At 30.4% G+C, this 55,573-nt stretch carries 53 protein-coding genes, 1 pseudogene, 1 riboswitch and 1 other annotated feature; of the genes and pseudogenes, 14 read left to right on the top strand and 40 right to left on the bottom strand.

The features are described 5' to 3' along the window. Positions 1-151: 151 nt before the first annotated feature. The 3 genes from JMO20_RS00950 to JMO20_RS00940 form a co-directional block, all read right to left on the bottom strand. A complete protein-coding gene (locus tag JMO20_RS00950; RefSeq protein WP_202707275.1) occupies positions 152-493 on the bottom strand; it encodes a hypothetical protein in 342 nt (113 codons plus the stop codon). A gap of 202 nt (positions 494-695) precedes the next feature. Then, positions 696-1,226: a 4Fe-4S binding protein gene (locus JMO20_RS00945; protein ID WP_202707274.1), complete on the bottom strand. Its 531-nt coding sequence runs from the start codon at positions 1,224-1,226 to the stop codon at positions 696-698. A 133-nt stretch (positions 1,227-1,359) separates the two neighbouring features. Next, a complete protein-coding gene (locus tag JMO20_RS00940) occupies positions 1,360-2,043 on the bottom strand; it encodes a metal-dependent hydrolase (protein ID WP_202707273.1) in 684 nt (227 codons plus the stop codon). A 215-nt stretch (positions 2,044-2,258) separates the two neighbouring features. On the opposite strand from JMO20_RS00940, the gene safA reads away from it, so the two are divergent. The 6 genes from safA to JMO20_RS00910 all read left to right on the top strand — a co-directional run bounded on the left by safA (position 2,259) and on the right by JMO20_RS00910 (position 8,332). Next, the gene (gene safA, locus JMO20_RS00935; protein ID WP_202707272.1) at positions 2,259-2,879 is read left to right on the top strand and encodes a SafA/ExsA family spore coat assembly protein; all 621 of its coding nucleotides are present in this window, start codon (positions 2,259-2,261) and stop codon (positions 2,877-2,879) included. A gap of 50 nt (positions 2,880-2,929) precedes the next feature. Continuing rightward, complete coding sequence (locus JMO20_RS00930; protein WP_202707271.1) at positions 2,930-4,093, top strand: MFS transporter; 1,164 nt, start codon at positions 2,930-2,932, stop codon at positions 4,091-4,093. A 221-nt stretch (positions 4,094-4,314) separates the two neighbouring features. Beyond that, the gene (locus JMO20_RS00925; RefSeq protein WP_202707270.1) at positions 4,315-5,796 is read left to right on the top strand and encodes a TrkH family potassium uptake protein; all 1,482 of its coding nucleotides are present in this window, start codon (positions 4,315-4,317) and stop codon (positions 5,794-5,796) included. Positions 5,797-5,811: 15 nt separating this feature from the next. Further along, on the top strand, positions 5,812-6,480 hold the full coding sequence (locus tag JMO20_RS00920; protein WP_202707269.1) for a potassium channel family protein: 669 nt from the start codon (positions 5,812-5,814) through the stop codon (positions 6,478-6,480). A 128-nt stretch (positions 6,481-6,608) separates the two neighbouring features. Next, on the top strand, positions 6,609-7,478 hold the full coding sequence (locus JMO20_RS00915; RefSeq protein WP_202707268.1) for a hypothetical protein: 870 nt from the start codon (positions 6,609-6,611) through the stop codon (positions 7,476-7,478). Beyond that, positions 7,478-8,332 carry a hypothetical protein gene (locus JMO20_RS00910; protein WP_202707267.1) on the top strand — a complete coding sequence of 285 codons (855 nt, stop codon included), beginning with the start codon at positions 7,478-7,480 and terminating at the stop codon, positions 8,330-8,332. Before JMO20_RS00915 ends, JMO20_RS00910 begins: the two co-directional genes overlap by 1 nt. A 74-nt stretch (positions 8,333-8,406) precedes the next feature. Here the strand turns inward: JMO20_RS00910 and JMO20_RS00905 are convergent, their stop codons facing one another. The 3 genes from JMO20_RS00905 to JMO20_RS00895 form a co-directional block, all read right to left on the bottom strand. Further along, the gene (locus JMO20_RS00905) at positions 8,407-9,519 is read right to left on the bottom strand and encodes a TFIIB-type zinc ribbon-containing protein (RefSeq protein WP_202707266.1); all 1,113 of its coding nucleotides are present in this window, start codon (positions 9,517-9,519) and stop codon (positions 8,407-8,409) included. An 11-nt stretch (positions 9,520-9,530) separates the two neighbouring features. After that, complete coding sequence (locus JMO20_RS00900; protein WP_202707265.1) at positions 9,531-10,664, bottom strand: SPFH domain-containing protein; 1,134 nt, start codon at positions 10,662-10,664, stop codon at positions 9,531-9,533. A 131-nt stretch (positions 10,665-10,795) separates the two neighbouring features. Continuing rightward, the gene (locus tag JMO20_RS00895; protein ID WP_202707264.1) at positions 10,796-11,869 is read right to left on the bottom strand and encodes an FAD-binding protein; all 1,074 of its coding nucleotides are present in this window, start codon (positions 11,867-11,869) and stop codon (positions 10,796-10,798) included. A 162-nt stretch (positions 11,870-12,031) separates the two neighbouring features. On the opposite strand from JMO20_RS00895, the gene JMO20_RS00890 reads away from it, so the two are divergent. Then, on the top strand, positions 12,032-12,403 hold the full coding sequence (locus JMO20_RS00890; protein WP_202707263.1) for a hypothetical protein: 372 nt from the start codon (positions 12,032-12,034) through the stop codon (positions 12,401-12,403). Between the two features lie 50 nt (positions 12,404-12,453). Here the strand turns inward: JMO20_RS00890 and speD are convergent, their stop codons facing one another. From speD to JMO20_RS00875, 3 genes are all read right to left on the bottom strand, one after another. After that, positions 12,454-13,251 carry an adenosylmethionine decarboxylase gene (speD, locus tag JMO20_RS00885; RefSeq protein WP_202707262.1) on the bottom strand — a complete coding sequence of 266 codons (798 nt, stop codon included), beginning with the start codon at positions 13,249-13,251 and terminating at the stop codon, positions 12,454-12,456. Between the two features lie 180 nt (positions 13,252-13,431). Next, on the bottom strand, positions 13,432-14,616 hold the full coding sequence (locus JMO20_RS00880; RefSeq protein WP_202707261.1) for a class I SAM-dependent methyltransferase: 1,185 nt from the start codon (positions 14,614-14,616) through the stop codon (positions 13,432-13,434). A 129-nt stretch (positions 14,617-14,745) separates the two neighbouring features. Next, positions 14,746-15,879: an HD-GYP domain-containing protein gene (locus JMO20_RS00875; RefSeq protein ID WP_202707260.1), complete on the bottom strand. Its 1,134-nt coding sequence runs from the start codon at positions 15,877-15,879 to the stop codon at positions 14,746-14,748. A gap of 374 nt (positions 15,880-16,253) precedes the next feature. Here JMO20_RS00875 and JMO20_RS00870 point away from each other — a divergent pair, with 374 nt between their 5' ends. Continuing rightward, on the top strand, positions 16,254-17,405 hold the full coding sequence (locus tag JMO20_RS00870) for a M15 family metallopeptidase (RefSeq protein WP_202707259.1): 1,152 nt from the start codon (positions 16,254-16,256) through the stop codon (positions 17,403-17,405). A 97-nt stretch (positions 17,406-17,502) separates the two neighbouring features. Here the strand turns inward: JMO20_RS00870 and mnmA are convergent, their stop codons facing one another. The 5 genes and pseudogenes from mnmA to JMO20_RS20540 form a co-directional block, all read right to left on the bottom strand. Beyond that, on the bottom strand, positions 17,503-18,594 hold the full coding sequence (mnmA, locus tag JMO20_RS00865) for a tRNA 2-thiouridine(34) synthase MnmA (RefSeq protein WP_202707258.1): 1,092 nt from the start codon (positions 18,592-18,594) through the stop codon (positions 17,503-17,505). Between the two features lie 64 nt (positions 18,595-18,658). Next, the gene (locus JMO20_RS00860; protein WP_202707257.1) at positions 18,659-19,579 is read right to left on the bottom strand and encodes a DUF4846 domain-containing protein; all 921 of its coding nucleotides are present in this window, start codon (positions 19,577-19,579) and stop codon (positions 18,659-18,661) included. 74 nt (positions 19,580-19,653) lie between these two features. Beyond that, a complete protein-coding gene (locus JMO20_RS00855; RefSeq protein WP_202707256.1) occupies positions 19,654-19,935 on the bottom strand; it encodes a hypothetical protein in 282 nt (93 codons plus the stop codon). Positions 19,936-19,966: 31 nt separating this feature from the next. Beyond that, a complete protein-coding gene (locus tag JMO20_RS20545; RefSeq protein WP_341533968.1) occupies positions 19,967-20,155 on the bottom strand; it encodes a hypothetical protein in 189 nt (62 codons plus the stop codon). A 27-nt stretch (positions 20,156-20,182) separates the two neighbouring features. Then, positions 20,183-20,539, bottom strand: a pseudogene (locus JMO20_RS20540) (peptide-methionine (S)-S-oxide reductase); the annotation flags it as partial. Positions 20,540-20,873: 334 nt separating this feature from the next. On the opposite strand from JMO20_RS20540, the gene JMO20_RS00845 reads away from it, so the two are divergent. Then, positions 20,874-21,770, top strand: a complete 897-nt coding sequence (locus tag JMO20_RS00845; RefSeq protein WP_202707254.1) for a fumarylacetoacetate hydrolase family protein — start codon at positions 20,874-20,876, stop codon at positions 21,768-21,770. 185 nt (positions 21,771-21,955) lie between these two features. Here JMO20_RS00845 and JMO20_RS00840 read toward each other — a convergent pair whose 3' ends face one another. From JMO20_RS00840 to JMO20_RS00825, 4 genes are all read right to left on the bottom strand, one after another. Beyond that, on the bottom strand, positions 21,956-22,552 hold the full coding sequence (locus JMO20_RS00840; RefSeq protein WP_243414597.1) for an indolepyruvate oxidoreductase subunit beta: 597 nt from the start codon (positions 22,550-22,552) through the stop codon (positions 21,956-21,958). Continuing rightward, positions 22,542-24,365, bottom strand: a complete 1,824-nt coding sequence (locus JMO20_RS00835) for a thiamine pyrophosphate-dependent enzyme (protein WP_202707253.1) — start codon at positions 24,363-24,365, stop codon at positions 22,542-22,544. Before JMO20_RS00835 ends, JMO20_RS00840 begins: the two co-directional genes overlap by 11 nt. A gap of 276 nt (positions 24,366-24,641) precedes the next feature. Further along, complete coding sequence (locus JMO20_RS00830) at positions 24,642-25,277, bottom strand: SdpI family protein (protein ID WP_202707252.1); 636 nt, start codon at positions 25,275-25,277, stop codon at positions 24,642-24,644. Beyond that, a complete protein-coding gene (locus tag JMO20_RS00825; RefSeq protein ID WP_202707251.1) occupies positions 25,261-25,542 on the bottom strand; it encodes an autorepressor SdpR family transcription factor in 282 nt (93 codons plus the stop codon). The genes JMO20_RS00830 and JMO20_RS00825 overlap by 17 nt, the downstream gene beginning before the upstream one ends. 261 nt (positions 25,543-25,803) lie before the next feature. Between JMO20_RS00825 and JMO20_RS00820 the strand changes: the two genes are divergently transcribed. Further along, entirely contained in the window at positions 25,804-26,418 is a 615-nt protein-coding gene (locus tag JMO20_RS00820; protein WP_202707250.1) for a DUF421 domain-containing protein, read from the top strand. Between the two features lie 61 nt (positions 26,419-26,479). On the opposite strand, the gene JMO20_RS00815 is transcribed toward JMO20_RS00820, so the two are convergent. From JMO20_RS00815 to JMO20_RS00795, 5 genes are all read right to left on the bottom strand, one after another. Further along, on the bottom strand, positions 26,480-28,828 hold the full coding sequence (locus JMO20_RS00815) for an S-layer homology domain-containing protein (protein ID WP_202707249.1): 2,349 nt from the start codon (positions 28,826-28,828) through the stop codon (positions 26,480-26,482). 46 nt (positions 28,829-28,874) lie between these two features. Beyond that, entirely contained in the window at positions 28,875-30,050 is a 1,176-nt protein-coding gene (locus JMO20_RS00810) for an ABC transporter permease (protein WP_202707248.1), read from the bottom strand. After that, positions 30,051-30,728 (bottom strand): ABC transporter ATP-binding protein, encoded by a 678-nt coding sequence (locus JMO20_RS00805; RefSeq protein ID WP_202707247.1) that lies wholly within the window; start codon positions 30,726-30,728, stop codon positions 30,051-30,053. Positions 30,729-30,781: 53 nt separating this feature from the next. Further along, positions 30,782-32,440 carry an efflux RND transporter periplasmic adaptor subunit gene (locus JMO20_RS00800; RefSeq protein ID WP_202707246.1) on the bottom strand — a complete coding sequence of 553 codons (1,659 nt, stop codon included), beginning with the start codon at positions 32,438-32,440 and terminating at the stop codon, positions 30,782-30,784. Between the two features lie 271 nt (positions 32,441-32,711). After that, a complete protein-coding gene (locus JMO20_RS00795; RefSeq protein ID WP_202707245.1) occupies positions 32,712-34,295 on the bottom strand; it encodes a DEAD/DEAH box helicase in 1,584 nt (527 codons plus the stop codon). A 377-nt stretch (positions 34,296-34,672) separates the two neighbouring features. Beyond that, a riboswitch (cyclic di-GMP riboswitch) is annotated at positions 34,673-34,762 on the top strand. Positions 34,763-34,864: 102 nt separating this feature from the next. Here JMO20_RS00795 and JMO20_RS00790 point away from each other — a divergent pair. Then, entirely contained in the window at positions 34,865-35,248 is a 384-nt protein-coding gene (locus JMO20_RS00790) for a hypothetical protein (RefSeq protein ID WP_202707244.1), read from the top strand. 160 nt (positions 35,249-35,408) lie between these two features. Here JMO20_RS00790 and JMO20_RS00785 read toward each other — a convergent pair whose 3' ends face one another. The 3 genes from JMO20_RS00785 to JMO20_RS00775 form a co-directional block, all read right to left on the bottom strand. Continuing rightward, positions 35,409-36,326, bottom strand: a complete 918-nt coding sequence (locus JMO20_RS00785; RefSeq protein WP_202707243.1) for a pseudouridine-5'-phosphate glycosidase — start codon at positions 36,324-36,326, stop codon at positions 35,409-35,411. 2 nt (positions 36,327-36,328) lie between these two features. Continuing rightward, positions 36,329-37,285 (bottom strand): carbohydrate kinase family protein, encoded by a 957-nt coding sequence (locus JMO20_RS00780; RefSeq protein WP_202707242.1) that lies wholly within the window; start codon positions 37,283-37,285, stop codon positions 36,329-36,331. A 202-nt stretch (positions 37,286-37,487) separates the two neighbouring features. Further along, positions 37,488-38,030 (bottom strand): TDE2712 family protein, encoded by a 543-nt coding sequence (locus tag JMO20_RS00775; RefSeq protein WP_202707241.1) that lies wholly within the window; start codon positions 38,028-38,030, stop codon positions 37,488-37,490. Between the two features lie 243 nt (positions 38,031-38,273). Between JMO20_RS00775 and proC the strand changes: the two genes are divergently transcribed. Continuing rightward, positions 38,274-39,068 (top strand): pyrroline-5-carboxylate reductase, encoded by a 795-nt coding sequence (gene proC, locus JMO20_RS00770; protein WP_202707240.1) that lies wholly within the window; start codon positions 38,274-38,276, stop codon positions 39,066-39,068. A gap of 142 nt (positions 39,069-39,210) precedes the next feature. Here the strand turns inward: proC and JMO20_RS19885 are convergent, their stop codons facing one another. After that, the gene (locus JMO20_RS19885) at positions 39,211-39,456 is read right to left on the bottom strand and encodes a hypothetical protein (protein WP_243414596.1); all 246 of its coding nucleotides are present in this window, start codon (positions 39,454-39,456) and stop codon (positions 39,211-39,213) included. Here JMO20_RS19885 and JMO20_RS19880 point away from each other — a divergent pair. Beyond that, a complete protein-coding gene (locus JMO20_RS19880; protein WP_243414595.1) occupies positions 39,434-39,667 on the top strand; it encodes a hypothetical protein in 234 nt (77 codons plus the stop codon). The genes JMO20_RS19885 and JMO20_RS19880 overlap by 23 nt on opposite strands. Positions 39,668-39,834: 167 nt before the next feature. Here the strand turns inward: JMO20_RS19880 and JMO20_RS00760 are convergent, their stop codons facing one another. Then, positions 39,835-40,416 (bottom strand): ferritin family protein, encoded by a 582-nt coding sequence (locus JMO20_RS00760; protein ID WP_202707239.1) that lies wholly within the window; start codon positions 40,414-40,416, stop codon positions 39,835-39,837. 89 nt (positions 40,417-40,505) lie between these two features. After that, on the bottom strand, positions 40,506-41,858 hold the full coding sequence (locus JMO20_RS00755; RefSeq protein WP_207753397.1) for a [Fe-Fe] hydrogenase large subunit C-terminal domain-containing protein: 1,353 nt from the start codon (positions 41,856-41,858) through the stop codon (positions 40,506-40,508). A 289-nt stretch (positions 41,859-42,147) separates the two neighbouring features. Between JMO20_RS00755 and JMO20_RS00750 the strand changes: the two genes are divergently transcribed. Next, positions 42,148-42,630, top strand: a complete 483-nt coding sequence (locus JMO20_RS00750; protein WP_202707238.1) for a TspO/MBR family protein — start codon at positions 42,148-42,150, stop codon at positions 42,628-42,630. Between the two features lie 62 nt (positions 42,631-42,692). Here the strand turns inward: JMO20_RS00750 and JMO20_RS00745 are convergent, their stop codons facing one another. The 11 genes from JMO20_RS00745 to JMO20_RS00695 form a co-directional block, all read right to left on the bottom strand. Next, positions 42,693-43,892, bottom strand: coding sequence for a M20 family metallopeptidase (locus tag JMO20_RS00745; protein WP_202707237.1), 1,200 nt, complete (start codon positions 43,890-43,892; stop codon positions 42,693-42,695). Between the two features lie 239 nt (positions 43,893-44,131). Beyond that, a complete protein-coding gene (locus tag JMO20_RS00740; RefSeq protein WP_202707236.1) occupies positions 44,132-45,124 on the bottom strand; it encodes a helix-turn-helix domain-containing protein in 993 nt (330 codons plus the stop codon). A 141-nt stretch (positions 45,125-45,265) separates the two neighbouring features. Further along, entirely contained in the window at positions 45,266-46,786 is a 1,521-nt protein-coding gene (gene lysS, locus JMO20_RS00735) for a lysine--tRNA ligase (RefSeq protein WP_202707235.1), read from the bottom strand. A gap of 58 nt (positions 46,787-46,844) precedes the next feature. Continuing rightward, positions 46,845-47,108 (bottom strand) — a binding site (T-box leader). A 153-nt stretch (positions 47,109-47,261) separates the two neighbouring features. Continuing rightward, positions 47,262-49,637, bottom strand: a complete 2,376-nt coding sequence (gene secA2 / locus JMO20_RS00730) for an accessory Sec system translocase SecA2 (protein ID WP_202707234.1) — start codon at positions 49,635-49,637, stop codon at positions 47,262-47,264. 95 nt (positions 49,638-49,732) lie between these two features. Next, positions 49,733-50,038 carry a hypothetical protein gene (locus JMO20_RS00725; RefSeq protein WP_207753396.1) on the bottom strand — a complete coding sequence of 102 codons (306 nt, stop codon included), beginning with the start codon at positions 50,036-50,038 and terminating at the stop codon, positions 49,733-49,735. Between the two features lie 228 nt (positions 50,039-50,266). Next, positions 50,267-50,473, bottom strand: coding sequence for a hypothetical protein (locus JMO20_RS00720; RefSeq protein WP_202707232.1), 207 nt, complete (start codon positions 50,471-50,473; stop codon positions 50,267-50,269). 72 nt (positions 50,474-50,545) lie between these two features. Then, a complete protein-coding gene (locus JMO20_RS00715) occupies positions 50,546-51,133 on the bottom strand; it encodes a DUF3841 domain-containing protein (protein ID WP_202707231.1) in 588 nt (195 codons plus the stop codon). Beyond that, on the bottom strand, positions 51,109-51,669 hold the full coding sequence (locus JMO20_RS00710; protein ID WP_202707230.1) for a DUF3841 domain-containing protein: 561 nt from the start codon (positions 51,667-51,669) through the stop codon (positions 51,109-51,111). The genes JMO20_RS00715 and JMO20_RS00710 overlap by 25 nt, the downstream gene beginning before the upstream one ends. Before the next feature lie 294 nt (positions 51,670-51,963). Then, positions 51,964-53,427 carry a BCCT family transporter gene (locus JMO20_RS00705; protein ID WP_202707229.1) on the bottom strand — a complete coding sequence of 488 codons (1,464 nt, stop codon included), beginning with the start codon at positions 53,425-53,427 and terminating at the stop codon, positions 51,964-51,966. A 459-nt stretch (positions 53,428-53,886) separates the two neighbouring features. After that, positions 53,887-54,156 carry a hypothetical protein gene (locus JMO20_RS00700; protein ID WP_202707228.1) on the bottom strand — a complete coding sequence of 90 codons (270 nt, stop codon included), beginning with the start codon at positions 54,154-54,156 and terminating at the stop codon, positions 53,887-53,889. A gap of 88 nt (positions 54,157-54,244) precedes the next feature. Continuing rightward, positions 54,245-55,351 carry a DEAD/DEAH box helicase gene (locus JMO20_RS00695; protein ID WP_202707227.1) on the bottom strand — a complete coding sequence of 369 codons (1,107 nt, stop codon included), beginning with the start codon at positions 55,349-55,351 and terminating at the stop codon, positions 54,245-54,247. Positions 55,352-55,573: the final 222 nt, after the last annotated feature.

Raw genomic sequence — 55,573 nt, 5'->3', positions numbered from 1 at the left:
CTCCACCTGAAGAGAAATCTTCTCTCCCACTTATAGAAGTGGGAGTCTTATCAAAAGATAAAAGCCATCTGTTTTAACAGATAGCTTTCTTGTTTAGATAAGTTTTTTCTAAAAATTTTATTTGAATAATAACATTACCTTTAATTAAAATTTAATATTCAGTACTTTCATTATCTTGTGCTTGTTCATTTATTGCACTATAAGCTGGAATTTCATCTTCAACATGAATTTCAAGTCCACCGAATTTCTGAGCAAATAGATTATAGATTAGTGCTACTAAAGCTGCGAATCCTCCATATATTAATATCATTACTATAGGCATGAATAAATATACGCCTCCAAAAACTGCAGCAAATTTTTCTCCTGTAAATATTCCTATAAGCATTGCTATAAATCCTACAAGAACAAATAATGCCATCGGTATACACATCAGATAGATAACAGTTTTAAACACACTGCCAGGACCTAATTGCTTAACTTCTAATTTTCTCATTTTTTATCCCCCTTTTAAAAGCTTATGCATAATCAAGAGCTAATATATTCAGAATTCACCTACTTCTTAGAACTATTAATAAATCTCCTATAATTATATCATACACTTTTTTATTAAATCCATTTATACTTTTCTAAAACTAATCGTATATAAACTTCAATATATAAATATGATAAAAAACTGACTACAGGGTAGTAGTCAGTTAGGCTATTTTTTGTTCATTTGTTTTATCACTTTCATTCTTTTTAAATTTTGTTTTTAGTTTTCTATTATCCATTTTCTTCTTAATTAATCCTGTAGAATAACCCATAGGACATACTGTACACCAACTGCGTGGTCTAAATATTATACCCATTAAAATACCAACAATAAATGATGATCCCATAAATCTAAATAAACTAAATGCTATTTTACTGAAATCACCTTTTGCATGTATCATTGATATTGTCAACAGGGTAATCATTACTATTAGTAATATATTTTTAGCTAATTTTCCTCTCATCCATTTAGGGGGATTATTATTCAAACTAATTTTCCCTAAAAACTTCCCAAGAAATGAACCCCTAGGGCAGTAATGTGAACAATGTATTTTTCCTCTTCCTTTTAGTGCATGATATATTGGTGCTGTCATACATATAATCCCTAATATACCAAATCTAAAGTCTAGTATAGATAATACAAAAAATCCTACTATAAATATCCAAGACCAACTCATATGTGATTTTTTCTTCATTTTATACCTCCTGATTATATTCTGTGTCAATATATTGTTTAATTATTATATTACAATATATGAATATATTAATCAATAGGTTCACATATTTTCATAATATTCAAAAACAAACAACAAAACTAGTATTATATATTTAAACTTCTATTACTTCTCCATAATCCATGACTTTAACATTGATTTTCTCTGTTTTTTCTCTAAATTCCTCTGGATCTGCATCAATCACTTCAAAGGTTTTATAGTGCATAGGTATTACAGTCTTTGGTTTTATAAAATCAACTGCTCTTATGGCATCTTCTATATCCATTGTGAAATTACCTCCAATAGGTAGTAGAGCTATATCAATTTTCTCACTTTCTAATAGTTTCATATCTAAAGTTAATCCGGTATCACCAGCATGATATATTTTTTTCCCATCAGCCTCAATAATAAAACCACAAGGATTGCCTCCACATATAAAGATATCATTATGTAAAATTCCAGACCCATGTAATGCAGAAGTCATCTTAACCCTACCAAAATCAAAGTTTGTTCTACCACCGATATGCATAGGGTGTACATTTATAGTTTGATCCTTTGAAATAATATAATGAGCTAATTCAAAATTGCAAATTACAGTAGAATTACATTCTTTAGCAATTTCTATAGCATCTCCAAAATGGTCTCCATGACCATGGGTTATAAAGATGTGAGTAATATCTAAGTAATCACTTACTTTAACTGGAGAATTTGGGTTTTCACTAATAAAAGGATCTATTAATGCTTTAAAGTTCCTTCCTGTTACTTCAAAAGTAGAATGGCTAAGATATTTTAATTTCATAGTTTAACTCCCTTCCCATTAAATTTATATACATAATCGCTTTAAATCAAACTTTTATAGTACTACTTCTATTATTCTTTTTCTTTCCCTTCATCTTTTATTAATTTATTTTATATTTGTATAAATATTTCTAAATTGGAATAATTTTCACAACATGAATTAACAAAAACTACCCAAAACTAATAGTAAAATAATTTTTATAAAGAGGTGATTTTGTGAAAAGAAAAGCTTTAATAATCAGTATGATATTTTTTCTACTATTAACCTCAACTGTAGTTTGGGCTGAACCATCAACATATACAGTTAAATCTGGAGATACGATGTGGAAAATAGCAGTAAAATATCAAGTTGGGGTAAGTGAAATTATCAATGCTAATCCTCAAATTGAAAATCCTGATCTTATTTACCCAGGTCAAAAAATCAATATTCCTAACATCGATGATGTAAAAGCTTTAGAAAATGAAGTTATTAGATTAGTAAATATTGAAAGGTCAAAACAAGGACTTGAGCTACTAACAGCAAATTGGCAATTATCAAGGGTAGCCAGATATAAGTCTACAGATATGAGAGATAAGAACTACTTCTCCCATACTTCCCCAACCTATGGTTCTCCATTCCAAATGATGGAAGATTTTGGTCTAAGATTTTCTGCAGCTGGAGAAAATATAGCTATGGGTCAAAGAACAGCACAAGAAGTAATGAATGCATGGATGAACTCTCCAGGTCATAGAAGTAATATTTTAAGTCCATCTTTTAGTGAAATTGGAGTAGGGGTTTCAGTAGATAAATATGGTAGATATTATTGGACCCAAATGTTTATGAGAGGCTTGAAATAAAAACTGAAGTCCTTTGACTTCAGTTTTTTATTTAGCGAGGTGATAAATAAATGAAATTATTGATAAAATTATCTGTATTATCAATTTCTTTATTAGTAATATTAGCGGGATCAGTCGTTTCTCCTGCTTTAAGCGAAATAACTAATGCTTTCCCCTATGCAAAAACATACCTAATAAAAATGGTATTAACACTTCCCTCAATAGTATTAATTCCCTTTAGCTTACTTTCAGGTAAAATATCAATTAAAGTAAGAAAAAGAAAGCTTATAATTATTGGTCTTATCATATATATTTTAGGTGGAATAGGTGGGGGAATAAGCTCTAGTATTCTAATACTCTTATTTTTTAGAGCCTTATTAGGAGTAGGTCTAGGATTATTAGTTCCATTATCTACCTCTTTAATAGCAGACTTTTTTCAAGGAGATGAAAGAACTAAAATGATGGGATACTCTAATGCAGTATCTAACTTAGGTGCCATATTTGCCACCCTTGTGTCTGGTTGGCTAGCCACTCTAAATTGGAGATTAGTTTTCGGAACATATTTAATAGCTCTAGTTGCTTTAATTCTTGTTTTTTTTGGACTTCCCGAGCCGCCTAGAAGAAGAACATATAATATTGACAGTTATTTTTTTAATAAAGAGATATTAATAATAGCTTTTTTAGCTTTGCTTTTAAATATTGGCTTTTACTCGATATTAACAAACATATCTTTATTTTTAACAACTAATAATATTGGGAATTCTGAATCAGCTGGTTTTGCCGTTTCCACCTTAACTTTCGCAGGGTTTATTGGTGGTTTATTCTTAAAAAGAATAACATCAAAACTAAAAAATTATAAAATCCCTTTTTCCATTGGACTCATGTCTTTGGGCTTTTTATTTTTAAGTATTGCAAATAGTATGCCTTTAGTTGCTAGTTCATCTTTTTCAATAGGCCTTGGCCTAGGTATACTTAAGCCTCAGATTTTCTTAATAGTAACACAAATTACTCCCCATTTTTCTAATGCTTTTGCTCTATCAATAGTAAGTAGCTCTATTTATTTAGGCAAATTTCTTTCACCTATAATCTTATCTTTTATTGGGTCAGTACTAAATAGAAATGATATTAGCTTTACCTTTTTCTTTGTAGGCATATGTCTGTTAGTAGCTACTACTATTTCTTTTATTATGGTTCTCTATCCTTCTAGACTATTTACTGCAAAATATAATAAATGATGAAATTGTATATTATCATTTTATGCAAGATTATACCCTCGTGACTCTAGTGTTCAGCCACTTTACTATTTAAATTAAATAATTCCTCTTCTTGAGTTATTTAACTTACAAGGGGTATATATCGGTTAAATGCACTTGGAACAAATCCTTCATTTTAATAATTTTTTTTCATAAACATTAAATAAGTGAATTTAATAATTTAGAAAGGTTTGAAAAACTGTATGGTTGAAAAATACTCTGCGATTTTTTATGTCTTAGGATCTTTATTGTTTCTCTTAGGACTAGTACTATTATCACCTATAATTTTAGTACTATTTTATAATGAAAATGTGGTATCCCTACAAGCTTTTATTTTTCCATCAATATTCTCTATAATAATCGGACTCATATTATACACAATATCAAACAAGAGTAATTTGAAGTTATCTTTAACAGGTAGTATGATTTTATGTACTTTAGCTTGGATAGTTGTTTCAATGATAGGAGCAATTCCCTTTCAGATTGCATTGAACAAACCATTTATTGATTCTTTTTTTGAAGCAGTCAGTGGTTTCACAACCACAGGCATAACTGTATTTCAAGGCTTAGATAGTTTACCTAAATCAATTATTTTTTGGAGATGCTTAATGCAGTGGCTAGGCGGTCTAGGCATTATTACTTTTTTCTTATTTATCACCTTCAGAAACGAAGGAAATATATGGCAGCTTTTCAACGCAGAAAGTCATAAAATGACTATGTCAAGACCTGTCCCTAACATATATAAAACAATAAAAATTCTTTGGAGTCTCTATTTTGCTTTTACTTTTATACAGTGCATTATACTATTATTGCTAGATGTAAGCATGTTTGATTCAATTATTCATAGTTTAACTAGTATTTCTACTGGAGGATTCTCTGGATATGATTCTAGTATCAAACATTTTCGTGATGTGGGCCATCCTAATTATCGATTAATTGAATATTGCATTATTTTTTTTATGTTTATAGGTGGTATAAACTTTTTAGTTCATTATAAGGTCTTTACTGGAAATATTAAGGAATTTATATCTAATACCGAAGTTAAATATTTTAGAAGAATTATTATTATTTCAGTTATACTAATATTATTAGGAAAAGGGACATCAGTCATCAGTTCTCTATCAGCTTTTGAAGAAATGCTTAGAAAGGCATTATTTCAAGTCATTTCAATAATTACATCTACTGGATTCATTACTGAAGACATTGGAAATCCATTTTTTCCATCAGTGGCTAAACTGTTATTTCTTATCTTGATGTTCATGGGAGGTTGTGTTGGTTCTACATCGGGAGGATTTAAAGTAGTAAGGGTAGTTGTTCTAAATCAACTGTTTAGAAGAGAGCTTAAGAAGATTTATCTACCAAAGCACGCTGTAGTTCCAGTAACCTTAGACAAAAGTATAATTGAAGATGAAGAAATATTTAAAATCTCTTCATTATTTTTTGCTTGGATCTTAATAATCATAATTGGGTCAATAATCTCTACCTTATTTTCAGATTTAAATGCCTTTCAAGCTATATCTGGTATGATATCTTCAGTTAGTAATATTGGGCCCTTTTATTTTAGCGTAGAAAAAATGGTTTCATTATCTCCAATAATTAAAATAACATATATTATTGGAATGTTAGCAGGGAGACTAGAAATAATTCCCATATTTGTTCTATTTAGTAGAAAAGCTTGGAAATAGAGAGGATGTGAAAATATGTATATTCTTATAGCTGGGGGAGGTATTTTAGGTAGAAATATAGCCAAAGCCCTAGTAAAAAGACATGATGTTGTAGTTATAGATAAAGATAGAAAAATTTGCGAAAATATCTACTCTAATTATGGTGCAGTAACTGTTAATGGTGATGCTACTAAGTTAGAAATTTTAAAAGAGGCTGGTATAGAAAAGTGCGATATTGCATTAGGTGTAATGCCGAATGATGCAAATAATCTTGCCTTCACAATTCTTTCTAAAAATTTTAATGTAGAAAAAATATTCGTTAGGATGAGAGAACCAGAATATAAGAGCGCATATGAAATTGCTGGAGCTACTAATATGGCAGCTGGAGTCGATATGCTTGTTGATAAATTTGTTATGGATATTGAACAACCAGAAATTAGGAGAGTAGCATCTTTCAGTAATGGTAAAGCCGAAGTATCAATAATTACAATACCTACTAAAGCAAAATGCTCAGGGAAAACAATCTCGGAAGTAGCCCAACTTAAGTCTTTTCCTAAAAATTGTGTTATAGCAGGAATTTTTGACCAAGAAAACGATAAACTTATAATCCCTAGAGGTAATCGCCGAATTTATTCCAATAATCAAGTATTTCTAGTGGGTACAAAAGAAAGTATTGCAGGAGCTGCTAAGCTATTAATGAATTAATTTTTATATTTTAACTAAAATATAATTAAATGTATATGGAGTTTCATATATTATTTATATGTATTAAATATTAATAATATATTTTTTATTTCAAGCAATATACTCAAATAACTGAAAGAGGTGAAAAAATGCGGAAATCCTATCTAATTTTTGATTATTTTAAAGAAGCATTTCATATTAACAAAAAAAATAAAAAAATCTACCTTCCTCAATTGACCCTAATTGGCTTTAAATCTTTAACAATAATTCTAGCTGGAATATTTCTTTATTCTTTTATTAAAAAGGAGTTATTTATTTTATATGACTTTAATCGCGTAATGGGATTGATTTCAAATTTTGGAATAAAAATAGTTATAGTGCTCCTTGCATACGGTATTGTCTCTGTTATTATTGAAAGCGGACTTTATAATATGTATAAAGAGCTAATATTAACTAAAGGTTTGACTAAAGGAACTTTTTGGACTGGAGTCAAGAAATATGCATTAAAATTTCTACTAGGAAAAATTTTAGTACTAATTGGATGGATTATTATAATACCATTTTATTTAATTTTAGGCGTGGCAACCTTATTAATTGGTCTTACTCTAATTCCAATAATTATTAGTGTATTCTTAAGTATGTGGAAAACTTCTTTAGTTATGAATGATCACGGTGTTATTGCTGCCTTTAGAGATAGCTTTGGATTTGCAAAAAGAAACTTTTTTCCCCTTAGTTTATTACAAATAATACATTGGGCCTTTGTTCATAGAAATTCAGGCAGTTTAAATAGTCAAAGTAATTTCTCTAATTTTTCAAATAGACCTTCAATTGACCTAGATTTTGCTATTAATGCTACTAAAGTGCTAATAGCTGGACTAATTCCTTTTATAACCATTTCAACTATAGTTACTTCATTTATAAGAATGGTATTTGAAGTATTCTTCTCTCTAGTTATATTTATAACCCATAAAAATGATTTTAAGAACTTTGATTCTCCAAATCAGGAGGTGACTGAATAATGTGGTTTGATGAGATAATGGATGACTGTAAAGAAGCCCTTAGGATATCTGACAATCACAAGGGTATCTTTATACCTGTTATAATAAATTTTGTTTTGACATTATTGTTCATAGCTTATTGTGTTTTTATTGGAATAGCTTTATTTAGAAAAATTTCAAATATTCCAATGTATTCTTGGAATAGCTATAATACTTGGTTACATCAAATACCTCCTATATTAATTATTGCACTTTTAAACTATATTATAGTAGTATTATTTTCTTCAATAATGAAAGCAGGAAGTATCAACCTATATAGATATGCAATAGATAACAAAAAATTGAAAGCATCTTATTTTATGGAAGGAATCAAAACTTCTTTCTTGAAAATTTTAGGTGGCACCCTATTCACACATATTATTGCATTATTTGCATCACCAATTATACTTATATTCTTTTTGATTTTTTCTTTCACATTAGGGCTATTATCTCCTTCCTGGGGAATGTTGTTCTTATCTACAGTGTCTACGGTTTTCCTGTTTGCTTGGCCAATTATAGTTGTAGAAGACAATATGGGACCTATACAGTCAATATTAACTAGTGTTAAACTGGGTTGGAGAAATTTTCTAGGTATGTTTGTAATTCTTCTTGGAAATGCCCTTATATCTAAATATGTTCTGTTTATATTTGGCCCTTTAGTTGCATTTATATGTGGATTTCTTTTAATGGGAATTGTACACACATATTTCAAAGTAGTCGTTTTATTAATATACAAAAGAAAAAAAGAAAATTTATTGCCTTATAAGAGTCGTGAACATCAAGTCCTAGATGAATCTAATCATAGTAATTCAAGTGGGAAAATAATAGATAATTAGTTTGAATTAATTTAAAGAAAAAGTGACTAATAAAAAAAGCAGCAGATATCTGCTGCCTTTTTTATATTCAAATACTATCTTCCATTTTGTATAAACCAAAATCCTCCTGCAGCAATACATAAAACAATTAAAATAGTTAAAATAATTTTAAGTGCACTTACTGGTGACTCTCCTTGTACCTCTCCTGTCTGTCCATTAATCATAAAACGATATACTTTCTCCTTATACTTAAATGATGACATCCATACTGGTAGTAATATGTGCTTAAATAGTATGCTATTAAAATTAGTATCTATCCTAACATTTCTAACAGTATCTCCACCAATTTCTCTGACTACTCTTTTGTAAATTTCAGGGTGAATAGCCTGTTTTGCAGCTTCCCATCCTTCTTCTAGTTCAACAGCATATCTTTCAGCTGTAAATCCTGATAAATACTCTGGCTCATAATGTTCTAACTCCTCTAAATTAAATGGTTCTATTTCTTCTATAATTTTAGAATCAACATGTTGAGAGGCATTTACAAGTAGGTCATCAAAATACAAATCATATGAGCCACTAACATGTCTCCATCTAGTTTTACGAACTCTCCTCGTTACTTCTTTTCTCTCACCATCTCTATATACAACATGGGTTTCATTGACATAGTAATATGTTCCACGCTCTGCCGAGTAATTAGAGTGAGTATCCGAGTCATATGTCCAATAAGGAATATATACTCCTAATAATCTATCCATTTTATTATTTGATTTTGCTTTCTTAGGAGCATAAAATTTACCCTTTAACCATTTTGAAAAAAGCCCCTTTGCCTCTTTTCTTGTAATTTTAAAAGGAATCAAGGATTCAGGCTTTATTCCTGGAATCTCATCTTGTTTTATTATATGGGAAGATCCACAAAATGCGCAAAACTGAGCTACAGAGTTTTCCTTCATCACAGTTTCTGCTCCACAGTCATTACAATGAATTACTCTAGTTTCACTTCCCCAGTCTGAAGAATCTTCATCTATAGATGAGTTAATATCATACTCTTGAATAATATCATCTTTTTGCTCTATTTCCACCTTATTTCCACAATATAAACAGCTTAATGACTGAGTTTTCGGATTAAATATCATGTCTCCACCACAGGATGTGCATTCAAATTTTTCCGTACTAGTTTTAGTCTTTGCCTTACTAAGTTCTTGACTCATCTATATCACCTCTACTCCCTTTTATTTCCACATTCTGGGCAAAATTTCGTATTTGATGATATTTCAGCACCACAATTATCACAAGAAACTTTAATATTTTGTGGCTCTCCACATTGTGGACAGAATTTTGCACTACTACTAATTTCCGCTTTACACTTAGAACATTTTTTCTTAGGTTCTTCTAATGGTTTACCACATAAACTACAGAATTTTGCCGAAGCTGATACTTGACCATTACAATGGGGGCATGTAATCTTATTGTTATGTTGTTGTGTAGGATTTTGCTCTGAATTTTTCAAGGATTGTCCCATCATATTCCCAATAGCTGCTCCTGCACCAAATCCTACTCCTGCTCCTGCCATACCATTCTCGTTTTGTGCTGCATCCCTTATGGCTTCAGCTGATTGATATTGAGTGTATTGATTTAAATTACCTAATACGCCCATTGAAGTTCTCTTATCCATTACCTTTTCAACTTCTTCTGGTAGAGAAATGTTCTCTATATAAAATGATGTCATTGAAAAACCATAACTATTAAATTTAGGATCTAATTTTTCTCTTGTCATCTCACTTAGTTCATCATACTGCATAGCTAAATCCAAAGCTGGAATCTTAGCTTCACCAAGTAGATCGGTTAACCCAGATACTATTAAGCTTCTAAGTTGTCCCCCTATCTTATGAGTAGTAAAGTTACTATTAGACCCAAATATTTCTTTCATGAATTTTTCGGGGTCAGTGACCCTATAGGAATAATTACCATAACCTCTTAATCTAAGCATTCCAAATTCAGAGTCACGCATCATGATTGGATTTGTAGTCCCCCATTTTTGATCTGTAAATTGTTTTGTGTTTACAAAATAAACCTCTGCTTTAAAGGGAGAGTCAAATCCATACTTCCATGATTTAAGTTTTGTTAAAACAGGCATATTTTGTGTCGTTAAAATATATCTCCCTGGCCCAAAAACATCTGCTATTTTTCCTTCGTTTATAAATACTGCTGCCTGTGATTCTCTTACTGTAAGCTGTGCTCCCATCTTAATTTCTTTTCCTTCTACTGGAAATTGATATACCATTGTGTCACTTGTATTATCTGTCCATTCAATTACTTCGATAAACTGACTTTTAATGAACTTAAAAAGCCCCATCAAAATTCCTCCTTTATATTAAAATATTTTTCATATTATGCTCTATTTACTTATCTAAAAATTATAAACTTGTATAATTTTTCAACATACAATTATTTCAATTAATATCATATGATATCTAATACTACTTCCTAATCATTTTTATCATAATGTATACTTTGAAGCCCTGACTTCATTGCTAGTTTTCTTAAAAAAGGATTGTACATTGCTGGAGATTTAAGATTTTTTAAAAATACATTTAGTTTAAGAGATTTCATTTTATGGCTATATCTAGTATTAAATCCATGAATCCCCTGATTAAGGCTTTGAGATAAATATAGTGCACTCTTTAAGCCATAGCTGAATCCTTCTGCAGAACTTGGACTTATGGCTCCAGAGGCTTCTCCTATTAAGGCTATATTTCCTTCTCCAGTAAATAATTGTCTAGTATTTACTGGTCTATATATATAAGCTCCTTCTGTCTTAATTTTATTTCCAAATGAAAATCCCCTATCTGATAGCTTCTTTTTTAATTTTTCGAATTTTTCTATGGACTGATTCCCAACATTGAAAGCTCCACCCAATAAAATGCTATTATTTTTAGGAATGATCCAAGAATAAAAATCACTCAAATCTTCATCGAATATGGCTGTAAAGTAAGGCATATAATCAGTTGCCTCATACCACTCTTGAATTGATATATAAGTTTTTGGTGATACCTTTTTAGGAAATGACATTCTTCTTACTTTTGAATTTGCTCCATCTGCACCAATTAAAACCTTTGATTTTACCTCTACCGTTTTACCATCCTTAACGTATTTGACTATATAGCCTTCAGTATTTTTCTTGAATCCTTTAAATACAGAGTTAAATTGCTTATTAACATCCTTTGGAATCATAGAAACTAACCATTTATCAAACTTCTCTCTATTCATATTAAAATAAAACCTTTGATATAATCTTTCAATATTATTGTTCATATCAATAGTTCTAACTGCAAAAAGCTGAGGATCTACTAATATTTCCTTAGGTATTCCTAATCCTAATTTAGCAATAATGTTTTGCGCATCGGGAGCTAATAAACCTCCACAGCATTTATTAATTTTATTATTTCCAGTATCTAGGAAATCTCTTTTATCTATTATTAGAACTTTATATCTCTCTCCGATTAACTTTGCAAGCATTGATCCAGAAGGACCTGCTCCAATTATTACAATGTCATACATAAATTCACCTCTCAGTAATTGGCTTTAAAATAGTTCACTTTAAATCTATTCAACACTTAACAATAATATCCTCTATCTTTCCCTTTTTACTTATCTTAATTTCGAATAAAAAATCAGCTCTAGAATAATAATAAAATCATCATAATAAATAGAGGTGTTTTTATGAAAAAAGAGAAGCTTCTTGTTATTCTAGTTATAGTATTCATTTTTAGTGGGTGTTCCTATAACAGCAAACCCGAAAAATTCCCTGAAATGCCTATGATTGAAAATATGAAGCTAGAAGTTACAAAAGATGACGAAACATTAGGAAATCCTGAGCCTATAACTACTTATGTTGTTGAAAGTAACAATATGCAAGCCTTTTTACATGACTATGAGCAAAGGTTAATTAACGAAGGTTGGAAAATAGTCGAACGAAGACAGGAAAACGTAATAATAGCTAGAAAAAATGATTACAATGCTGCTATTATTGCTTATATTGATAATGGTAAACTAAAGGTTGATATAAGGAAGGAAACAGATAAGTCAGAATAAATAATAAAGGAGTTAAAGATTGAAATCTTTAACTCCTTATTATTGCCATGCTAAATATTAATACCATAAAAAATTTCTTGCATTTCTTTATTTAGTTTTCTTACAATAGCTTCCTTTTCTCTTCTACTTAAATCTTTTTCTTCCATTTCAAATAAATAATTATCTAAATAAATATCCTTTAATTTCATTTTTGTATGGAATATATTTGATTGATATATATTCATATCTATTAAACTATATTTCTCTAACGTGGAATCTTCAATAAAGTTTTGTATAGAATTAATATCATGGTCTATAAAATGTTTTTCACCATCTACATCTCTAGTAAAACCTCTAACTCTATAATCAATGGTTATTATGTCTGAATCAAAGCTTCCTATAAGATAATTTAACGCCTTTAATGGAGAAATTTCTCCACATGTAGATACATCAATGTCTACTCTAAAGGTGCTAATATTATTTTGGGGATGGCTTTCAGGATAAGTATGAACAGTCACATGACTCTTATCTAAATGCCCAACTATATTTTCTCTAGTAGGAGTTAAGATTCCTCTATTACATGATGGGTCTAACACACATAATGGAACTTCTTCTTCTGATATCAAAAGAGTAACACTAGCTCCTTGAGGATCGTAATCTTGCTTTGCTATGTTTAATACACTAGCTCCAATTGTCTCAGTAACATCTGTTAATATCTTAGTTAATCTTTCAGAATTATACTGCTCATCGATATAGTCTATATATCTCTTTCTATCTTCTTCGGACTTAGTATAACAAATATCATAGATATTAAAGCTAAGAGATTTAGTCAAGTTGTTAAATCCATATAGTTTTAGTTTCTTTTTCAATGTAATTCCCCATTTCTAAATAACTTTTCATAAAAATTATACATCTTAAAATATTATTGTCAAGATTAATTTACTCAGCTTAAATCATAATAAATTTATTTTATAGAATATACCGATTTTATTCTTATCATATGGTTATATCCACAATATTTCATTATAACATAATCCTAAAAAAAAATTCTATATTTCCTTACCGTTCTGTAGAATCCTATGTAATCTCTCACCCATAGCTTTTTCTATATAAGGACTTATCCCCCAAACCTTTTTGAACTCAGTGTATTCACCTATTAATTTTGGATTGCTTTCTTTCTTCTTAATTGCCCTTATCAAAATGTTTTTAGGTGTATGTTCCATATCTATAAATTCCATGATTTGAGTTGAATATCCTAATATCTCTAGAATATTGCCTCTTATACTGTCCGTTATCAAGGTAGACAATTTTTCTTTTATAATTCCATGTTTCATCATTGGCTCCATGATTGGATTATGAATTTGATTCAACAACTCATGCTGACAGCATGGAACCGATAAAATTATGTCTGCATCCCAATTTACAGCCTTTACTAAAGCATCATCAGTAGCTGTATCACAGGCATGTAAGGTTAAAACCATATTTACCTTTTTAAATTCTTCAAAATTCTTTATATCTCCCTGAATGAACTTAAGATTTTCAAAATTCATTTCCTCTGATAACTTATTGCAATTCTTTATAACATCAGACTTTAAGTCTAATCCTACTATATTAACATTATACTTAAGTATATTAACTAGATAATGATACAGAGCGAATGTTAAATACGATTTACCACAACCAAAATCAACTATATTAATTATTCCATTACTATCAAGGCTTGGTATTACATCGGCTACTATCTCTAAATAGCGATTAATTTGCCTAAACTTATTATATCTCTTTTTATAAACTTTACCTTCATCATTCATTATTCCAAGCTTTATTAAGAAAGGACATAAATCTCCTTCCTCAATGATATAGTTTTTCTTTTTATTATGACTTAAAGGGGCCTTTTCCTTTGTGGGCTTTTTCTTGAGTATCTTATTTTTCCCCTTTTTATTTATAAATATTTGATAATCTGCTTCTGTAGTGAATAAATTAGTCTGTTTAAAATACTTAATCATAAGCTCTTCAAGTCTATCTACACCCTCAGTATAACTTAAATTGTAATGTTCTACCTTTTTTCCTATATGATAAGTAAGCTGAATCACTATTTCACTTTTAATTTTTACAGGTTTTAAGCTTACTTTATTAAACTCTACACCATTCTTTTGCTTAAGATTACTAAGTACTCCATATATTATCTTTTCATTCATGATTACATCTTCTAATAATCCTCTTAAGTTTTCCATACCATCTCTCCCATGTTATCTTATTGTATATATTATATACCAAATTTTATCATTTATAGCTGTCGAATGCTAAAAGACACATTTCAATCTACAATAATATAGACTAAAATGTGTCTCTAATATAGGTAACTACACTACTTTAAAAACTTTATCTATGGCGATCTCAGCTATTTTAGGATGAAATTGTCTACCTGCCTCTTTCTGTATTATTCCTATTGCCTTTGATCTTGACATCGCTCTTCTATAGGCTCTTTCTGATGTCATAGCATCAAATGCATCAGCTATTTGGATTATTTGAGCTTCTATAGGTATATCAATTCCTTTAAGTCCTAAAGGATAACCTGAACCATCAAAGTTCTCATGGTGGGCATATGTCATCTCTTTGACCTCTACAAATCCATCTATTTTACTTAATATTTTTTTTGAGAATATAGGATGTTGCTTAATCACTTCATATTCCTCATCAGTTAGAGGTCCAGGCTTATTTAAAATACTAGTTGGAATTCCAATTTTACCAATGTCATGTAGCAAAGAAGCAATAGATACGATATCAAGCTGTTCTTTACTAAGCTCCATGGCTTTTGCTATTTCAATACTATACTTTCTAACCCTATTTCCATGACCTTGTGTATAAACATCCTTAACCTCAATAGCTGAAACCAAAGCTGTAACAACATCATAGTAGCGTTTTGTTTCTCTTTCACGATGAATCATTTGGCTATAGAACTTTGAAATAAGTCTTGCATAATATTTCAATATCTTCTTTGATAATGAACTAAAGCCTTGATTATTAAAGTTTTCTAAGCTCAAAAGTCCTACACATTCTCCTTCAACCTTGATTGGAGCATATAAAGAAGTAAAGTTTGAGTATGTTCCAAGCTCTTTAAATATTTCAATAGTTTTATCAGAAAATTTTGCGTTATCTCTCTCGGAAATATATGTCTCATAGACTTGCACATCCACATCTTTTGAACATTCAAAGCCAATAAATGCTTTATCTTTATCCAATTCTAGCTTACTAAGCACTTCAAAATCATATCCCATAGCTAATATCGGTCTATATTTGTCATCAACTAATTCAAAAAATGATCCTTTTTCAACCTCTGGAATTACATCAGATGAACTATATAAGACTCTCTTTAAAAAATCTTCTTTTGTTAAAATATGCATATCCTCAAAGATGTCTAGTATCAACTCCATCTTAGTGTAGATGTTATCATCACCTACACCAAGGCGACTTGCTTCACTACTATTCACATTCATAATTTCCCTCCACAAAATATCATTCTCTAATTTATTGTATAGGATAATTCTAATTTTAGATAATACTTTTTTGTAATAAATAGCATTAAATCGCCTTTCTATACAACAAATTTACATAAAATTCAAATATTCGGCTTTGCTTATATTACAATACTGATAAATTATTTCTTAATTATTTCTTAATTTTATTAGTGTGATATAATAATAGAGAATCATGGTGTATGTTGTTAGTTCATGTTTTATTTTGACATAATACCTTATATTCACCCATTATAATAGATTTATAACATTTATGGTAGTATTTTATAATATTTAACTTAATATTATATCTAGCTGTGTGCAATACTTACTACAGATAATGAAGGAGGAAATCGATGAAAAAACTATTAATAGTATTAATATCTATAGCTATCCTAGTGGTTGGATGCTTACAATTAACTAAATCAACAAAGCCAGGAGATAGCAATTTAGATGAAAATAGTACAAATGAAATTAATGAAGACAATAATACCGACAAGTCTTTAACTAAAGAAGATGTTGACCAAATATTTACTGAGTTTAATAATCGTTTTATTCAGGAAGTAGATGAAAATGGTAAAGTTAAGAAATTCTCTTCAAAGTCAGAAATTATAAGTTTTATTTCCGAAGTTGCTTATGAAGATTTAGCAGCTCAATATGTTAACTCCTATTATGAAGATAGGGAAGATGGATTATATATTACGGATAAAGAACCTCCTTTACTCTTGCTTTTAAATCAGGACTATGAGTTAAAAGAAATGACTGATAAATATCACATTGTACAAAATATTGACTCTGAAGAACAAGGTAAATATGAACTAATAGCTACTATTGACAACCTAAATGATGAGTGGGTTATTGAAGATATAAAAGTTGATATAGAAGTAGCAAGGAATCCAAAAAACAGATATAAAAAATTATATGAAAAATATAAGGATATTTTGATAATTGCAAATAAACAAATTCCTTTATCGTCCGATTTTGTACCAAGTGAATTAGTGGCACCCGACGTAGTATTTAGATTTAAAGAAGACGTTCCTTATAGATATTTGGAAGCAGAAGCTGCTTATGCTATAGAAGATCTCTTTGCAGCTGCTTTAGAAGATGAAATCGAGTTATATGGAGCCTCAGGATATAGATCCTACAATACACAGAAAATCGTATTTGAATCTAATGTAGCAAAGTATGGTGAGGAAGAAGCAAACACATTTAGTGCAAGACCTGGAGAAAGTGAGCATCAAACTGGATTGAGCTTAGATGTTACTTCAAGGAGTGTAAACATGGGATTAACTCAAAAATTTGCAGATACTAAAGAAGGAAAGTGGCTAAAAGAAAATGCTTATAAACATGGATTCATCATTCGATATCCAAAAGGGAAAGAAGATATTACTGGATATATGTATGAGCCTTGGCATTTAAGATATGTTGGAAAAGAAGTTGCTGAAATTATTGATTCTAATGATTTAACTCTAGAAGAGTTTCTAAAAAGTATAGATGTTATTAAATAGAAAAAGGATGGTTCCATCCTTTTTTTATTTACTTTAGAATAACTATATTATGATTACTATTGTTATTAATTGCTAGATAAATATCATATAAAAGCTATCATTTTATTACCTTTTCTATAGTTGCTCCACCAATAACCTCAGTATCTTTGTAAAATACAACTGCTTGACCTGGGGCTATCGCCCTTTCTTTTTTATCAAATAGTACTTGAATGTTACTATTATCCATTTGAGATAACGTAGCCGCCAAAAACCAACCCCACTGACAAACCTTGACCTCTACTTTCATTTCTGATTCTAGGTTTTTAAATAAAGTAAAGTTTGGATCTCTTGCTATTAACCCTCTAGAATAGGTATCTTTATCCTCTCCTAATTTAACTGTGTTTTTTTCTGAATCTATTTCAACTACATACATTGGTTTTTCACTTTCAACATCTATTCCTCTTCGTTGCCCTATTGTATAATTTATTATGCCATTATGTTTTCCTATAATCCTTCCTTTAATATCAATAAAATTACCAGATTTAGCTGATGTATGACTAGAATCTTGTGCCTTTAAATAGCTAGCATAGTCTCCATTGTTTATAAAACATATTCCAACACTGTCTTTTTTCTTAGATATTCTAGCTCCAATTTCCTTAGCTATTTTTCTTACTTCTTTTTTTGAAGAATACTTTCCTAGAGGAAAAAGAACATGCTTTAGCTGTCCTTGATTTAAAGAATGTAAAAAGTAAGACTGGTCTTTTTTCTCAGCTATTCCTCTGAATATTCTATATTTCTTTGATTTTTCATCATATCTAACATTTGCATAATGACCTGTAGCTAGGTAATAGGCACCTATTCTATGGGCAACTTCTAATAATTTACCATACTTAATCCACTTATTGCATATAACACAAGGATTAGGTGTTCTACCTTTAAAATACTCATTTACAAATCTATTCTTAACTTTTTTTCTAAAGTCTTCCCTAAAATCAACTACATAATGGGGGATACAAAGCTTTTTAGCTACTACCTTTGCATCCTCTATAAAATCTGGGTACACTAGATTATCATCTTTATCATATGTATCAAATAATCTCATTGTAATTCCAATGACTTCATACCCTTCCTCTTTTAATAAGTATGCTGCAAGTGAACTATCAACCCCACCACTCATACCTACTACTACTTTATTCTTATTTAATTCCATTAAATCACCTTACCTTTAACACAATCATTATTAAAGCTTTAAATCTTCTCTTTTCTAGTAAGATTTAATTAAATCTCTTAAAATCATCTCTATCAAAAGTCCATTCTGGAGTATGAAGCTCATCATTAAAATTAAGTTCATACCAAGGACTTAAATCACTATTCATAGGATTTTTTAAAATATGAATACTTTGAGCTGGCATATAACTTTGTGCTAATAAAAATATTTTCTTTCCAGACTGGATATTCTCAGCCATATCTACTACAATTACTGCATGACCAGGACTTCCTCCTTGTATTATCACATCTCCTATATTTAAATCGTCATCTTGTATGCTAGTTAATTCATTTGATAATGATAACGTACCTGCATATGCAAAAACCATATTTAAATACTCTCTTAAGTCTTCATATGTATTGGAGTAATCTGTGCTTTGAGTCCAATAGCTATTATTACCTTCCACTTTTACTCTATTTCCTTGAATCCATTTTATATAATCTACTCTAAAGCCATTAGTGAAATTAAAATGTATTTTATCATATTTCTTTTGTTCAAATAGATATTCAGCTCTCAATCTCATAATCGCATCAGCGCATTGTTGTAAATCTCTTTCTCCCACATCCATATCTATTACAGCAACATGAACTTCTCTATTTTTTACTTGTCCATTATAATATAAAACCTTCGATCCATCTGGTTTCAAATGCAATTTTCTAAGATATTCACCGAAAGAATTTTCCTTAACTTGAGTTCTACCATAGCCCTTAGGAGTTTTTATTCTAGTTTCTATTGTATTCCCTTGTTCATCAATAAATTTATCTTCTCTATCAACATTTATACTGCTTGCATTTTTTTCTATATCAACACTTTCACTATGAATATGATTTTCTCGTTGTAGTGAAGAACTTTTATCTATACCTTCACTATCTAACTTACAAGAAGTTAATAGTAATAATAGTATTATTAAAGATGTATGCTTCTTCATACCTATCACTCCAATTTAAATTTAGATCATAAAAATATCATACTTAAGAATACTTTAAAAAAGCTTCTTATTATTTAAAGATCAATATCTTCCTTCAGTTTATTCTTTAATTTATCCATATTACTTACATGTATATATGGTAAGTCTAGATTATTCTCATCAATACCAGGAGTTAAAATTCTATTCATAATCATATCCCATATAATCGTATTTATTAGTAAAACATCATTTTTAGATGCTTCTAATCCTCTTTCTTTGATTGCACTAATTACGTTATTTCTTATATTTTCTATTGTTGTATAAGGATTCTCCTTTAGAAATTCCAAGACTATAAACCTAATTTCTAATTTACTCATCATTTTTCCTCCTTAAATTTTAGAAAAAATTCTATTTGCCATAACCTTCAACTATTTGAAAAAGTCTTTTTTTACCTTTAGCTGATAGGTTAAAGCTATCTATCTCTTCTTCTAATTTGGCTATAGTGCCACATCCTTTAATATAACCATTTACTCTAGCTGCCACTGTAGAGCTTATAAATGCTTTGCTATTTATATATTTTTTTTCAAACTCACCCATAAGCTCTCTAACCATTCTTAAGTAATATTTTTGATGATAATTTTCAGCTATATAAAAATTATTGAATGGTCTTATGTCTGTATACATCTTTCGGCCTAATGAGTTCTCAATATTTTTCTTAGTTTCTACCGCTAGCTTTTTCTGTTCTTCATTATGAAAGAAAATAATAGATTTATACTGAGTGCTAGTTACTGGACGATCAGCTTGATGATTCTTCCAAAAAATATCTAAAAGCTCTTCATATGCAATTTCATCAGGATTATATTCTATTTGAATTGATTCAGTATGATCTCCAATATTTGTATAGCTTGGGTTTTGTTTTTCCCCTCCTGAATATCCTACTCTTGTGCTTTTCACACCATTTTCAATGCCAAACCTAGCATCAGGACTCCAAAATCAACCCATTGCAAATGTAGCTAATGTATTGTAATTATCCATAATAATCTCCTTCCTTAATAGTTTAGTTAAACAATTGGATTTATTATTAATTTACCCAAAATAAACAATTTTTCTCGGTTTTCTGAATAACTATTTTATGGTATTCTAATAATAACCAATAAGTACTAACTATCTCCAAAAAGAGTTTGTTTCACTAGTGAAAGGGTACTAATCAATATATGAGATTAGAAATATTTTATTCACTATATTTTTCTTCAAGATATTTTCGCAAAATTGCAATAGAATAATTTCATGAGATTCTTATAGAGGAGTGATTTGTTTGTATTTTCTGACCTATCGTTATAACAATAAAATGGAGTCAGGTGTATTGTCAAGAGATCGTAAATATGTTATACCTTTTTCAAATATCTTTGATAGTTTAGATGCTAAATGTCCAACGAACATGATTGAATTTATCTCAATATCTGATGACAACCTAATTGATTCTATTAAGCGTATAATATCATCAGACAACGTTGATAAAATTCTAGGTAAAAGCGTAGTTATCTGTGCTCCTATACCTAAGCCTAAAAGAAATATATTTTGTATTGGAAAAAACTATCAAGACCATGTAAATGAACTAAAAGATAAAACGATATCAGATTCAAATCTTCCAAATGAACCAGTATACTTTACCAAGTCACCAAATTGTGTTATTGCTAATGAAGACTATATAGAGAATCACTCACATATAACTCAACATTTAGATTATGAAGTTGAATTAGCTGTCATAATTGGAAAAAAAGGAATAAATATATCTAAAGCAGATGCCTATGATTATATATTCGGTTATACAATCGGTAATGATATAACTGCTAGAAACATACAAAAAGGTAGAAATCAGTGGTTTAAAGGTAAAAGCTTAGATACCTTCTGTCCTATGGGACCATATATTATCCATAAGAGTGAAATTCCTTTCCCAGTTGAATTAGACCTTTCTTGCAATATAAACGGAGACATAAGACAAAGCTCAAACACAAGCCATATGATTTTTGATATTTCGTATATAATAAGTGATTTATCCCAAGGCATAGAATTGAATCCAGGAGATATAATATTAACAGGAACTCCTTCAGGTGTAGGCTTTGGATTTACCCCCCCAAAGTACTTAAAATCTAAAGATGTTGTTGAATGTTATATAGAGGGTATTGGAACTCTCGTAAATATTGTAAAATAATAATAAAAGAGCTATTGCCTAATATAATATTCTCCTTTCCAGTAGACAGAAATAACAAAGTCTGTTAATGCAAGGAGCGTAATTAGTAGTAGGCTGATTAGCTCTTTTATTTTATGAATTAACCATTTTTATTTTCATCCATTGATTCTCTCTTTTTCCCTCTTCTATTACTAAATACTTCTGAATTAATAAAAGCGAGGAAAATTATAACCTAAATCAAAAGCATTCATATTCATATCAATAGCTTTAGTAGGCACATTTTGTTTTATTGATGCCTTCCATATATCGACCTTTATTGGGGTTTCCCCTTCATTCTCAAGCACCTTTGCTAAGATACCAATTAGTATTACATTAGCTACTTGCTTCTTACCAAGTTTCACTCCTTCGTCAAAGGCATTTATTTCAAAAGTTTCATATCTTTTCTTCATTGATTCAATATCCTCTTCTGGATATTTTTCTTGTTCCTGTTGCACTGGTACTGGATAAAATCTTTTGCTATTTAGTATTATCTTGCCTTTATCTTTTAAGAGTGAACACCATCTATAGGCTTCTAATGGCTCCATACCCAAAAGAATATCTGCTTCCTTTGGCCTAATATTTGGAGAATATATCTTATCACCAATTCTAACATTTCCCCATACCATGCCGCCTCTCTGAGATAACCCTACTACATCATTACTCTTAACATCATATTGATCCATCAAGCCTGCCTGACATATTATTTTCGTCATTAAAACTAGACCCTGACCACCTACTCCTCCAAGCATAATATTAGTTGCCAATGAACTCACCGCCTTCTCTATCTATCTTCTCTGATTGCTTAATAGCATTGACGGGACAGACTTGAGCACATACACTACATCCAACACACATGTCTTCATCTATTGATGATTTGAGTTTATCAATGCCTTCATACTCTATCATTCTAAGAGGTGGACATCCAGTACGAATACATGACCTACAGCTGATGCAAATCTCAGGGTCAACATAAAAATAAGGTTCTTCCATATTATACTTAAGAGCACATGGACCATTGGCAACTATAATGGATAGACCTTCATATGCAATTTCTTCCTCAAATAGCTTTTTAGCAGATTTGTAGTCATACTGATTAATTTCCTTTACTCTATCAAAACCTATGCCCTCAAGTAGACTTTTAATACCTACTTTCATATCATCTTTTTCATTATAAAGTCCCGAGCTACCATTATGTTGACCACCAGTCATTGCAGTTGTTCTGTTATCTAATATGATAATTGTTATATTTTCATTATCTTCCTTGTTATGTAATAGATTCACGAAAGATGGTAATCCAGAATGAAAGAATGTTCCATCTCCAATTACTGCAACTATTGGTTCATTATTATCATTTAGGACCTTTGCCTTACGCAATCCTTTAGTTATTCCTATACTCGCCCCCATACTAATTATTGAATTGGATTGCTCAAAGGGTGGTAAAGCTGATAGAGAATAACATCCTATATCGCCAATTATAATCTTAGTTTTTGATTTTTTAAGTATGTCAAAGGTTGGTCTATGGGGACAACCAGTGCAAAACACAGGATATCTTGCCACTGTTTCAACAAATTCTTCAATTCTTTCGGGCATATTATCAATAATTCCTGCATTATATAGTCCCTTTTCTATATCAGGCACATCTAATTCTCCAGTAAATGAAAAATACTTTTTCCCCTCACATTCTATCCCCATAAGTTGAAGTTCGTTTTCTATAAAAGGCATCATTTCTTCTAAAACTATAACTCTATTAAATTTACTGGTTATTTCCTTGGCCTTCTCTTTTGAAATAGGATAAATTAATCCTAACTTCCAAATGCTTACATTTGGAGCAATTTCCTTTAAGTTATTATATAATAACCCCGATGTAACAATTAATGTATCAGTTTCTTGCTTTAGTTCAAGTTTGTTTATTTCTATTTCATAGGCAAATTTCTCGAGCTTTTCTAGTCTTTCTTTCATAAAGAATTGAGCTTTTCTAGACCCAGGAGGTATCATACAATACTCTCCTGTTTTAGTATCCATTTCCGACTGTTCTTTTTCTTTCCGTTCCTTAACTTCAACAACACTTCTACTATGACATAATCTACTTGTTATTCTAAGCATCATAGGCGTCTGAAATTTTTCACTAATTTTCAAAGCTTCTTTTGTAAAATCCTTTGCTTCTTGGCTGTCAGATGGATCTAATATACCCATATTGGCGAACTTACCAAAAATTCTATTATCTTGTTCATTTTGCGAACTTGCTAGCCCCGGGTCATCACCTGTAACTAATAAAAATCCTCCATTTATAGGAGTTTGTGTAAATGTCATTAAAGGGTCAGCAGCGATATTAACTCCCACATGCTTCATAGCAACCATTGAACGAGCACCATTAAATGATCCTCCAATAGCTACTTCCAATGCAACCTTCTCATTGGTTGAAAACTCAGAATAAATTGTTTCATAAGCTTTAGTATTCTCAATTATACCAACGGTTGGAGATCCTGGATAGCTCGTTGCAATAAGACCACCGGCTTCATAGAATCCCCTAGAAATAGCTTGATTGCCAGTTAACATTATTTTTTCTATAGTTTCCATTACATCACTCCCATTTTAAAATTTACTACTCATCTTTAATACCCAATAAATACCATTTTAATTCACAGTTCTATTTTCTCTCTATTTTTCCTCTTAATTAAGGGTTTGATTCAAATTTATTTATTATAGTTACAATTAATACCTATTTATACTAAGTTATATCAAATAACTATTATAAAAAAATAAACTCTACCTACTAAGAGATAGAGTCTTTTCTCACTAAAGAACTACTTGAAATAATCTATTTATCAGAACAAGTTCACTGATTGCTTTATATTATTTTTTTTCCTTTTTAAATAGAATATATGAATATGCATAAATTCCTATAATAAAAACTACTGTAAATATAGCTGGAACCATTGCAAGAATATTTTTAAATGGTATTGTGACTAAGAATAAGAATCCATTAATCATAAAGCCATATCCACCTACCCTGTGGGTTTTTCTCCAGACATTCTCACTTGCTAAAGTCCATGGAGTTTTAATACCGAAGAAATAATTATGTCGTATTTGAGTCATATAGTTACCCAGTATAATAAACATAACTCCAATTACCAATTTTATAATAAGTGAAATATTTATATTGTATTCTAGTGCTTTTAATATGGCAATCCAGTGAAAAATTATCATAATAACTACTATCAATATTGTTGTAATTTGATATGCCTTTTTATGTTGTTCATAGGATTCTCTCCTAGGGTCTATTTTAGGCAAAACTAACATTAGAATTAATAATATAAAAGGTAGGGCACCAATGAGTAATGCAAAAGGTTTACCTGCATAGTTATCAGCCTCACCATTAATTCCCCAATGTATAGGTATTTCCTCTGGTAAAGAGCCATAAACAAATAGTGTAGCAATGAAGGATACAATAGTTAATACCAATAAAGTTTTGCTAATTTTTATTTTCATTTTTATTTCCTCCTTCTACAAAGTCAAATGTCCACTTCAAAATGTCCTGTAAAGCAGTTGTATTTAAAGAATAGATTACATGTTGCCCTTGTTTATCTCTTAAAACTAATTCTGCGTTAGAAAGAATGTTTAGGTGATGGCTTATAGAAGGCTTACTAATATTAAAGCACTCAGAAATCTCCCCAGCTGTTAAATCATTATCCTTTAATAATTCTAGTATTTTTCTTCTTGTTGGATCAGACAGTGCTTTAAATGCTTTATTCATAAAATCACCTTTTCTATTATATATTTAGATAATTGTCTAAATGTTTAATAAAATGATATCACTGAAATTTTTTATTGTCAATATGATAAAGGGAATTTTTTTTTATTTAACAACAAATACTATAATAAAATATATTTGGAGAAATTGCATATTAGATTTTATGCAATTTCCTTATTTGAAGGGGTGTTTAAAATTTCTCTATTAAACTTAGCATTGAGAATCCTAATTGCTTTCACTCTTATATGGAGTATGCTCAGACTTTTGGGAAAAAAAGAAATGGGCAAATTGACATATTCAAACATGGCTTCTGCTGCTGCCTTAGGTTCTTTAGCTTCTGGCTTAATGACAGATACAAATAATAATCCTATATACTATATTATAGCCCTTATTGCATTTCCACTTTTAACTTATATTATTGGTATTATAAGCTTAAAATCTCCTTATGCAAGGAAAGTTTTTGAAGGAGAGCCTACCCTAGTCATTTCCCATGGAAAAATATTAGAAAAAAATTTAAAACATATGCGTCTATCAACTGATAATTTAATGCAGAAGCTAAGAAGTAAAAAAGTATTCAATATAAGTGATGTTGAATTTGCTTTTATGGAGCCTGAAGGCAAAATAAGCATATTACTTGATTCCAAAAATCAGCCAGTTACTCCAAAAGATTTAAATATCTTTGTTAATAAATCTGAGTTACCAATTACTGTTATAAAAGAAGGTACTATTATTGAAAAGAATCTTTATAGTAAAAATTTTACTAAAGATTGGCTTGAAACTCAGTTAAAAACTAATAATATTTCTAATGTTTCTGATGTGTTTCTCTGCCAAGTAGATAGTTCTGGGAGTCTATATGTAGACTTAAAGGATTCAAAATAAAAGAACAGGCAAGTTATATTCTATAACCCACCTGTTCTACTATATCTCAATATTTTTCTTATTAATAATATATTAAGAGTTTTACCTTTCCACCATACTTTGTAGATTTATCTAGATAGACTTTAACCCTTCCATGCCTATTTTTAGATTTAATATCGTCAATTCCTTTCATATCATAATCTCCATTTTCTACATAGTATATTCCAATATTATCATCAAATTTATATATCTCATTTTTAATTTTAATCCTCGATGAATCAATTGCCTGCACTTCTGAAGATTCTACCCAAGGGTACTTAATACCTTGAATAGAAGTTATTCTATTATCCTTCATTTCTAATTCTACTACATCTCCATTACTCATACCATTAACATGATGATTAGTTGTGTATTTATTTCCATTAACTAATATTGTATGGGTATATGTTGTTCCATTCTGAGGATCCCAGGCCATAGTAGTTTTAGTTACTATACCTTGATAGCAGTTTTCGTCTAGTATATTTTCCACGAACATTACATTGACATCTTGGAAATCTCCAACTTTATTTAGATATTTTACCTTTCCTTTCTCAATAGGTCCATTAGGAAGTTCGTCCCATCCCATTATATAGGCTTCAGAATCTCCACCATATATATTATTAACTAGGTTAAATATTACTACATTATCAGCAAAATAATTTGAATCTATTTTCTTTTCATATTTGTCTATGGTATGGGATTCCGGTTTTTTATCTTTAAGAATCTCTAAACTAACACTTTCATAATCATCTTCATCATCATCAATATTCCTGTCTAAAACTTTATATTTAACCAGCTTTCCATTATAACTCTTATTATCTAAATTAATTTTATAAGTTTTTGTAGCTCCATTAGTATGAAGGAGTTTAACAAACTTTTGTTTTTTCCCAAAATCTTCAATAGAAATTGATTCTTCTGTGTATTGATTTAAAACTAATGCATAATAAGAATTATCTTCACTGCTATACATTGATATATCAACAATTTTTCCATCTTTACCAAGCATTAAAGTTACCATATCATTAGTTTGAAATACACCTCTATTAGATATTTTTCCTAAATCTATATCCTTACTTAACTCATAACTTTCGCCGTCTATTGTAATTGATTTTGGAGATAACTTATTTGGAAGTATGTATTCTATTTCTCCACTAACTTTATTATCAACTACTAAAATAAATTTATTTTTTTCCCATATGTCCCTTACTTCATATACTATATTTTCATCTTCAATTTGCTCGATACTTATTATCTCTCCATTTCTGGTAATTTTAGTATCTTTATCTATCTTAATAGCACCTAGCTTTCCGTCTGCTAAACTATAGTTCATTGCTACTTCTGGTTCACTATATACAGGATCGTATATCACTCCATATTCATATCCAACCCCATTTTCATTCATAGATAATACGATTGAACTGTTCACTTCAATAATATCTTGTATTTCGCTATAATCAATCATTTCACCTTTATAGTAATATGTTGTTTTACTAGGAAGGGTCATAGTTTCATTATAATTCCCAAGAGAATAAGTTACTTTATTACCTAATGCCATTTCCACACTTATTCTCTTTACATTACTCAAATCTTCAAATGCTTTCGTTATTATATCATTTTCAATTTTTAATCTAAAGGTTTCACCAGGCTCAAGACTTCCCATACCATCTTCTAGATAAAAAGTTCCTTTATCTGTTAATACTTCATTTGCCGATAACATATCTGATGTATTTGAGTTTTCTAATATAATACAATCTTTAAATAAATTATTACTTTCAGCAAAATTTATATCTGTATCATCCTTTGAAGTAGCGTTTAATAGATTATAAACTAAAACTGCTACTTCCCCTTTAGTTATTATAGAATTATTCTTTAATTCAACCCCATCTGTTATTCCTATGTTTTTAGCTTTGATATCATAACTTTCAGGCCATTTCCCTGAAATTTCTGAGTCATCGTATCCGTATAACCTAACTAAAGAAGTAATTACTTCTGCATATGTTAAACTACCTTCAGGATGAAAATACCCATCAAGCTTTCCTGTTAGATAACCTTTATCAACAACTACATTTATTGCTCCATTGGACCATCTATCTCTGCTTACATCTGGAAATAAATAATTCGAAGCCATTTCTTCTGCCCTTTCATTAAGGTCAGTTATTGAAACTATTATATATGCAAACTCTTCTCTTGTAATTTCTTTATTTAATTCAAGATTACCATTCTCATCTCCACTGATAAACTCTAAATTCAACAAATGATTTGCCGCTTCCATTTGCTTTGTCTCAAAAGCATCGTCAGAAAACACGACATGAGTGCCTATTGCCGTTAGTAATACTATAAAGGACATCGCTACTGCTAAAAATCTTGTAAACCATTTCCGTATATTTCCCATAGTTTTCAACTCCTCTTTAGAAATTCTTATAATTAAAGTAAATTTATTATTCTACTCTTAGTGCTTGTATAGGGTTAAGCTTTGAAGCTTTATTAGCTGGGTACAATCCGAAAAACACTCCAATTACAGCTGAAAAACTAAATGATAACATTATAATAAATAATGAAGGGCTAGCATTTATCTTCATAAAATTACCTATAAGTTTTGCGATTCCTATACCACTTAATATACCCAGTATGCCTCCAATGGAGCTGACCACAACAGATTCTATCAAAAATTGTTGTAATATATTTCTTCTCTTTGCTCCAAGAGCCTTTCTTATACCAATTTCCTTCGTGCGTTCTGTTACTGAAACTAGCATTATATTCATAATACCTATTCCACCTACTAAAAGGGATATTCCTGCAATTCCACCAAGCATAAGGGTTAAGGTTCCCTGAACTTCTTTTAAATTCTCAAGAAATTCTGCTTGATTATATACTGAAAAGAAATTAGGGTCTTTTAATGTTTCAAGTAAAAAACTTTCTAACTTTTCAATAGCAACATCTACTGTTTCAGCATTCTTTGCTTGAACAAAGTAGGTGTCTACTGATTCAGCTCTAGTAAGTCTTAGTGCAGTAGTATAGGGTATTATTATTACATCATCATCGGAATGTTGTGCTCCACCAGCTTTTTCCTTAAGTAATCCAACTACTGTAAAGGGTTGCCCGTCTATTTTTATCGTTTCTCCTAAAGGATTTTTTCCATTAAATAGTTCATTAGCAACATAGGAGCCAATTAAAGCCACCTTTAATCGTCTTTCAGTATCTAAAACATTAATAAATCTACCTTGAGTCACATTATGGTTATTTATTACCCCATATGCTTTATTTGTTCCTTGCACTCTTGTAGAAATATTATCTCTACCTACTTTTACCGTTCCTCCACTGTTTACTAGAGGTGCTAATCCTTCTATTATATCAATATTATCATCTGCAAGCTCCACCATATCTTCAGGATCTACAGATCTCGTGCTCCCCCATGTCATAATTGATACAGTAATATTATTTGTACCCATACTTTTAAATTGATCTGTTACTTCACGGGTGGAACCTTGGACTAAACTTACCATTGTTATAACAGAACTCACTCCTATTATAATACCTAGCATAGTAAGGGCTGACCTAACCTTATTTGAACCGATGCTCTTTAATGCCATAAAAACTGATTCTAGCCATTTCACCTATACCACCCCACGATCTTCTAGGATTTTCCCATCTCTCAAAGTAATTATCCTTTTTGACTGTTCTGCTATATATAACTCGTGGGTTATCAATACAATTGTTTTTCCCGAACTGTGTAGTTCTTTTATCATATTCATAATCTCATCCCCTGATTTAGTATCAAGGGCTCCTGTTGGCTCATCAGCCAGTATCAAAGGAGGTTTACTGGAAAGGGCTCTGGCTATGGCTACTCTCTGCTGTTGGCCTCCTGACAATTCATTAGGTTTATGATCTAATCTATTGCTTAAACCTACTTGCTTCAATGCATCTACAGCCATTTTATACCTTTCACTCCTACCAACTCCCATATAGACTAATGGTAGCTCAACATTTTCAACTGCAGTTAGTTTCGGTAATAAATTAAAACTTTGAAATACAAATCCTATTTTATTGTTACGTATATCAGCAAGTTCATTGTCTTTCATTTTACTTACTTCTTTACCATCTATTGAATACTTGCCTGATGTAGGTTTATCCAGACAACCTATCATATTCATCAAAGTTGATTTTCCTGATCCTGATGGTCCGACTATAGACACAAACTCCTCTTCTTTTACATGTAAAGAAATCCCATCGAGGGCATGAACTTCATTTGATCCCATTTTATATATTTTCTTCATATCTTCAATCTTAATCATATTTTCACCCCAGTTCTACTTGTCCATTACTAATCGTCTTAATTCGCTCAGACTTACCAACCTCCTATCATAACACTACCTCTTCTTCGAGGAAATTGGTTGCCTCCTCCCATATTCATAGTTGTATTTGGTACATATATCATATCTCCTTCACTAAGACCACTAATAACTTCAACAAAATTAGCATCATTTATCCCTAGCTCAACTTCAACAGGCGTTCCTTCAGGTTGTGGAATTCCAGCATTCATTCCTTCATTTTCTACTTCCTGTTTGTCCCCACTATTCTTTTCTGCTTCTTTTGAATCGGCAAGATAAACAATATGCTTTCCTCCCATTTTACTAACTGCTGCCATTGGTATAATTAAAATATCGTTTTTCTCTGCAACTAATATTTCAGCAGTAACGTTCATTCCTGGCCTAAGATTGCCAGGTTCATTTATTGTAATTTCCACTGGGTAAGTTGTAACTCCATTTTGAGAACTTCCTATTACTGCAATATTAGTAACTTCTCCTACAAAACTATTTTCCGCAAAAGCATCAGGCCTTACATCAACTTGCTGACCTATTTCTACTTTGTCAATATCCAACTCATCTACTTCAATTGTAAATACCATTTTACTCATATCTGCTACAGTCATTAAAGCTTTACTGGAGCTAGATGTATTAACAGTATCTCCCTCTTTAAAGTTCTTTTCTACAATGATTCCATCTATCGGAGAAATAATATTATAATTTTCCAGTTCTTTTTTCTGAGAGTCTAAAGTAAGATGAAGATCCTTATAGTCAATGTTATAATTATTCATTGAATTCTCTACATTTCTATTTTCCAATTCTAGAAGTTTATCTCCCTTTTCAACCCAATCATTGTTTTTAACGTAAATTTTTTCTACTGTTCCTCCTGTTTCAGCTATTATTGATTCTTTTTCTATGTATTGTGTCTCTCCTTCATAAGGTGACTCTATATCTCCATTTTCCCCTTTAATAATTCCACTAACTTTCATACCTTCTTTAATAGCACCTGGATTATCAAAAATAACTTCTACATCATAAATTGAAATACCCTTTTCAGTAGTTCTACCAATATTACTAACATATGATATTGATCCATCTAAGTAAGTCATATATTGAGATATTAGAATTTGAGCATTTTGTCCAACCTTTATTTGCTTTATTTGTTCTTCGTTAAAAGGTATAGTAGCCTTTATCCTTTTATAATTAATTATGTCGGCTATTTGCTTACCTCCACTAATATCTTCGTCTTCATTAATCTCTAAATTTTCAATTCTTCCTGATATTGGTGCTTTAATAACTAAATTTTCAAGTGATTCAAAGGTATCTTCATTATTTAGCTTTAACTGCTCTATACTATTTTTTGTTTTTTCAATCTCATTAAGTAAATCACTATCATCAATTCTGTATAACAAATCACCTTTTTTTACCTTTGCCCCAGCTTTATAAGGTGACTCTAAGATATTACCCTTAACCAAAGGATTAATTTCATACATTGAAGCAGGTTCAGCGGTTCCTATACCCGTTATTTTTACTCGTATATTTCCTCTTTGGACACTAGAAGTGACCTGCTCTTGAATGTTTTGTCCCATGGTATTATCAGCTTTCCCCTTATAAACTGAACGTGCTACCAGTCCTGCCACCAGTATCAATACCACAGCAATTATTATCTTTGATTTTTTAGAAGCTATAAATTTCTTCATACATTTCTCCCTTCTTTCTATATATTTTACCCTTTGAAACATTATGATTATATTTTAACTATTTAATATGAAATTTCCTTAACGTCTTAATTTTATAACAAATTGATTCTAAAGACAATCTAAATCCTTCACTTTAAAGTTTTATTTAAGTATAATCGTTCCATTGTTTCAAAGCTATAAAAACTAATAATTGTCATAATTATTTAATAAAAAAATGATACATCTTATATAAGATATATCATTCCTTTTATGTTATCTAAAGTTGTTTAGTTTACTTCTTATTAGCAGGCTCTATATTTATAGATTTACCCTTTATATTATTATCCTTCATTATTCTTAATACCTTACCAGCATGCTCCTTTGGCACTTCAACAAAAGTATATTTCTTGAAGATATCAATAGATCCAACAAGCTCTCCAGGCAATCCTGTTTCACCAGCTATAGCACCTAGTATATCCCCAGGTCTAATATTATGTTTCTTACCAATATTAATAAATAGTCTAACCATTCCTGGCTCAGCACCAGTATTACCAAAGTCTGACTCGACTTCATTTTCTTGTTGTTCATTCTTACCTTTTACCATCTTTAGTAAAGCAGCTGCAACGTCTATTGATGTAAAATCTTGTTCTAATAGTTTTTCAATGAAATGAATCTCTTTTGTAAGATTTACATCCTTAATAATATCTTTTATTTCATTAATTAACATACCTGTTTTTGCTTCTTCTACCTCATGAACAGAAGGTGCTTTTTCTCTAACTATCTTAGTTTTAGTATATTTTTGTATATCCTTTAATTTATAGATTTCTTTACCTACAACGAAAGTAAAGGCTTTACCAGTCCTTCCAGCCCTTCCTGTCCTACCTATTCTATGTACATAGTACTCCTCATCTTGAGGAACGTCATAGTTAATAACTAAATCTACATCATCTACATCTATACCTCTAGCTGCCACATCTGTAGCTACTAATACATCAACATTACCATTTCTAAAGCTAGCCATAACTCTATCTCTTTGCCTTTGTTTCATATCTCCATGAAGAGCATCTGCAAAATACCCTCTACCTTGTAACTGACTCGTTAGTTGATCTACTTTTTTCTTTGTATTACAGAACACCAAAGTCAACTTTGGATTATTCATATCAATTAACCTAGTCAATATTTCAGCTTTATTGCCTTGTTTCATTTCGAAATAGTATTGTTCAATACTAGGCACAGTAAGCTTTTTATGAACAACTTTTAAAATCTTAGCATTACTTTGATATTCTTTAGCTATCTCCATAATTGCCTTAGGCATTGTAGCAGAAAATAAAACTGTTTGTCTTTCAGACGGTGTATCTTTCAATATTGATTCAATATCTTCTCTAAAGCCCATATTAAGCATTTCATCTGCCTCATCTAATACGATCATCTTTAGACCACCAAGCTTTAACGTTCTTCTCCTCATATGATCCATTACACGACCAGGTGTACCTATTACTATTTGAACACCTTTTTTTAGTGCTTTTATCTGTCTTTGAATAGGTTGACCACCATATACAGGTAAAGCCTTTACTCCTCTTTTATATTTAGATAAGTTTGCTATCTCCTCTGAAACTTGAATGGCTAATTCTCTTGTTGGGCATAGAATTAATACTTGAACTCCCTTATCTTGCGGATTTATACTTTCTAAAACTGGAATTCCAAATGCAGCTGTTTTTCCTGTACCTGTTTGTGCTTGCCCTATTACATCTTTTCCTTCTAGTATATGGGGTATAGCCTTTGTTTGTATTGGTGTTGTCTCTTCAAACCCCATATCTGCGATTGCTTTTTCTAACTCTTTCGAGATATTTAAATCGCTAAATTTTACAGCATTCATTAATAAATCTCTCCTTCATTATTCTAATAATTATATTATAAACTTTTATGTCTACTTTTATTGTCGCCTTATCAAAAAAAAATAAAAGCTGAAAATGAACACTCTTTCATTGACGGCTTTTACTAAAATGATTATGTGTACCCGAATATTATATATTACTTGGTACAAATTAACAAGCTACTTTTAATAAATAAGCCATTTCAATTACTACTTTTTAGTAATAAGTTTCTAAAGTGACAATATAATTTTTCAAAACTTTTTTCTACTTTAGGATATAATATGAATTTTTTGTGAAATATTGGTGAAATATGAATAAAAAGGTTGAATATTTTTTAACGATATGTTAATCTATTTACGCAGATAACTTTATATACAATATTTGATAAAGGCAAACTTATTGAAAAATGAGGACGCAAAGCTATGGGTCTAAGGGAATGAGTATTTCCTATGATTGCCAGGTTGCCAATGACCATACGTTTTTTGTGATTTCTTAAAATGTGTAATTTATTAGGCACCTGTAGCTTTTTAGCTCAGGTGCTTTTTTACTATCAATAAATGGAGGAATTTACATGATAATAAAGGATTCTGAAGAAATTTATACAATTGAAATCAATGAATGTAAGCGAATAGTCATAGAGACATTTGAAGGATTATTCACTAAAGACGCTTATACAAGATTTCATAGCGACTACAAAAACAAAGTACTTCCTGTAATAGGCACTTCTCCTTGGAAGAAAATATCCGATATAAGAAATTTTAAAGCATCAAATGTTTCCACTCTCATGAATGATCATAATAAATGGGCAGAAGAAAATGGAATGTTGCCCGGAATAATTATCATAAATAATAATCTAGTAAAGAGTCAAATAAATAATTTAAATAACCCTTCAGTTCCTACTGCTTTTACTAATTTAATAAAAGCATATAAATGGTTGAAAACTCAAGGTCTCTAGTACACTTAGATAGATGCCTTTTCTTTAGTAACATATTCCTAAATATCAAACATCCTTATAAAAACCTCCTTCATCAATTTAGATAAAGGAGGTTTTTATGTTCGATACCTTTGAATTTAATTAATCTATTTTAGATATATTTCATCAATACTCATATTTACTATTTAATCTTTGTCAATTCTACAGCCAGTTTTGCACCTAAAACAGCATTGTTGTAAACAAGCTTTATATTAGATTCTAAACTTTTCCCTTTAGTTATCTCTTTTATCTTAGATAATAAGAATGGAGTAGTTTCTTTTCCGCTTATTCCTAGTTTTTTTGATTCTTCTAAAGCTTCCTCTATAGAATTATTGATTATATCATAATCCATCTGATATTCTTCAGGAATAGGATTACCAATGACCACTCCACCATTTAATCCTAAATCCCATTTTGCATTAATAGCCTTTGCTAACTCTATCTCGCTATCAATTCTATAATCTGCTTTGAAACCACTTTTTCTTGTATAGAATGCAGGGAATTCTTCAGAGCCATAGCTTATCACTGGTACACCATGGGTTTCTAAATACTCTAAAGTCAATCCTATATCCAAAATTGATTTTGCACCTGCACAAACTACTGCTACATTTGTGTGAGCTAATTCTTGAAGGTCAGCTGAAATATCAAATGTATCTTGAGCCCCTCTATGAACTCCTCCTATTCCACCAGTCACAAAAACTTTAATATTTGCTAAAGCAGAAATTATCATAGTTGAAGCAACTGTAGTTGCACCATTTAAACCTTTAGCTACTATAAAAGGTAAGTCTCTTCTACTAGCCTTTAATATGTCTTTGCTTTTTCCCATAAAATTCAACTCTTCTTCTGTAAGACCTACCTTCAACTTTCCTTTTATAATTCCTATAGTTGCTGGTATAGCTCCATTTTCTCTTACTATTTCTTCAACCTTCTTTGCTGTCTCTATATTATTTGGATAAGGCATTCCATGGGATATTATAGTAGATTCCAGAGCTACAACTGGTTTTCCACTTTCTAATGCCTTTTGAACCTCCGGATGAATGTCTAAGTATTGATTTAACATGATTATATCTCCTCCATTTTTTTAATTAGATTTTTTTCTGACATATTTGGATTTATAGTTTCCTCGTGGGACAATGCAAGGGTGGCAGCCGCCATACCATATTTTGCACTTTCCTGAATACCACTACCTTTTATAAAGCTATAAACTATTGATGCCATAAAAGCATCCCCTGCACCTGTTGCATTGACTACATCAATATTATCTAAGGATAGAAGTCCTTCATCTTTTCCATCATTGTAAAAAACCCCATCCTTTCCAAGGCTAATGAAAACCTTTCTTACACCTTTTTCTAAGAAAATTTCTGAGGCTTTCTTTAAATCGTCAATATCATTTATCTTCATATTAGCCAATATCTCAGCCTCCAACCTATTGGGTTTTATTGTGTGGCAGTTCCCTATTAAATCCTTAACCTTTTTAGCCTTTTCAGTAGACACTGGATCCAGAAAAAAATTAATATCCTCAAATGATGTCAATAAATATTCTATTACTTCCTTTGATAAGTTTGTATCAACAACTACCAATTTTGAATTGTTTATTATATAGGATTTACTTTTAATATAATCAATATTTATCTTGTCTAATATATCCATATGAGAAATTGCAACATTCATATCCCTTTGTTCATCTAAGATTGATAGATATACTGATGATGAAGTATCCTTTAAAATTAAAGAATCGCTCATATCTATACCAATAGCATTACATTCATCTAAAATTTTTTTGCCATATAAATCATCACCAACTACAGATATTAACTTAGTATTCATTCCTAATTTCACTAAATTTTCACTTATATTTCTACCTACTCCACCTAAAGAAACCTTAACCTTTCCTGGATTTGAATCCTTTAACACAAATCTGTCATTAGGAAATCCTGTAATGTCAACATTTGCTCCACCAATTACAGTTATATACTTATTTCCTGAATTTATCATTGTTTTCACCAACCCTATACTCATTACTAATAATATTATATACCCTATTTGTTTAACAACTCAATCATACTATTATTATATTCCCATTTTAAAAATTAATTTAGACGAATAAGAAAGTGTAATATTATTATTTTAAAGAATGAATTCTTAATAATATATCTGATTTATGGATATGTAAGTTCTTCAAACACAAAGATGCCCATTGAATGAGCATCTTTATATTTTTCTATTTACCTATAACTTCTAATAACTTTTCTTCAATATAATCTATTAAAAGAGTATCTCCTATAGTAACTTTGTCATCTTCATACAAATCAGGCTTAACTCTAAAGAAGTTTATAATTAGTTTATTGTCTTTCACTGTGTATTCATCGTTAAGTCCTGGAATGAATATTACCTCTAGTTCTTCAAATTTTGAATCATTAGCCTTATTAGCTATACGCTCTTTTACTGAATCTAGATTTAAAGTTTTAAGAGGTGTAATCATCATATTTGTATACTCAAGATCCTCTGTCATCCACATATTATTGTTCCAAAACTTTCTTTCTTTTTTATTATCACTTTTAAAAATTTCTCTATTTGATATTGCACTTAACACTTTTCTTACAGATTCACTATGAAATTCTTCATCATATAAAAAATTCATCTCTGGAAAATCAGCTATATTATTAATATAAGCTTCTCCCACCTTTTCTCCTTCGCTTGTTGATTGCCAAAAGAATAACATGGCTTCAATAACATCAAGTTTTGTTCTTATTCTGCTAATCATTTAATCACTCCTTTGTATGACTTAAACCACTCCAATTATATAATATTCTTAAGATAAAATCCACTTCATTACAATAACTGTTTTGTAGAGAAATTACAAAACAGTTATTAGATAAGGAACAAGCGTCTCCTATAGATAATTTCTGAATATTAAAACATTTTTATTCATTTCATTATTCTTATATAATATATAAATGCAATATGATTTTGATAATATTAAATTCACTATAGAAAGAGGGATTAAATGTCAAAAATAGGGTTTATAGGTGCAGGTAATATGGGTTCAGCAATGATTGCAGGATTAGTCAAAAATACATCGAAGGAAAATGTGATTTTTACAGATATTTCCCCGGAAATCAAAGAAAATGTTATAGATAAGTATGGTATTGAATTTCTCGAAAGTAATGCAAAACTAGTCAAAAATGCAAAATATATCATTTTAGCTATTAAGCCTCAAGTTTATACTGAAATTATGGAAGAAATCAAGGAACTCCTTAATAATCAAATAGTTATAAGTATTACTCCTGGTTTTACAATTGAAACCATGAAAAAGCATTTAGGGGATAATATTAAGGTAGTCAGAGCTATGCCAAACACTCCATCTTTAGTGGGTGAAGGAATGAACTGTATATCCTTTTCCGATGATACATTTACTAATGAAGAAAAAATGGAAATAGAGGGTATTTTTTCGGCCTTAGGCAAAGTAGAAATAATACCTGAAAAATATATGGACGCTGTTGTACCTATATCAGGAAGTTCTCCTGCCTACGTTTATCTAATGATAGAGGCTATGGCAGATGCAGGAGTAAAGACAGGTCTACCAAGAAATCTGGCATATAAGCTTGCTTCTCAATCAATTCTTGGTTCTGCTAAGATGGTTTTAGAAACTAGACAGCATCCAGGTGAGCTAAAAGATGCAGTTTGTTCTCCAGCAGGAACAACAATTGAGGCAGTGTCAGTTCTAGAGAAAAGGAACTTTAGAAATGCTTTAATAGAAGCCATGATTGCTTGTTACAATAAAACACAACAGATAATTTAGATAACTTTATTGTCGCTTTTCATGAGACTGGTCTCTTTAGACTAGTCTCTTTTATTTTTCTAGTACATACTTATCACATAAACTTTTCTTAGGAATATAATGTAATGCAAAAATAAAAAGGAGTGATTTGAATGCAATTTGGTTATTTTAGTCCATATATGTACTCTACTTCTGCCCAGCCACCTTCAAGTCCTGGTAGACCTCCGTTTGATTTTTTTCCAGGTAGACCTGGAGTTCCTCCATTCGGACCACCTAGTGGGCCTGGAACTCCGCCCTTTGGTCCCCCAAGCGGACCCGGAACACCACCCTTTGGACCTCCTGGTGGACCAGGTACTCCGCCTTTTGGACCTGGAGATGGTCCTCCAATGGCGCCTCCTCCATCCTTCACTCCAGAACTTGCTCCTTATAGGGTTGATCCAGGTTCTATAAGAGGATGTAGAAGAAAATACACTTATATTTGGTTGAATAATGGGAATAGTTTCTGGTTCTATCCTGTATATATAGGTAGACGTTCAATATCTGGATACAGATGGATAGGCTTCTGGTGGGTATACTTTGGTACAGACTTAAATAATATACAATCTTTTATATGCTATTAAAGAAAAAGGATAGGCATTTTCCTATCCTTCTTCTTTAATTTCTTCAAAAGCAATCTTAGGTTGATTGAACCTAATACAACGCAAAATTCATCCAATTTTTCAAATGATGTTTCTGATTCTGTTCCTTAACTCTAATCTCCTACCATATAATTAACATATAGTTATAATTAGTATCCAAGTTCTTTATTTCTCTCTTCTGTTATTATTACATGACCTTTTTCAACTGAGGATAAAGCAGTAAATACTTGCTTGATAATATTACTATTTACAATTTTACTATTCATATTATAAAAAGCTATTGCATGCTGTTCCCTCTTATTAGCCTCAATTAAAAGCAATTTATCTGAATCATGCCTTTTGTAATCAATCTTTCTTAGAGTTGGAAGATTATTAAAGCTTCCTAATCTCTTGTGTATTCTTGCATGCATAAATTCTATATTGCTTAGGTCCTTAAAAGTTTGTTTGATTTCATCATTTTCTGCCAGCAAGCTAGCCTCCCGGTAAAAATCTCCATTAAACACTTCAAGTTTCATTGCTTTTTCTAATACTTTCTTTGTTTCTTCATTAAGATTATCAATTTTTTCATTATAAACATCTTTTTTATCATCTAAATAGCTTATACCTACACCACAAAACGGACAACTAAGAATTTTGTTTTCAGAGTTTTTCTCCATAAAAGAGTGTTGATTAATATATAAGCTATTAGATCCTATTATCATTCCACATATAAGACACCTTGTTTTATTCATTATTGACTCCCCCTTATAACCGTTATATTTACACTTTTCAGAACAATAATACTTTAATCATGATATCAATTTATTGTACCTCATGCAACCTATTCTCTAGTCAATAGTTCTATTATTTCTTTACTTTCCATTATCTCTTCAATAGAGCCTATACCTAGTTGTTTAAGAATTTTCATTGCATTTAAATTATCAAATGGTGTCATTATAAGTGAATCCTCTCCGAAATCATTTACTTTTTTTGTAGCCTTTTCTACTTCAATATTAGTTCTCGGTCCACCAACACACCCACCCTTGCATCCCATTCCTTCTATAAAGTTTGATTCAATCACTTCTCCAGCTGATAAGGTATCCAGTATCTTTCTACAATCCTGTACTCCATCAACTTTTTTTGCTTTTAGTTTTATAACTCTTCTTGGCTCTAATCTGTTTACCACTGTCTTTACAGAAAAGCTTACTCCTCCAGTTCTAGCATACACCCTACCACCAAATGATGCTTGATCTTTATCATCTCCTGGTAAATCCTCTAAATCAATTTCTAAAGCATTGAATATTTCTTTAAGTTCCCTAAAATTCAATACATAATCTATATCACCTTTTAGACCTGGTTCTTTTATCTCTGCTTTTTTAGCAACACAAGGTGCTATAAAAACAACTTTAATATTTTTGTATAGCTTTTTTAAAATTCTTCCTGATGCGATCATAGGTGATATTGATGGTGACATTTTCTCAAAAATATTTGGATAATTTTTCTTAGTCAAATTGAACCACACTGGACAACAACAACTAGTTAAGAAAAAGTCCTCCTCACTTTTTACTAAATGATTGAACTCAAATGCTTCTTTCATAGTTAATATATCAGCAAATAGAGCTACTTCAACCATGTCCTTAAAGCCCAATAATTTAAATGCAGTTCTTAATTGTCCCATGGAAACATTATCCCCAAATTGCCCAACTATTGCAGGTGCCACAGTTACATATACATCAGTGGACTCATCCTTTAGTAAATCAATTACTGGCATAAATTCTATTTTATCTGCCAAGGCACCAAAGTCGCATGTAGTAACACATTCTCCACAGCTAAGGCATTTATTATTGACTATAATGGGTCCCTGTTTTCTTTTGTATATATGTGCTTCATATTTGCATACTTCTTTACAACTACATTCTTTCTCTTCACAGTATTCACAGGGACCATCTATTTTAGCAACAATTGGTTGCTGAATCTCTTTTGAATTTTTTACTATACTTAATTCATCTTCAAAGTCTATATCTCCCTTCGGATCTTGTCCCATGGCTACTCTGATATGATCCCTTATAAAAGGTATGTCCTCATTATTAAATCCATACTTTTTTTTAATATCTTTAGTCAATTCTTCTAAGTCTTCTGGTGTCTTAAGCTTACCTCTCCAATATCTTTTGACTAATTCGCCAAATATCTGCATTCTTTTTTTTTGAAAATCATTGAATTTACTTTTTATAGTAAATCATCCTTTCTAATTTTACTAATAGTTTTTGGTTGCAAGGAAATTATAATAAAAATATTACTATTTTCTCTTTCATTTTTTTAATAATGTGGTAATATAGTTAATTATGCCCATTTATTCTTTAATCTATTAAAAGGTAAAAAAAATACTTTATTGATTAATAGGGATATCTTATGAAAAAAATTGTTTAACTAGTAAAAAAAGTAGAATATATAGAATATATATTAAATAGAAAGGAGATGAATATATGTTAGAAAAAAGAAATAGTATTATAAAATTAATTATTAGTATTGCAATTCCATTAGGTGTTGGTTTTTTAAGCTCATTATTAAGTATTAATACTGTAGATACATATAGAAATCTAATTCAACCATCTTTTGCGCCACCTAGCTGGCTTTTCGCCCCTGTGTGGACAATTTTATATATCTTAATGGGCATAGCTGCCTATAGGATTTGGATTTCTTATGCAGATACATCAAAAAAGGATAGCGCATTTACATTCTACTTTATTCAATTATCTTTAAATTTTCTATGGTCGATTATATTTTTTAGATTTAACATGAGATTTTTAGCTCTTATAGAAATATTACTTTTATTATTTTCTATCATAATAACAACAATAAAATTTTATAAAATAGATAAAAAAGCTGGTTATCTAATGATTCCTTATATTCTTTGGGCATCTTTTGCAACAGTCTTAAACTACTCTATTTGGATGTTAAATAAATAATCTTATACTTACATATAAAAGACCTATAAGATGACATTCTAAGGTGTCATCCTATAGGTCTTTTATTTACAAAACTTTATTGCTGTCATTGCATATATAAGCGTTGCTGGATATATTTGCTCTATTGCAAGATATTCATCAGAAGAATGAGCACTCTCTAAATCTCCAGGAGCAAATACAATAGTTGGGATTTTTCCATATCCACTAATCAATCCTCCGTCTGTCCATGCTGTAAAAGAAGTTTTCTTTGGCTCTATTCCAATGATTTCCTTTGTTGTTTCACTAACTATGTCAATTATAGGATGTTCACTATCTATTTCCATTGCTTCATGTACATAGCCTTCCCTCATAACACTAACATCCATTACCCGTAATTTGCATTTAAAATCTTTATCTTCTTTTTCTAGCTCTTTTATAACTTCCTCGTACTCATTAATTATATCTTTGTACTTCTCTCCTGGTACCCAGCGTCTATCAACCTTTAATATACAGTCTCCAGCAACAGTGCTAGGTTGTGTTCCTCCTTTGATTAAGCCGTAATTCATACTTGATGATTTGGTAACCCTATGATTTCTTTTATTAATTTTAGGAATTAAATCATTCTCTACTTTTTGAATGAAGTTTGATGCTTTTAAAATAGCATTAATTCCTTCTTCTTGCTTACCTCCATGCACTGCTCTACCCTGAAAAACAAATTCAAACCATTCTAATCCCCTATGAGCAATACAAATTTCTAATTCAGAAGGCTCACCAACTATTGCTGCATCAGCTTTAATCCCAGATTCAATTAATTCGATTGTTCCCTCGCTTTTTTCTTCTTCATCTATTACTCCTGCAAAGATTACATCACCCTTTAATCCTATTCCTGCTCTCTTTAGCCCAATCATTGCCATTATCATACATGCTAAAGGCCCTTTCATATCTACAACCCCTCTACCTAAGAGCTTATCATCCTTAACTTGTACTTCAAAAGGTTTTGACATACCGTAGGGCGGAACTGTATCTATATGTCCTGTAAGTAATAAGGTCTTACCTTTTCCCTCCCCCTCTAGCTTTGCAATAATATTTGACCTACCATCTACTACTGGTACTACCTCAGAGTGAATTCCTTCTTTTTGAAAAACATTATGTATGTATTCTGCAACTTTAGTTTCTTGATTCTTAATGCCTGGATGACTAGGTATTTTCACAAGAGATTTGATTAAGTCTATTATCTCTTCTTCACTAATATTTTTTGAAATCTTTTCCAGTAAATCATTCATAATTATACACACCTCCCTAAAAAATATAGACGAACTAATAATATATAATATGTTTCAATATATTAATAATTCAACATTTGTAATAATTTCCCTTTAATTATATCTAATTGATTTTGAATTTTTATATTTGTAAATGTATATAACAAAAAATAGGGCCTATACACAACCCTATTTTTTGTTATCTTATTATCTTAATGGAGTTATTAGAAATATCTACTCTTAAATCAAAAATCTGGTTCTTACTTATTATCTAATACACTATTAATAACCTTAGCTAATGTTTCTTTACCAATAAAAGGCGCTAATGCCGATAAAACTTCTCCTTCTAAATCATCAAAGTTCATTTTGCATATCATGTCTTCAATACTTTTTTTTGAGAGAAAAGGTGCTATAAACATCAATAATTCTGAATCAATAATTTTCTCATCTAGTTCTCTTACTAGTTCTAACAGAGCTTCTTGGCTAGCAAACGGTGCAATTTCCATTAATAATGATTTATCTATTTCACCACTGCTTATTTTCTTAAGTATTTTATCTATATATTCTTTTCCAATAAAAGGTGCTAAAGCTACTATATATTCTCTAGAATTTAACTCTTCTATATTTTTGTCAACTAACTCATTTATTTTCTCTCTCCTTAAAAAGGGTACAATAGTAACTAATACTTCAGCATTTAATTCCTTATCTTCTATTTTATCAACTAAGCTATCCAAAAAGGTATCGCTGAGAAATGGAGCTAGTAAAGTTAGATATTCAATATCTATGGTATCTTTAGTAGCATAATTAATCAATTTTTCTAAAGTATCCTTATCTAAAAATGGGGCTAGATTCACAATATGCTCTATTTTCATAACATCTATTTCATTAACAAGTTTTCCTAGTAATTTAGGCTTTATAATGGGTGCTGTATCTACGATCGCCTCAGTCTCTATTTCTCCATCCTTCAACATTTCAATAACTTTCTCTGATTTATTTTTATATATAGAATTTATAACTCTTCCATGACCTTTTGAAGCATAACTATCTCCATGATTAATTAACTCATCTACTGTTTTATTGAATAATTCAGCAAGCTTTGGAATTATTCCAATATCAGGTAGAGACTCACCTCTTTCCCATTTTGAAACTGCTTGATGACTAACATTTAGTTTGTCTGCTAATTCAACTTGGGTCCAATCCTTTTCTTTTCTTAAACTTGAAATATATGCTCCTATTTTTCTTGCATCTAGCATATTAACCCTCCTAAAACTTATTAGATAGTGGCCTCTATCAATTTTAGAATATCATTTGCAGGATATATATACAATCAACTATCAGTTGAATTACTATCAAAAATATATTAACTAGAAAAAGGATTCTACTACCACTTGAATTTATCTCTTAACTAATGGAAAAGCTATTACATCCTTTATTGACGACGCATTAGTTATGAACATTATCATTCTATCAATACCGATTCCTAAACCCCCAGCTGGTGGCATCCCTGTATCTATAGCTTTTGCAAATTCTTCATCCATTGGACTTGCAGTTTCTAAACCTGCCCTTAATTTTTGAGCTTGTTCATGTAATAACTCCCTTTGTCTAATTGGATCATTTAGTTCTGAATAAGCATTTCCTAACTCGACTCCATTAGCATAAGGTTCGAATCTTTCAATTAATCTACTATCCTCTCTATGAAGCTTACATAATGGAGAAGTTTCCATAGGAAAATCTGTTACAAATGTAGGCTGTACTAACTTATCAGCACAAAATTCATCAAAGATTTCCATTATAATATTTCCTTTATCAAGCTCTTGAAAATTCATACCCTCCAATTGCTCTTGACCTAATAGATTTTTTTCTTTTATATTTTCTATAATTTCTTCTCTTGACATATCTTCAACATTTAATCCTGTTTCTTCTTTTACTAAATCACACATTTTTGCTCTTCTCCAAGGAGCTTTGAAATCTATCTCCCTGCCTTCATAGCAAATTTTAGTACAGCCATTAACCTCTAAGAATACTGACTCATATAGATTTTCCATGAGTTCCATCATATCATTATAGTCACTATATGCCATATAGCATTCAAATAATGTGAATTCAGGATAATGGGTTTTATCTATTCCTTCATTTCTAAATGACCTAGCTATAGTATAAACCCTTTCTATTCCTCCAACCATAAGTCTTTTAAGATATAATTCTGGGGATACATTCATAAAGACTTCTGTGCTTAATGAATTAACATAGGTTTCAAATGGTTTAGCTTCTCCTCCACCATATTTAGTATCTAATATAGGTGTTTCAACCTCTACGAAGTCCTTACCTTCCATAAATTTTCTTATTGCAGCCATAGATCTTGACCTTTTTATAAATCTTTCTTTAACTTCATCATTCATAATCATATCCATAGAACGATGTCTTTGCCTTAAGTCAGCGTCTTTAATTCCATGATATTTTTCAGGTAAAGGTCTTATGGATTTAGATAATACTGAAAATTTATTTGCCCTTATGGTTATTTCTCCAGTTTTAGTTTTAAAAACTGTACCTTCTACACCGATTATATCTCCAATATCTACTAACTTAAGGAGTTCAAATTCATCAGCCCCTAGTATTTTTTTACTAAGGTAAACCTGTATTTCCCCTTCTTGATCTTTAAGATTTAGAAATATAACTTTACCCATTCTTCTTAGAAGCATTATTCTCCCAGCTACTATATAGCTTTCATCCTCAGATATATTTTCAAAATTATCTACGATTTCCCTAGTATGGTTAGCTTCTTGAAAACTATAAGGATATGGATTCACACCTTTTTCTATCAATCCATTCAAATTTTTTATCCTATCAATTACTTGCTCATTACCATCATTCATTATTTCTTTTAAATTTTCTAGATTTTCAAAGTTACTATACATATTTGCACCACCTTATTTTTTTATAATAAAAAAAACTCTCACCCCCAAGACTGTTAGTCTTAGGGACGAGAGCCATTTGACTTCGCGGTACCACCCTAGTTTTACTAATATGTCACCATATTAGCCTCTTCAAGTACGGCTGTATAAGCTTATACTCTAGCTCTATAACGGGAGCTCCCGTTACAATATCAACTTATCTAATATAAGAATCCATTGTACAACTCAGAGGCTTTTTTCAATAAACTTACTTATACTCCTTCTCAGCAACGGAGTTCTCTGTAATAACCTAGTATTTATCTACTCTTCTCTTCACAGTTTTTAATTAAAATCAGTTTATACTTTTAAATTATTATTTTGTGCTATTCTATCAATGGTAAATAAAATTGTCAACTATCTTTTAATATTTTCTTTTAAAAAAGAAATTTTAATATTAAGATTTTATGCAAGATTGTATCCTATAAACTCAAAAATTAACTCACTTTCTAAATACTTTCCTATAGATTGAGTTCAATGTAAAAAGTGTTCCTTTCGCAATAGGCTCCATTGCCTTAACAATAAACCCTAAGTGACTAAATTGATTAGGATTATCGTCTATCAAATATGTCCATGTAGAAGAAGGTGCATTTAGCCCTTCACTTTCCATATCTACTCCATTGTCAGTAATCTTTATTGTATCAAAGGTACTTATTACATCCTCTTCTATCCTATTCCTCATATCATCAAAGGCTTCAATAGCAATTCTATGAAATTCATCTAGGGGATTTTTTCTTCCAACAATCACTAAATGAATACTTTCTCTAATATACTCCATATACTCTAGATAATCCGACCAATGTTTATTAATAAAATATAAAGCTAGTTGCCTTTCAACCTTATTTACTAATTGCACTCCATACTTTTTAACATCAGAAGAATATCTATCTGAGGCTAACTTACTTAACATGCCTATACTTGAGTCGTTTAATAATATATTGCCCCTCATATTATGAATAATTCTTCGCTGTTGCTCGATAATATATGAATATTTCCACAGTTGCTTCCTAGTATCAGAATTATACCCTTGGACAATTCTCTGGATTCTATCCACTTCTTTATTAACTAATCTATCTTCTATTTTTCCATTTTTACAATTACTAATTTTACTATTTGGAACTAGTTTAGTAATATCATATCTCTTAAATAACTCGTCTTCTAAACTAACAAAAAATCTACTTTCTCCAGGATCACCCTGTCTTCCGGCTCTACCTCTCAATTGATTATCTATCCTTAAGCTTTCATGTCTATTTGTTCCTATAACATATAAGCCACCTAATTTCACAACTTCATTATAGTTCTGTTCTTTGTCTCCACCTAGTTTTATATCTACACCTCGCCCAGCCATGTTAGTAGAAACTGTTACAGCTCCAAATTCTCCAGCCTTCGCTATTATTTCGGCTTCCATTTCATCATTTCTAGCATTTAGAACTTCACATTCTATTTCAATTTTTAGAAGTTCTTTAAATAAATTCTCCGATTCTTCTACACTTCCAGTACCAATGAGAATTGGTTGTCCTGTTTTATGAATTTTATTTATTTCTGCAATTAGTGCTTTACTTTTATCCCCTTTGTTAATGAATAGTGAATCCATATGGTCTATTCGTTGACATGGCTTGTTAGTTGGAATGGATACAACATCCAATGAGTAAAATTCTTTAAACTCCTTAGCATCAGATACTGCAGTACCCGTCATCCCAGAAACCTTGGGATATAAATTGAGAAAATATTGTAGTGGTATGGAACCCAAAATTTTACCACTCTTTTTAGACGCAATTCCTTCCTTTGCTTCAACTGCCCTTTGTAGGTTATCAGGCCAATGCCTATTCTTAGCTATTCTCCCTGTAAATTCATCAACAATTTCAACCTTATTGTCTCTAACTATATAATCCTTATCTTTCTCAAGTAATACTTCTGCATGTAATGCACTATTTACTCTTGCAAGTAACCATAAGTTTTCGTTATCATAAAGATTCTCGCAATCAATCACTTCTTCCACATATTCTAATCCTTCATCTGTTAATGACAAATTCATTAGATTCTCATCTACTTCATAATGTTTTGTTTCTTCAAGCTTTCTTACTACTTCTGCTAAATATAATAACTTCTGACTATCTTGTTCTACTTCACCTGCAATAACTAGAGGGATTCTAGCTTCATCTATTAAAATAGAATCAGCCTCATCTATTATGGCAAAATTAAATTTTCTATGGACAAGATTTGTTCTTTGGGTACATAAAAAATCTCTGAGGTAGTCAAAACCAGCTTCTTTGGCAGTAACATATGTTATATCACAAGAGTAAGCCTTTTGTCTCTCTTTTACATCCATGGATTCTTCTACATAGCCTACAGTTAATCCTAAAAATTCAAAGATTGGTCCCATCCACAATGCATCTCTTTTTGATAGATAATCATTAAATGTAAGAATATGAACTCCTTTTCCTTCTAATGCATTCAAGTATGCAGTCATAACAGCAGCTAATGTTTTTCCTTCTCCAGTTTTCATTTCAACAACTTTTCCTTGATTCATTGCAATTGCTGCTATTACTTGTACATCAAAGGGAAATTCCCCAATTACTCGGAAAGAAGCCTCTCTAACTATAGCAAAAGCTTTAATTAATATATTCTCAATAGATTCCCCTTGTTTAACTATACTAATAAGTTTCTTAGAAATATCCTTAATTTCTGAATCATCTAGTGCTCTAAAGTTCATTTTGTTTATTTCACCTAATATCTCATAATATGAGTTTAAATCGTATTCAATTGGACTATATAACTTTTCTACTTTTTTATAAAGATTAGATAATTGTTTAAGCATATTAAGCCTCCTATATTCACATTGTCTTTTTAGAAACAACAATAGCCCTTGTTATTCACAAGAGTATTTTAATTCATTTTCAATTTTTGAAAGTATTATGAATGAGAAGGTTTTGCTATTTTCATTCTATTGATTAAGATAATTAATAGGTTACTCAAGAAGAAAATGATATCTAGGGTAAGTAAGAAATGATTTGAAAAGCTTGATAAGACATCTCTATTGGTTAAGTAGTTAATTAAAACCCTTATTATTAAGTAATTAAATAGTATTTTCTCATTTATTGAAATCAAATAAAATAATGATGAGAAAGGTGTCAAAGCATTATCAACACTTTTAACTTTTAACCCGACAACCCCAATATAAATAAGACTAATTCCAAATACTAATGATAAAGTTACCATAGTTAATTCCAGCATACTTTGATTTCCCTTCTAAAAAATTTAAATTTATATTAGTTTTTCTAGAGATGTAAGTTACATGAAGAAGTTTCATATTAATAGTCACTTTTAGATTATAAATATTATATCATACTTATTTCAAAAGGATTAAGTCTATGACTTAATCCCTTAAGATTACTTTTAAATATAATTTTAATGTTTTATAATCTAAATATTATCCTTTTTCTATTATTAACTCCAGCCTTCAGTTCTCCAGCTCTTTTTTTCTTGCTTACTTCTTTGATTTTTCATATCACCAGAAGTAATCTTTCTATTGTTTACCATATCCTCATTATCTATAGCCCCAATATCTCCAGCCATCTCATAGGACATCTCTCTTATTAGATTTTCATCATTATTTATTTGATTGTTTTTTATATTTTTATCTTTTTCATTCATCAAATCACCTCGTTAGTATTTTTTGACATATGTAATGCTTCAATACGAGGTAATTTTTGCTTTTTCCAGCTATTAAACTTTTTTTAAATTTATTATCCAATCCTTTCTTATTTCCCATAGACTCACTTGAAATGCTTCTGTAACTTTGCAATTTTCCTTAATTGTCTCATCAAATCTGAATAAATTATCCCAACTTCTTTTCACTTCTGATTTTAATTGTGGGTAGAAAGGCTTCATAATTATGTCAGTCTCATCTGTAATATTATAATCTCTCAATTTTCTATAATACCTATTTTCATCTTCATCATCTTTGGGTAAATACCTAAGGTTCAATATTCTATTCCAATCATCTATTCTAAAAAATATTGCTTTACTAAAGGGGACTTCTAATGTTATCAGAAAACTCCCATTATTAGCCCCAGTATATTTTATATCGGTGAATGCCCAAATAGGATATTCACTTTCATTGGGCTTAGGAACCAAATCTTCAGCCCTACCAACAAACCAATTATAAGACTTCAAAAATATGGAAGCAACATCTTCATACTTTCTTTTTATATGTTTTTTCTTTACATGATTTATCCCCTTTTCATTGATAGTATCCATTACTTCAGAAGATTGAGCTGTATATAGAATTATTCTATTATTTTTGTAATCCATTCTTTCTTTACCTCCCAAATTGTCCCCTGCTTTACTTCAGATAGACTATACGAATTATCAAACAATCTATCCCAGCTTTTAATAATTTCATTCTTTAAATGAGGATAAAAATTACTCATGTATGCACTTGATCCATCACTTAATCCATATTTCTTTAACTTTCTATTATGGGATTGTTCATCTTCATCATTCAAAGGAACATACCAATAATTTACTATCCTTCCCCACTTATCTATATCCATTGTAATTACTAAATCCTCATCTATACAAATTTCTAAAACTACTGTTCCTTTAATGGGCCTAAGCATGAAATCATTAGATAGAGATACCCATATTGGATATTTCACATCTTTTGGTTTAGGGATAATCTCTTGCGCTTTTCTTGTATACCAATCATATACATCAAGAAAAATATTAGAGTGTTCTTCCATCTTATCCACGATATATTTCTTCTTTACAGTATATCTGCCTTTTTTATCAAGAATGTCTAAAATATCTTTGTGTTGCCTTGTCCAAACCTTTATTTTCTCCCCCACTACTTATCCTCCCTATTTTATTATAAACTATGGTAAAATTTACAATATTTTCAAAAAGAACATTAAATCTTTATTTAGTAATCATGATTACATTTCTTCATTCCTATTGTATCATAATCATATAGAATTTTCATATAATGCTTAATATTGAAATATTTTACTTTTTAAAACTTTACAATAATAAAGGCATAATATCACAATTACTGTAATACTATGCCTTCATATTTATAAACTTATTTATCCTATAGTTAGTGATATATTATTGTAAAAATTTTAATAAGAATCTACTCTATATTAAATTTTTTCTTGTTTTAGGGCCTTTATCATTGATATCATTGCAAATATCATAACTATTGCGAATGGAAATGCAACAACTATAGATGCAGTTTGTAGCATTTTCAATCCACCTGCTACCATCAACGCTAAAGCTAAAGCTGATTGAATAACTCCCCAAGTTAACTTACGTGCTGTGCTAGGACGTAATCTACCATTTGAAGACATCATGCCTAAAACAAAAGTAGCCGAGTCTGCACTAGTAACAAAGAATGTACCTAAAAGTATTATTGCAACAAATGAAATAATTGCACCCAACGGTTGATACTCCATAACTACAAATAAAGCTGTTTCCGTTGTCGTTATAGCTTTATTAGCTACCTCTAATCCCGCATCCATTCCTAGTGTTCCAAAAGCAGCAAACCAAATGAACGATAGGGTGGCAGGGACTAATAGTACCCCGATTACAAATTCTCTTATTGTTCTTCCCTTTGAAATCCTAGCAATAAAAGTACCTACAAATGGTGCCCAAGCAATCCACCATGCCCAATAGAAAATAGTCCAATCCTTATACCAGTTTCCCTTTCCGAAGGGATTAATTTCTACAAATAAATCTTTTGTATACGTTAGTATTCCTTTCCCTAAACTATTAAATATATCGAGCGTTGGTCCAATAATAATAGCAAGGGCAAGTAATATTCCCGCAATTATTATATTTGTATTTGATAATATCTTTATACCTTTATTTAATCCTGTTGCTGCCGATAGCATAAATAATATTGTAACAACGACTACTATAACAAGCTGTACCCATGAGTTTTGAGGTACTCCAAATAAATAATTCAATCCTGAATTAATTTGTAATGTTCCTAGTCCCAATGATGTTGCCACTCCTGTTACTGTAGCAAATATTGCTAATACATCCACAGCTTTACCTATAGTTCCCTTTGATCTATCTTCTCCAATTAAGGGAATGAAGATACTACTGATTAGACTTGGCTTATTTCTTCTGAACTGCATATACGCCAATGCTAATGCTAATACACTATAATTTGCCCAAGGATGTAGTCCCCAGTGCATAAATGATTTAGTTATAGCAAAGGATTTTGCAGCTTCAGTTCCACCTTGTGCTCCTATAGGGTTAACAAAATGATTTAATGGCTCTGCCACTCCCCAAAACACAAGTCCAATACCCATTCCTGCACTAAACAACATGGCAAACCAAGAGATATAACTATATTGTGGCTTAGAATCATCAGGACCTAATTTTATCTTTCCATATTTACTAGAAGCTAACCAAATACAGAAAACTATAAATAAATTTAAAGTCGTTAAATAAAACCACCCAAATTTAGCAACTAAAAAGTCTAATGCACTATTTGCCTTTGCTCCAAAATTTGTAGGAAATAATAATGCCCACAATACTGTAAGAACTACAATTACGATTGAAATATAAAATACCTTGTTATTTTTCTTTTTTTCCATCTTATCCTCCTCATTAGTATTTTTTTAATTATTTAAATTTGATTACTAAAATTTTGCGTAGCAAAAACAAGGGAGTCCCTTATCGAACGTGGATACCTTAAATGGGGGAATTTTAAAGAAAGTTTAATTTTGATTAATCTTAATTAATAAAATATTATTTAGAAATTATTCATTGTTTAATAATGAAATATGATAGGATCATTCATAATGAAAAGTGGAAAGCATAAAAAGTAATCATGATTATTATTGACTAGAATATTATATCATATCACTTGATTTGTGTAAAATTACCATTAATAATTAAACCTCATCATATTAAATTTTCAAATACATATTTTCCACATTTAAGTGTGTTTCTATGTTAAATTCAGTTATAATTCCATAAAACAATAAGGATAAAATATATCATTTTATGATATATTTTATCCTTATTGTTTTAATATAATGTAATTATGTTGGTTAAAATAAGTTTTTAAAATACTCCGCTGCTCTATTTAATTCTAACTCATCTGTAGTGTTCAAATCATATTCTATTGTAAGAGCCTCGTCTTCTTCGCTAATTCCTACAACTCCGTCCATTTCTCTCATATAGTCACTTAACTTTCCATTTGCCAGGTAACCAAATTCATCATTTTGAAATTTCATTTTTTCCACAATTAAATCCTTTACGTGTAGTCTCTCAACCTCATAATTTACTTCCGATTGCCGTTCTCTGCTGGTATTCTTCATTTAATCACCTCTATTATTATAATTTATTTTTTATTGTTTCATATTTCTAAAATTATATGCTAATAAAGGTTTAATATATTAAATTTTATTATACTTTTTCTTTCTTAAACTTAATTTTAATTTGTTTCTCAATATTTCTTAAATCTCTTTGGTCTTTTGGTGTTACAAAAGTTATTGCTTTTCCAGATTCTCCTGCTCGACCTGTACGACCTATACGATGAATGTAGCTTTTTGTATCTTCAGGTATGTCATAATTAAATATATGAGTAACACTGTCTATGTCTAACCCTCGAGCAGCAACATCTGTAGCAACCAAAAACTGAATTTTAGCTTTTCTAAATAGCTTCATCACTCTTTCTCTTTTTCTTTGGCTTAAATTTCCTTGAATTTCCTCAGTATCGTACCCTTCACTCTTTAAAAGACCATTAATATCACTTACTCTACGTTTTGTACGACAAAATATTATTGCTAAAAATGGTCTATATTTCTCAATAGCTTTAAGTAATTCATCTTTTTTGTTTCTATCAGTTGTTTCTACAATAACCTGCTCAATTTTGTCCAAAGTTATATTCTCACTTTTTATGCGAATTTCAATAGGCTTCCTCATATACCTTGATGCTAAGGAACGTATAGCATTAGGCATTGTAGCAGAAAAAAACAATGTCTGACGATTTTTAGGAGTTCTATTTATTATTTTCTCAACATCCTTTAAAAAACCCATTTCTAGCATTTGATCAGCTTCATCTAAAATTAAAGTTCTTACTTTACTTAAATCTATGGTATCTCGTCTAATATGATCTAACAATCTTCCTGGAGTTCCTATAACAATGTGTATATTTTTCTTTAATTTTTTTATTTGCTTATTTACATCTTTTCCACCGTAAGCAGCTAAGATATTTAATTCCTTGGCAGCTTTTAGTTTGTCAGCCTCTGAGGTTATCTGAAGAGCTAACTCCCTAGTAGGAGTTATAACTAAAATCTGAATATCTTTAGAATTCTCATCTATATTCTCTATAGTTGGCAATAAGAAGGCTAAGGTCTTTCCAGTTCCTGTTTGTGCTTGCCCAATAATATCATTGCCATTTAGTATTTGCGGAATACTTTGCTCTTGTATTGGTGTTGGCTCTTCAATTCTATTTTCATTTAGTAAACTCACAAGCTCTTTACTTATTCCTAAGTTTAAAAAGTTATTCATTGTAATTTTATCCTCTCTTTGGTACTTATTTTTTTATTAGTATTTGCTTTATCTTTATATAGTATTATATTTTAGGAAATTGCATATTAAAATTTTACATAAGATTAATATCCATAAATTTCATAATATCATCCCAATGAATAATCTACAATCTTTTTATTTAACCACTAGTGCGTAAGTCTCCCATCTTCTATAAGTGGGAGATGTAAGCACCATAAAATC

This window comes from Sporosalibacterium faouarense (genome assembly GCF_016765695.1).
GTDB classification, from domain to species: domain Bacteria; phylum Bacillota; class Clostridia; order Tissierellales; family VENL01; genus Sporosalibacterium; species Sporosalibacterium faouarense.
Note: the sequence above shows the minus strand (reverse complement) of the source record. Positions and strands in the feature narration are given on the sequence as shown.

Excerpts from the sequence above, each read along its gene's own strand:
- JMO20_RS00945 (WP_202707274.1), bottom strand. The coding sequence starts at position 1,226 with ATGAAGAAAAAATCACATATGAGTTGGTCTTGGATATTTATAGTAGGA.
- JMO20_RS00780 (WP_202707242.1), bottom strand. The coding sequence starts at position 37,285 with ATGAGTATAGGGTTGGTGAAAACAATGATAAATTCAGGAAATAAGTAT.
- JMO20_RS00725 (WP_207753396.1), bottom strand. The coding sequence starts at position 50,038 with ATGGTAACTTTATCATTAGTATTTGGAATTAGTCTTATTTATATTGGG.
- JMO20_RS00740 (WP_202707236.1), bottom strand. The coding sequence starts at position 45,124 with ATGCTAGATGCAAGAAAAATAGGAGCATATATTTCAAGTTTAAGAAAA.
- JMO20_RS00880 (WP_202707261.1), bottom strand. The coding sequence starts at position 14,616 with ATGGAAAACTTAAGAGGATTATTAGAAGATGTAATCATGAATGAAAAG.
- JMO20_RS00795 (WP_202707245.1), bottom strand. The coding sequence starts at position 34,295 with ATGAATGCTGTAAAATTTAGCGATTTAAATATCTCGAAAGAGTTAGAA.
- JMO20_RS00745 (WP_202707237.1), bottom strand. The coding sequence starts at position 43,892 with ATGAATGATTTACTGGAAAAGATTTCAAAAAATATTAGTGAAGAAGAG.
- JMO20_RS00805 (WP_202707247.1), bottom strand. The coding sequence starts at position 30,728 with ATGATTAAGATTGAAGATATGAAGAAAATATATAAAATGGGATCAAAT.
- JMO20_RS00790 (WP_202707244.1), top strand. The coding sequence starts at position 34,865 with ATGATAATAAAGGATTCTGAAGAAATTTATACAATTGAAATCAATGAA.
- JMO20_RS19880 (WP_243414595.1), top strand. The coding sequence starts at position 39,434 with ATGGCGCCTCCTCCATCCTTCACTCCAGAACTTGCTCCTTATAGGGTT.
- JMO20_RS00715 (WP_202707231.1), bottom strand. The coding sequence starts at position 51,133 with ATGGATTACAAAAATAATAGAATAATTCTATATACAGCTCAATCTTCT.
- proC (WP_202707240.1), top strand. The coding sequence starts at position 38,274 with ATGTCAAAAATAGGGTTTATAGGTGCAGGTAATATGGGTTCAGCAATG.
- JMO20_RS00855 (WP_202707256.1), bottom strand. The coding sequence starts at position 19,935 with ATGAGTAAATTAGAAATTAGGTTTATAGTCTTGGAATTTCTAAAGGAG.
- JMO20_RS00835 (WP_202707253.1), bottom strand. The coding sequence starts at position 24,365 with ATGGAAACTATAGAAAAAATAATGTTAACTGGCAATCAAGCTATTTCT.
- JMO20_RS00700 (WP_202707228.1), bottom strand. The coding sequence starts at position 54,156 with ATGAAGAATACCAGCAGAGAACGGCAATCGGAAGTAAATTATGAGGTT.
- mnmA (WP_202707258.1), bottom strand. The coding sequence starts at position 18,594 with ATGGAATTAAATAAGAATAAAGTAGTAGTAGGTATGAGTGGTGGGGTT.
- JMO20_RS00695 (WP_202707227.1), bottom strand. The coding sequence starts at position 55,351 with ATGAATAACTTTTTAAACTTAGGAATAAGTAAAGAGCTTGTGAGTTTA.
- JMO20_RS00825 (WP_202707251.1), bottom strand. The coding sequence starts at position 25,542 with ATGAATAAAGCATTTAAAGCACTGTCTGATCCAACAAGAAGAAAAATA.
- JMO20_RS00925 (WP_202707270.1), top strand. The coding sequence starts at position 4,315 with ATGGTTGAAAAATACTCTGCGATTTTTTATGTCTTAGGATCTTTATTG.
- JMO20_RS00720 (WP_202707232.1), bottom strand. The coding sequence starts at position 50,473 with ATGAATGAAAAAGATAAAAATATAAAAAACAATCAAATAAATAATGAT.
- JMO20_RS00910 (WP_202707267.1), top strand. The coding sequence starts at position 7,478 with ATGTGGTTTGATGAGATAATGGATGACTGTAAAGAAGCCCTTAGGATA.
- JMO20_RS20545 (WP_341533968.1), bottom strand. The coding sequence starts at position 20,155 with ATGGGTGAGTTTGAAAAAAAATATATAAATAGCAAAGCATTTATAAGC.
- JMO20_RS00930 (WP_202707271.1), top strand. The coding sequence starts at position 2,930 with ATGAAATTATTGATAAAATTATCTGTATTATCAATTTCTTTATTAGTA.
- JMO20_RS00830 (WP_202707252.1), bottom strand. The coding sequence starts at position 25,277 with ATGAAAATAAAAATTAGCAAAACTTTATTGGTATTAACTATTGTATCC.
- JMO20_RS00815 (WP_202707249.1), bottom strand. The coding sequence starts at position 28,828 with ATGGGAAATATACGGAAATGGTTTACAAGATTTTTAGCAGTAGCGATG.
- JMO20_RS00705 (WP_202707229.1), bottom strand. The coding sequence starts at position 53,427 with ATGGAAAAAAAGAAAAATAACAAGGTATTTTATATTTCAATCGTAATT.
- JMO20_RS00760 (WP_202707239.1), bottom strand. The coding sequence starts at position 40,416 with ATGAATAAAACAAGGTGTCTTATATGTGGAATGATAATAGGATCTAAT.
- JMO20_RS00775 (WP_202707241.1), bottom strand. The coding sequence starts at position 38,030 with ATGATTAGCAGAATAAGAACAAAACTTGATGTTATTGAAGCCATGTTA.
- JMO20_RS00920 (WP_202707269.1), top strand. The coding sequence starts at position 5,812 with ATGTATATTCTTATAGCTGGGGGAGGTATTTTAGGTAGAAATATAGCC.
- JMO20_RS00905 (WP_202707266.1), bottom strand. The coding sequence starts at position 9,519 with ATGAGTCAAGAACTTAGTAAGGCAAAGACTAAAACTAGTACGGAAAAA.
- JMO20_RS00870 (WP_202707259.1), top strand. The coding sequence starts at position 16,254 with ATGAAAAAACTATTAATAGTATTAATATCTATAGCTATCCTAGTGGTT.
- JMO20_RS00940 (WP_202707273.1), bottom strand. The coding sequence starts at position 2,043 with ATGAAATTAAAATATCTTAGCCATTCTACTTTTGAAGTAACAGGAAGG.
- JMO20_RS00890 (WP_202707263.1), top strand. The coding sequence starts at position 12,032 with ATGAAAAAAGAGAAGCTTCTTGTTATTCTAGTTATAGTATTCATTTTT.
- JMO20_RS00755 (WP_207753397.1), bottom strand. The coding sequence starts at position 41,858 with ATGCAGATATTTGGCGAATTAGTCAAAAGATATTGGAGAGGTAAGCTT.
- JMO20_RS00750 (WP_202707238.1), top strand. The coding sequence starts at position 42,148 with ATGTTAGAAAAAAGAAATAGTATTATAAAATTAATTATTAGTATTGCA.
- JMO20_RS00895 (WP_202707264.1), bottom strand. The coding sequence starts at position 11,869 with ATGTATGACATTGTAATAATTGGAGCAGGTCCTTCTGGATCAATGCTT.
- secA2 (WP_202707234.1), bottom strand. The coding sequence starts at position 49,637 with ATGCTTAAACAATTATCTAATCTTTATAAAAAAGTAGAAAAGTTATAT.
- JMO20_RS00800 (WP_202707246.1), bottom strand. The coding sequence starts at position 32,440 with ATGAAGAAATTTATAGCTTCTAAAAAATCAAAGATAATAATTGCTGTG.
- JMO20_RS00915 (WP_202707268.1), top strand. The coding sequence starts at position 6,609 with ATGCGGAAATCCTATCTAATTTTTGATTATTTTAAAGAAGCATTTCAT.
- JMO20_RS00875 (WP_202707260.1), bottom strand. The coding sequence starts at position 15,879 with ATGAATGTGAATAGTAGTGAAGCAAGTCGCCTTGGTGTAGGTGATGAT.
- JMO20_RS00950 (WP_202707275.1), bottom strand. The coding sequence starts at position 493 with ATGAGAAAATTAGAAGTTAAGCAATTAGGTCCTGGCAGTGTGTTTAAA.
- JMO20_RS00900 (WP_202707265.1), bottom strand. The coding sequence starts at position 10,664 with ATGGGGCTTTTTAAGTTCATTAAAAGTCAGTTTATCGAAGTAATTGAA.
- lysS (WP_202707235.1), bottom strand. The coding sequence starts at position 46,786 with ATGTATAGTAACTTTGAAAATCTAGAAAATTTAAAAGAAATAATGAAT.
- JMO20_RS00860 (WP_202707257.1), bottom strand. The coding sequence starts at position 19,579 with ATGAAGAAGCATACATCTTTAATAATACTATTATTACTATTAACTTCT.
- JMO20_RS00785 (WP_202707243.1), bottom strand. The coding sequence starts at position 36,326 with ATGTTAAATCAATACTTAGACATTCATCCGGAGGTTCAAAAGGCATTA.